This is a genomic window from Streptomyces sp. NPDC059816, assembly GCF_042732055.1.
Lineage (GTDB): Bacteria > Actinomycetota > Actinomycetes > Streptomycetales > Streptomycetaceae > Streptomyces.
Genome location: NZ_JBHWIQ010000033.1, coordinates 9,612 through 67,282 on the forward strand (window position 1 = coordinate 9,612; position 57,671 = coordinate 67,282).

General features: G+C 71.6%; 39 protein-coding genes (1 of these 39 only partly in view). 13 read left to right on the forward strand and 26 right to left on the reverse strand.

The genetic code is table 11. The features are described 5' to 3' along the window. Positions 1-134 precede the first annotated feature (134 nt). The 6 genes from ACFV88_RS31525 to ACFV88_RS31550 form a co-directional block, all read right to left on the reverse strand. The gene (locus ACFV88_RS31525; protein ID WP_385495505.1) at positions 135-1,406 is read right to left on the reverse strand and encodes a phosphatase PAP2 family protein; all 1,272 of its coding nucleotides are present in this window, start codon (positions 1,404-1,406) and stop codon (positions 135-137) included. 422 nt (positions 1,407-1,828) lie between these two features. Beyond that, positions 1,829-5,176, reverse strand: coding sequence for a S8 family serine peptidase (locus ACFV88_RS31530; RefSeq protein ID WP_385495506.1), 3,348 nt, complete (start codon positions 5,174-5,176; stop codon positions 1,829-1,831). 257 nt (positions 5,177-5,433) lie between these two features. Next, positions 5,434-6,537, reverse strand: a complete 1,104-nt coding sequence (gene rutA, locus ACFV88_RS31535) for a pyrimidine utilization protein A (protein WP_385495507.1) — start codon at positions 6,535-6,537, stop codon at positions 5,434-5,436. 188 nt (positions 6,538-6,725) lie between these two features. Continuing rightward, entirely contained in the window at positions 6,726-12,605 is a 5,880-nt protein-coding gene (locus ACFV88_RS31540; RefSeq protein WP_385495508.1) for an amino acid adenylation domain-containing protein, read from the reverse strand. Then, entirely contained in the window at positions 12,605-15,733 is a 3,129-nt protein-coding gene (locus ACFV88_RS31545; protein ID WP_385495509.1) for an amino acid adenylation domain-containing protein, read from the reverse strand. The genes ACFV88_RS31540 and ACFV88_RS31545 overlap by 1 nt, the downstream gene beginning before the upstream one ends. Positions 15,734-16,135: 402 nt before the next feature. Continuing rightward, entirely contained in the window at positions 16,136-19,306 is a 3,171-nt protein-coding gene (locus ACFV88_RS31550; protein WP_385495510.1) for an AMP-binding protein, read from the reverse strand. 542 nt (positions 19,307-19,848) lie between these two features. On the opposite strand from ACFV88_RS31550, the gene ACFV88_RS31555 reads away from it, so the two are divergent. After that, positions 19,849-20,916, forward strand: coding sequence for a polysaccharide deacetylase family protein (locus ACFV88_RS31555; protein WP_385495511.1), 1,068 nt, complete (start codon positions 19,849-19,851; stop codon positions 20,914-20,916). 133 nt (positions 20,917-21,049) lie between these two features. Further along, positions 21,050-21,574 carry a hypothetical protein gene (locus ACFV88_RS31560; protein WP_385495513.1) on the forward strand — a complete coding sequence of 175 codons (525 nt, stop codon included), beginning with the start codon at positions 21,050-21,052 and terminating at the stop codon, positions 21,572-21,574. 43 nt (positions 21,575-21,617) lie between these two features. On the opposite strand, the gene ACFV88_RS31565 is transcribed toward ACFV88_RS31560, so the two are convergent. From ACFV88_RS31565 to ACFV88_RS31595, 7 genes are all read right to left on the reverse strand, one after another. Beyond that, a complete protein-coding gene (locus tag ACFV88_RS31565) occupies positions 21,618-22,397 on the reverse strand; it encodes an ABC transporter ATP-binding protein (protein ID WP_385495514.1) in 780 nt (259 codons plus the stop codon). Beyond that, positions 22,394-23,194: an ATP-binding cassette domain-containing protein gene (locus tag ACFV88_RS31570; RefSeq protein ID WP_385495517.1), complete on the reverse strand. Its 801-nt coding sequence runs from the start codon at positions 23,192-23,194 to the stop codon at positions 22,394-22,396. Before ACFV88_RS31570 ends, ACFV88_RS31565 begins: the two co-directional genes overlap by 4 nt. Beyond that, a complete protein-coding gene (locus ACFV88_RS31575) occupies positions 23,191-24,099 on the reverse strand; it encodes an ABC transporter permease (protein ID WP_385495518.1) in 909 nt (302 codons plus the stop codon). The genes ACFV88_RS31570 and ACFV88_RS31575 overlap by 4 nt, the downstream gene beginning before the upstream one ends. After that, on the reverse strand, positions 24,096-25,061 hold the full coding sequence (locus tag ACFV88_RS31580; protein WP_385495519.1) for an ABC transporter permease: 966 nt from the start codon (positions 25,059-25,061) through the stop codon (positions 24,096-24,098). The genes ACFV88_RS31575 and ACFV88_RS31580 overlap by 4 nt, the downstream gene beginning before the upstream one ends. Further along, on the reverse strand, positions 25,061-26,584 hold the full coding sequence (locus ACFV88_RS31585) for an ABC transporter substrate-binding protein (RefSeq protein WP_385495520.1): 1,524 nt from the start codon (positions 26,582-26,584) through the stop codon (positions 25,061-25,063). The genes ACFV88_RS31580 and ACFV88_RS31585 overlap by 1 nt, the downstream gene beginning before the upstream one ends. A 51-nt stretch (positions 26,585-26,635) precedes the next feature. Then, positions 26,636-27,376: a DUF1684 domain-containing protein gene (locus ACFV88_RS31590; RefSeq protein WP_385495522.1), complete on the reverse strand. Its 741-nt coding sequence runs from the start codon at positions 27,374-27,376 to the stop codon at positions 26,636-26,638. Positions 27,377-27,828: 452 nt separating this feature from the next. Continuing rightward, a complete protein-coding gene (locus tag ACFV88_RS31595; protein WP_385495523.1) occupies positions 27,829-28,101 on the reverse strand; it encodes a hypothetical protein in 273 nt (90 codons plus the stop codon). 314 nt (positions 28,102-28,415) lie between these two features. Between ACFV88_RS31595 and ACFV88_RS31600 the strand changes: the two genes are divergently transcribed. Continuing rightward, on the forward strand, positions 28,416-29,039 hold the full coding sequence (locus ACFV88_RS31600) for a TetR/AcrR family transcriptional regulator (protein WP_385495524.1): 624 nt from the start codon (positions 28,416-28,418) through the stop codon (positions 29,037-29,039). A 266-nt stretch (positions 29,040-29,305) separates the two neighbouring features. Next, complete coding sequence (locus ACFV88_RS31605; protein WP_385495526.1) at positions 29,306-31,537, forward strand: MMPL family transporter; 2,232 nt, start codon at positions 29,306-29,308, stop codon at positions 31,535-31,537. A gap of 258 nt (positions 31,538-31,795) precedes the next feature. On the opposite strand, the gene ACFV88_RS31610 is transcribed toward ACFV88_RS31605, so the two are convergent. Genes ACFV88_RS31610 through ACFV88_RS31625 form a run of 4 tightly spaced genes read right to left on the reverse strand, consistent with a single transcriptional unit; the run spans position 31,796 to position 36,739 of the window. Beyond that, a complete protein-coding gene (locus ACFV88_RS31610; protein WP_385495527.1) occupies positions 31,796-33,331 on the reverse strand; it encodes an ABC transporter ATP-binding protein in 1,536 nt (511 codons plus the stop codon). Next, complete coding sequence (locus ACFV88_RS31615) at positions 33,328-34,230, reverse strand: ABC transporter permease (RefSeq protein ID WP_385495528.1); 903 nt, start codon at positions 34,228-34,230, stop codon at positions 33,328-33,330. Before ACFV88_RS31615 ends, ACFV88_RS31610 begins: the two co-directional genes overlap by 4 nt. Beyond that, the gene (locus ACFV88_RS31620; protein WP_385495529.1) at positions 34,227-35,246 is read right to left on the reverse strand and encodes an ABC transporter permease; all 1,020 of its coding nucleotides are present in this window, start codon (positions 35,244-35,246) and stop codon (positions 34,227-34,229) included. Before ACFV88_RS31620 ends, ACFV88_RS31615 begins: the two co-directional genes overlap by 4 nt. Then, on the reverse strand, positions 35,231-36,739 hold the full coding sequence (locus tag ACFV88_RS31625; protein ID WP_385495560.1) for an ABC transporter substrate-binding protein: 1,509 nt from the start codon (positions 36,737-36,739) through the stop codon (positions 35,231-35,233). Before ACFV88_RS31625 ends, ACFV88_RS31620 begins: the two co-directional genes overlap by 16 nt. Positions 36,740-37,172: 433 nt before the next feature. Between ACFV88_RS31625 and ACFV88_RS31630 the strand changes: the two genes are divergently transcribed. Then, a complete protein-coding gene (locus tag ACFV88_RS31630) occupies positions 37,173-37,433 on the forward strand; it encodes a hypothetical protein (RefSeq protein WP_385495531.1) in 261 nt (86 codons plus the stop codon). Beyond that, on the forward strand, positions 37,427-38,824 hold the full coding sequence (locus tag ACFV88_RS31635; RefSeq protein ID WP_385495532.1) for an MATE family efflux transporter: 1,398 nt from the start codon (positions 37,427-37,429) through the stop codon (positions 38,822-38,824). Before ACFV88_RS31630 ends, ACFV88_RS31635 begins: the two co-directional genes overlap by 7 nt. 34 nt (positions 38,825-38,858) lie before the next feature. On the opposite strand, the gene ACFV88_RS31640 is transcribed toward ACFV88_RS31635, so the two are convergent. Beyond that, positions 38,859-41,609 carry a hypothetical protein gene (locus ACFV88_RS31640; protein ID WP_385495533.1) on the reverse strand — a complete coding sequence of 917 codons (2,751 nt, stop codon included), beginning with the start codon at positions 41,607-41,609 and terminating at the stop codon, positions 38,859-38,861. An 820-nt stretch (positions 41,610-42,429) separates the two neighbouring features. Between ACFV88_RS31640 and ACFV88_RS31645 the strand changes: the two genes are divergently transcribed. Further along, on the forward strand, positions 42,430-42,981 hold the full coding sequence (locus ACFV88_RS31645; protein ID WP_385495534.1) for an RICIN domain-containing protein: 552 nt from the start codon (positions 42,430-42,432) through the stop codon (positions 42,979-42,981). Here the strand turns inward: ACFV88_RS31645 and ACFV88_RS31650 are convergent. The 4 genes from ACFV88_RS31650 to ACFV88_RS31665 are packed head-to-tail and all read right to left on the reverse strand — an operon-like array spanning position 42,864 to position 48,609. Continuing rightward, positions 42,864-44,708 carry an FAD-dependent oxidoreductase gene (locus ACFV88_RS31650; RefSeq protein ID WP_385495535.1) on the reverse strand — a complete coding sequence of 615 codons (1,845 nt, stop codon included), beginning with the start codon at positions 44,706-44,708 and terminating at the stop codon, positions 42,864-42,866. The genes ACFV88_RS31645 and ACFV88_RS31650 overlap by 118 nt on opposite strands. Then, a complete protein-coding gene (locus ACFV88_RS31655) occupies positions 44,705-46,204 on the reverse strand; it encodes an FGGY family carbohydrate kinase (protein ID WP_385495536.1) in 1,500 nt (499 codons plus the stop codon). The genes ACFV88_RS31650 and ACFV88_RS31655 overlap by 4 nt, the downstream gene beginning before the upstream one ends. A gap of 57 nt (positions 46,205-46,261) precedes the next feature. Then, on the reverse strand, positions 46,262-47,659 hold the full coding sequence (locus ACFV88_RS31660) for an FAD-binding oxidoreductase (protein WP_385495537.1): 1,398 nt from the start codon (positions 47,657-47,659) through the stop codon (positions 46,262-46,264). A 41-nt stretch (positions 47,660-47,700) separates the two neighbouring features. Further along, on the reverse strand, positions 47,701-48,609 hold the full coding sequence (locus ACFV88_RS31665) for a hypothetical protein (RefSeq protein ID WP_385495538.1): 909 nt from the start codon (positions 48,607-48,609) through the stop codon (positions 47,701-47,703). A gap of 203 nt (positions 48,610-48,812) precedes the next feature. On the opposite strand from ACFV88_RS31665, the gene ACFV88_RS31670 reads away from it, so the two are divergent. The 3 genes from ACFV88_RS31670 (at position 48,813) to ACFV88_RS31680 (ending at position 51,436) form a co-directional block, all read left to right on the forward strand. Beyond that, a complete protein-coding gene (locus tag ACFV88_RS31670; protein ID WP_385495539.1) occupies positions 48,813-49,760 on the forward strand; it encodes a YhfZ family protein in 948 nt (315 codons plus the stop codon). Positions 49,761-49,855: 95 nt separating this feature from the next. Continuing rightward, positions 49,856-49,981 carry a hypothetical protein gene (locus ACFV88_RS31675; protein ID WP_385495561.1) on the forward strand — a complete coding sequence of 42 codons (126 nt, stop codon included), beginning with the start codon at positions 49,856-49,858 and terminating at the stop codon, positions 49,979-49,981. 132 nt (positions 49,982-50,113) lie between these two features. Next, on the forward strand, positions 50,114-51,436 hold the full coding sequence (locus tag ACFV88_RS31680; RefSeq protein ID WP_385495540.1) for a glycoside hydrolase family 18 protein: 1,323 nt from the start codon (positions 50,114-50,116) through the stop codon (positions 51,434-51,436). A gap of 61 nt (positions 51,437-51,497) precedes the next feature. Here the strand turns inward: ACFV88_RS31680 and ACFV88_RS31685 are convergent, their stop codons facing one another. Both ACFV88_RS31685 and ACFV88_RS31690 read right to left on the reverse strand, forming a co-directional pair. Further along, the gene (locus tag ACFV88_RS31685; RefSeq protein ID WP_385495541.1) at positions 51,498-51,779 is read right to left on the reverse strand and encodes a hypothetical protein; all 282 of its coding nucleotides are present in this window, start codon (positions 51,777-51,779) and stop codon (positions 51,498-51,500) included. 80 nt (positions 51,780-51,859) lie between these two features. After that, entirely contained in the window at positions 51,860-52,399 is a 540-nt protein-coding gene (locus ACFV88_RS31690; protein WP_385495542.1) for a TetR/AcrR family transcriptional regulator, read from the reverse strand. Between the two features lie 146 nt (positions 52,400-52,545). Here ACFV88_RS31690 and ACFV88_RS31695 point away from each other — a divergent pair, with 146 nt between their 5' ends. Continuing rightward, positions 52,546-52,959, forward strand: a complete 414-nt coding sequence (locus ACFV88_RS31695) for a PPOX class F420-dependent oxidoreductase (RefSeq protein ID WP_385495543.1) — start codon at positions 52,546-52,548, stop codon at positions 52,957-52,959. Positions 52,960-52,987: 28 nt separating this feature from the next. Then, positions 52,988-53,833, forward strand: coding sequence for an SDR family NAD(P)-dependent oxidoreductase (locus ACFV88_RS31700; RefSeq protein ID WP_385495544.1), 846 nt, complete (start codon positions 52,988-52,990; stop codon positions 53,831-53,833). A gap of 330 nt (positions 53,834-54,163) precedes the next feature. Here the strand turns inward: ACFV88_RS31700 and ACFV88_RS31705 are convergent, their stop codons facing one another. Continuing rightward, a complete protein-coding gene (locus ACFV88_RS31705) occupies positions 54,164-56,107 on the reverse strand; it encodes a BTAD domain-containing putative transcriptional regulator (protein ID WP_385495545.1) in 1,944 nt (647 codons plus the stop codon). Positions 56,108-56,217: 110 nt separating this feature from the next. On the opposite strand from ACFV88_RS31705, the gene ACFV88_RS31710 reads away from it, so the two are divergent. Beyond that, the gene (locus tag ACFV88_RS31710) at positions 56,218-57,096 is read left to right on the forward strand and encodes an alpha/beta fold hydrolase (protein WP_385495546.1); all 879 of its coding nucleotides are present in this window, start codon (positions 56,218-56,220) and stop codon (positions 57,094-57,096) included. 236 nt (positions 57,097-57,332) lie between these two features. On the opposite strand, the gene ACFV88_RS31715 is transcribed toward ACFV88_RS31710, so the two are convergent. Further along, a protein-coding gene (locus ACFV88_RS31715; RefSeq protein WP_385495548.1) for an alkene reductase crosses the window boundary here: on the reverse strand, positions 57,333-57,671 show its end. It continues 795 nt past the right edge of the window; 339 of the gene's 1,134 nt are visible here — the last part of the coding sequence; the start codon falls outside the window, past its right edge — the gene reads right to left on this strand; it ends in the stop codon at positions 57,333-57,335.

Genomic DNA, 57,671 nt, shown 5'->3' on the forward strand with positions numbered 1-57,671 from the left:
CCTTCGCCACCTCGGCCACTCCGCCCGCCGCCGCGGCCCCCACTACCCTTCGGTTTAATGCCGCGGCCCCCCGGCCTTGACCCCCCGGGCGGCCCGGTGGGGCCGGCCCCGAGGGGGGCCGGCACCGACCGGGCTCACACCAGTTCGAAGCGCTGGTTCGGCTGCCGCGTGGGGGCGGGCTTCGCGTCCCACGCCTTGGTGGTCCGCATGTAGAGGTAGATCACCGAGATCATCGCCAGGATGAGGAGGGGGCCGAACACCCACGGGTAGGTGGCCATCTCCATCGACAGGTAGCGGTACGAGATCAGGAACGCGGTGAAGACCGTGGCACCGTAGGTGACCAGCAGGACGCCGGCCCGGTCCCAACCGCGGTCGAGCGCACGCAGCGCCGCCTCGATCGTGAGGGTGAACACCACACCGGCCACGAGGTCGACACCGTAGTGATAGCCGAATCCCAGCGTCGCGCTGAGCGTGGCGATCAGCCAGATCGTGCCTCCGAGCCGCAGCAGGCGCGGCCCCTTGCGGGAGTGGAGGAAGATCGCGACGGCCCACGCCGTGTGGAGGCTCGGCATGCAGTTGCGCGGGGTGATCTCGTCGAAGGGCATGTGTTGGGGGGTGGTGACACTCGGCATGGTGTCCGGCCACAGGTTGGCCACCGCCCAGTGCCCGCCGTCGGCGCCGTAGGCGAAGATCGGCCCCACCACGGGGAAGATCATGTAGATGCCGGGGCCGAGCAGTCCGATGACCAGGAAGGTGCGCACCAGGTGGTGACCCGGGAACCGGCCTTCGGCGGCCACGTGACGCAGCTGGTACACGGCGAAGACGACCGCGGCGACCGCGAGCTTCACATAGACCCAGTCCAGGACGTTGGCGCCGACCGGGCCGGTGGCGTTGACCAGTCGGCCCACCCACCACGACGGGTTGCCCAGCGCGTGATCGGCGGTCGCCACGTACTGGTCGAGCACCTCGGGGCGGGTCTTCGAGGTGATCAGCAGCCAGGTGTCACCGGTCTTCCGGCCGGCCACCAGCAGCAGGCCCAGGCCGACGCCCTTCAGCAGGAAGATGCGCTCCGGGCCGGTGCGACGCACCACCGCGATGACCGTCCAGCCGATGACCACCCACAACGCGCCGTTGCCGTACCCCTGCTCGGCGCCGAGCGGCCACCGCACGAGCGCGAAGACGATGTCGATGCCGACCGCGATTCCGGCGGAGATGAACCGTTGCCGCCAGGGGAGCACCACCATCATCAACGCCATGCTGGCGTACAGCAGGGGCCCGGACGCGGGGCGGAGCACCACCTCCCGCGCCTGGTGGACGATCGGCCCCGGCAGGTCGTAACGACGCGCGGCGATCTCCAGTGCGACCAGGAACGCGAGGGCCACCACACTCGCCGTGGCCCACAGCACCACCCGCGGTTGACGCCATGCAGCGAACCCAGTCCTGCAACCTATTCGTGAGAAAAACTGCGATATTACACGTATCAACTGTTTGGCCGATTTGTTATTGGATTCGATGGGAAGGTCGTTCTCCGCGCCGGGCGGCACGTTCCAAGCGAGGTCGGGGGGCAGGACGATCACCGATAATCCGGTCATGTTATCGAATCGGCTCGGGTGGTCCCGGCTGCCGACCTGGCCGCTACCGAGCGTCCCGCCGCCGTCGCCGGCAGGCACGGCCACCGGGCCCGTCATCAGCACGCCTCGATCCCGGGGCCGCGGGGTCGGCGAGCGAACCGCCGCCGAAGAGATCGTTCTCTCCCCGTCCCGCCCAACGGAGAAGGTCCCCACCGCCCGGTTCACGAGCGAGGGGACCTTCTTGCGTGCACCGGCGGTTACTTGCCGCGGTACGCGTCGTACACGGTCACGCTGGCCTTGCCACCCCGGGTGTCGGCGACCTCGCCGCGCAGGGCGACCGTCTGTCCCTGGGCGGGGTTCTTGACGGTGATCTTTCCCTTGGCGACGGGCGTCTGCTGCCAGGTCGTACCGCCGTCGTAGGAGACGGAGACGGCGAGGGACTTCAGCCCCGCGCCCGCCGCGGGGCCCTGCACCGTCACCGGGTAAGTCACCGTACGGTCCGCCGCAACGGTGCCGTCCAGGTCGACCTGAGCGCCGAACCGCACGGTGGACAGGCCGGTGCGCGTCTCCCCGTCCGTCGGCGGCTTCGCGCTGCGGAAGGTCCAGGAGCCGTTGATGCGGGTGCCCACGGCGGAGACCGTCCGGTCCCGCGTGGCCGAGGTGCTCAGGGTGTACTCGGCGTCGTCGGCGCCGACCGCGTAGGACTTCCAGGTCTCCGGCGTGTTGCCCACCTCCCCGATCTTGGTGGTGCCCTGGTGGAGCGTGGTCTTCGCCGAGGAGTACCAGGACTGGCCGACGTTGCCCCGGCCGTCGGAGAACAGCGGCACGAACGCCGTGAGCCTGTTCCCCTCACGGAAGACGCCGGACTGCTCGTGCATCAACGGGGAGTGCACGGCGGAGCCGAGGGTCATCCGGTGGCTCGTGCCCGGGCGGAACTCCCGTTCCGGGGCGGTGTACTCGATCTCCTCCGACCCGTGGACGTCCAGGTGCTGCGACGCGGACAGGGACCAGAGGTTCACCTTCCCGTCCGTGGCCAGATGGTGGGTCCGGGAGCCGGGGAGGGCGAAGGAGTAGGCGGAGTTGAAGTCGAACCGGTCCTTCCCGCCCAGCGCCGTCGTGTGCCCGTTCTTCCCCTGGACGGAGGCCCCGAGGGTCGCGGTGACCTTGGCGAAGTCGTCGGCCTCGAACCTCTTGGTGTAGCCGGTGAAGAGCCGCTTCACCTCGCCGCCGGCGGCGAGGCCGTACTGGGTCGCGGCATCGCGTTCCCGCTGGGCGTAGAGGGCGGACCTGAGCTTGACGCCGGTGGGTTGGTCCGGGCCCAACTGGGCCGTGCGGAAGTCGTCGAAGGTGGTGAAGCTGTTGATGTCCTCCAGGGACCGTTCACCGATGCTGATGGAGTGCGTCGCCCAGGCAGCGGTCATCCGGGCCTGGGGATCCGGAACCGTCATCACGACGGGCTTGGCGACCCGGGCGTCGATGGTCAGGGCGGTGTCCTTCGTCAACGCCAGCCGGGGGTGGACCAGTTGGTCCATGCCGCCGGTCTCCTGGTAGAGGCTCGCCTGGAGCGCGTAGTCCCCCCGCGGCAGCCGGAGCTTCGCGGTGCTGCCCTCGCGCAGGGTGACGGAGACGTCGCCCGCGCCGGAGAGTTGGCGCATGCGCGTGAAGAAGTTCGCGTTGGGCGTTCCGTCACGGCCCACGAAGTCGAGGCTCAGGTCGTACGACTCGACCTCGCGGTCCACGGACGCCGTGGTGCGCACGCTCTGGCCGCCGCCGGTCGCGGTGACGACGGCGGTGTAGATGCCGTTGACGTCTCCGCCGATCCGGGTGTCCGCGGTGAAGGGCACGGTGACGGTGCCGCCCGCGGGAAGGGTGACCCGGTGCGTCCCGAGGGTGAAGAAGCCGGCGGGGGTGGGCCCGCCCCGGAGGTCGAGCCCCTTGACCGCCAGGTCGAGGGTGATCTCCTGGGTGCCGTGGTTGCGGTAGGTGAGGTGCTTGGCGACGGGCTGGTCATCGGTGTGCGGCCACTGCTGCCGGCCGAAGGAGAGGCTCGACTCGTCGGCGGTCACGGTCTGTTCGACGGCGCGGTCGGCTGCCAGCCGGCCGGCTCCCTGCTGGAACACGGAGTACCCGCCGTCCTGGGCGGATCCGGTCAGCGCGGCCTTGAGCCGTTCGCCCGACCAGCCGGGGTGCCGCTGCTTGAGCAGTGCTGCGGCGCCCGCCACGTGGGGCGCCGCCATGGACGTGCCGCCGATGGAGAAGTAGCCGGCCGGGTTCTCGCCGACCTGCCCGGCGATGTGGCTCCCGGGGGCCGACGCTGCGGTGATGCCCACGCCGGGAGCGGTGATGTCCGGTTTGATCGCCCCGTCGTGCAGCGGACCGACGCTGGAGAAGGGGGCGATCCGGTCGGCGTCGTCCACGGCGCCGACGGTGAGGGCGGCTTCCGCGCTGCCCGGGGAGCCGACGGAACCCGGGGTCGGTCCTTCGTTGCTGGCGGAGACGGTGAAGAGGACGCCCTTCTCCTTCGACACCCGGTTGATGTGGGCTTCGAGCGGGGTGACCTCCGGGGTGTCACCCGAGCCGAAGCTCATGCTGACGATGTCGGCGCCCCGTCCGACGGCCCAGTCGACGGCGGCGATGGTCCCCGACTCCGTGGCCCCTATGTCGTTCATGATCTTGCCGTTGAGGATCTTGGCCCCGGGGGCGACGCCCTGGTACGTGCCGCCGGACTTGGCACCGGTACCGGCCGCGATCGAGGCGATGTGCGTGCCGTGCCCGTGCCGGTCCTTGGTGTCCGGGGAGGAGGTGAAGTTCGCCGCCCCGATCACCTGTGTCGCCAGGTCCGGATGGGTGTCGTCGACCCCGCTGTCCAGGACCGCGATGGTGACGCCCTTGCCGTCGTACCCGGACCGCCACGCCTTCGGGGCACCGATCCGGCCCACACTCGTGTCCAGGTTCGCGGTGTACACCGCGTCCAGCCAGACCCGCTCGATCCCCGGGGCGCTCCCGCCGGCCCGGGCGCTCCCGCCTCCGGCTCCGGCTCCGGCTCCGGCTCCGGTGAGGACGGCCCACAACCCGCCCGCGTCCTGCTTCGGGACGGTCACCGCGTCCGCGTTGATCGACGGCAGCGTGCGCGCCAACTCCGCGTCGGTACGGACTCCCGTACGGGCCCCGGCCGCTGACGCGCCCTCGTACTCGACGATGACCTTCAGGCCGTCGCGGTAAGCCCGTCGGCTCCCGGGGCTGCTGAGCGCGGTGACGTCGAAGAGCCGCCGGTCGAGCTTTCCGGCGGTGATCAGCCGCTCGGCATCGGCCGGAACGGCGTAGGTGCTCCCCCGCTCGGTCCAACTCCGTACGGACACCTTCTCGCGGCCTTCGCCCCGTTCGACGGAGACGACCCGGTCCCGGGCGTCCATGCCGACCCGGTCCCCGGTGATCAGGGTGACCCATCGGAGTCCGGCACCGGCACGGCCGGTGGCCTGGCCGCTCCCTACGGACCCGGTGTCCGCGAAGGCTGTCGTACTGGTCGTTCCGGCGACGAGTGCCGTCGCCACCAGGGCCGAGGTGACGGTGATCGCACCGCGCCCCGGGCGTTTACTGGAGAACAAGATTGACTCCCTGCGCTGCGGGGTCGGGGGTGAGAGGCCGGGGACGGCCCCCGCTCGCCGCTCCCGGCGGAGAAGAGACGGAAGATCCGAAACCCGTTGTCCTCGACCTCGCTGATGGCCAAAACTCGACCATCGATGCCCCCGAGCAGGGCCCCACCACGCTGCGACCTGACGGGCGTTCCGGCGGTCCACCGGGATGACGGTCGCCGCACGGAGGTCCGCACTGCGCTCCGCCCCTCGGCCGCCTTCAGCGACAGCTACGCGCTCCCGTCTCCCCCGGGCAGCCGCCCCGTGACCGAAGCACGGGACCTCATGAGCGGCTGGATCCGCGTGCCGAAGTCCTCCACGCCTTCGAGGAATTCGTCGAAGACGAGGATGACCCCCTTGACGCCGTGGACCTCGCTGAGCTCGTCGAGCATGCGCGCGACGGTCGCGTAGGACCCGACGAGGGTTCCCATGTTGAGGTTCACGGCGCCCTCGGGCAGCGCCACGATCTTCGCGGTCGATGAACCGTCGGCGGACCCGTCCGTCGCCGTCTGCTCCACCACGTAACCCAGCGCCGCGAGGTCGGCGTTGTCGTGGTAGTCCTGCCACTTCGCCTGCGCGGCTCCGTCCGTCTCATCCGCGATGATCATGAACAGCGCGAACGCTCCGACGTCACGGCCGGCCGTGCGTGCGTGGTCGGCGAGGGTGGCGGTGGATTCGGAGAGTGCGCGGGGGGTGTTGACCCCGCTGCCCAGGATGAAGTTCCCGTCGGCGTGCTCGGCGGCGAACCTCATCCCCGTGCTGCTCTGCCCGGCGGCCAGGAGACTGATGTGCCCGCTCGCCGGGCGCGGCGACAGGACGCAGTCGTCCATCGTGTAGAACTCGCCCGTGAAGTTGCTCGTGCCCTCGCTCCACAGCTGCCGCAGCACGGTGACGTACTCGGTGGCCCGCGCGTAGCGGTTGGTGAAGTGTTCGTCTCCAGGCCACAGGCCCATCTGCGCGTACTCGGCGGGCGCCCAGCCGGTGACGATGTTGACGCCGGCCCGGCCCGGGGCGATCGAGTCGATGGTCACCGCCATCCGGGCGGCCATCGCCGGAGGCAGGGCGAGGACGGGTGCGGAGGCGTAGAGCCTGATCCGCTCCGTCACCGCGGCGAGGGCCGCCGTCAGGGTGAACGACTCCAGGCAGTGGTCCCAGAACTCCGTCTCGCCGCCGAAACCCCTGAGTTTGATCATCGTCAACGCGAAGTCCAGGCCGTGCTCCTCGGCCCGCTGCACGATGGTCTTGTTCAGTTCGAAGGTCGGCATGTACTGCGGAGAGCTCTTCGAGATGAGCCAGCCGTTGTTGCCGATGGGGAGGAAGACCCCGATGTCCATGCCGCTCCTCTACACGCAGGACAGGCAACCCCCAGGCCGGTTCCCGCCCTTACCGTCATCCCCGTGTGGGCGATCCTTCCCACGGCGCCGTGCGGTACACGCGGTACACGGGGCACGGGGTCGCCCACCGATCGGCAGCCGACCCCGCACTTGTCACCCCCGTACCCCGTGCCCGGGCCGCCGTCCGTTCAGTCGGTCCGCGCGGGGCGGGCCTCGACTGCGGGGGCGGCGGGGCGGTCGGAGGTGAGGGCGGCCAGGCCCACCAAGTCGTCCGCCTGCGCGTCCGGTACCTGCTGGTCGAACCGGGCCAACACCCGCACCCGCAGCGACACCGCCCCCAGGAGCAGGATCGCGACCCCGAGCAGGACGTAGAGCAGTCCGATCCCCCGGCCGTCGCCCGTACCGAGGACGGCACCCGCGGTGTCGGCGAGGCCGCCTCCGGAGGCCATCAGCGGCTCAAGGTAGTGGCTGCCGAAGGGCGCGATCAGCAGGAAGCCCACCGGCAGGGTGGACCAGGCGACGAGCTGGTTCAACGCCATCACCCGGCCGTGGAACCGCTGCGGAACCTTGACCTGAATGATCGTCAGATAGATCCCGTTGAGCAGTGAGAGGGACGCGGACATGCCGAACACGCCGGCGCAGACCACCAGCAGTTCGGGCCGCAGTCCGGTCAGGACGCTGAAGAACGCGAGTACCGGTATGACGAGCAGCATGCCGCGCATCCGACGGTGACGGGGCCCGCCCCAGGCGCCCATCGCCAGCCCGCCGGTGATCGCGCCGATGCCGCCCGCGAGGGAGACCGTGGCCACCGTGCCGAGCCCGGAGAAGCCGAGCACCAGCGGCGGGACGAGTTGGAAGAGGACCGGCAGGAAGAGGTTGAGCACGGCGAAGAAGACCAGCATCGCCCGGAATCCCGGCCTGCGCCAGACCAGCCGGAACCCGGCCGTGATCTCCTGCTTCAGGGTTTCGCGTCGCCTGGCGGCCAGCGTGCGGGGGAAGCGGACGATCAGCAGGATCGTCGCCGCCAGCACGTAGCTGACCACGTCGATCAGCAGCACGCCGCCCAGGCCGATGGCCGCGAGCAGGCCGACCGCCGCCAGCGGTGCGACCACTTGGGCGATGCCGCCGGAGATCTGTACGACGCCGTTGGCGTGGCCCAGATAGCGTTTCGGGACGAGCTGCGGGATCGCCGACTGGAAGGCGAGCCGTTGTCCGGTGAGGGAGACGGAGAGGATCGCCATCAGTACCCCGACGTGCCAGGGCCGTAGGGTCCCGAACACGTGGAGCAGCGCGAGGACCGCCTCCGACGTGCCGCAGACCAGGGTCGAGGCCAGCATCACCCGGCGGCGGTCGACACGGTCGACCAGGCTGCCGAGGACCGGGGCGGCCAACAGCCCCGGCACGATGCCGAGGACGGCGAAGAGGCCGAACCAGGCGACCGAGTCCGTCGACAGGTAGATCCACAGCGGCAGCGCGAACTCGGTCAGCGCCGAACCGGTCTGCGAGATCGTCTGGGAGGCGGCGACGGCCACGAAGCGGCGCGTGTCGCGGCGGGTCGCCGGGGCGGTGGGAGGCTCCGCGGTGGCGCGGGCGTGGTGGACTCCGTCCAGCCACCAGGTGGCGCGCGCGGGACGGCGGTCGCGGGTGAGGGCGGCGGCGTCGGGCTCCGCGGCGCCGGTGCTCGCTGTGGTGTCCGAGGCCGCGACCGCCGGGTGGACCGTGGTGACGATCTCGGCCAGTTCCGCGGCGCGGTGCTTGAGGAAGTAGTGACCGCCTTCGTCGAGTACGGCGACTGCGGTGGTGGAGCCGACGAAGCCCCACTCCCGGAACCGCTCGCGGTGGAACTCGGTACCGGGGTCGGCGGAGCCGATCACCGAGACCACGGGGGACGACAACGCGGTTGCGGGACGGGCGAGTTGCTCGGTGAAGTACGCCTCGGCCGCGCGGGAGTCCTCCCGCACGTTGCGGACGATCGTGGCCAGTTGCTCGGGGTCCAGGCCCTCCAGGTCGGCGCCCATGGAGCGGAGCCAGTTCAGGTGGAGCCGTCCGCTGCGCCGCCGGTCGAGCACGGAGAAGCGGGCGAGCAGCCCGAGCAGGCCCTCGGTGGGCCGGGCGAAGGGGAAGATCCCGCCCAGGTAGACGGCGGTGGGCTCCCGTCCGGCGGCCGTCAGCCGGTGCGCCAGTTCGACGGCGAGTGCCGCGCCGACCCCGCAGTGCCCGTACACGGCGACCGGGCCGGTCACCCCGTTCAGCACCTCCTCGGCACAGCGCCGGGCCACCTCTTCCAGCGGCAGCGACTCCTCGGACATGCCGAGGTCGTGCCCGGGGACGGCGACGGCGTGCAGGGCGACGCCGGGCGGCAGGGCGTCCGCGAGCGGCTGGTACACGACGGCGCTGCCGCCGCCGTACGGCAGGCAGACCAGGGAGAGCGTGACGCGCTCGACCGGCTGACGGGGGGTCAGTTCGTGGAGGAGGCGACTCGGTCCGCGCTCGGAGTCGGACCGGTCGGCCAGGACGGAGAGCGCGGCGACGGTCCGCTCCCGGAAGACGTCCATGAGGGTGATCCGGGCCTCGGCGCCGAGGAGCTTGCGCAGGGCGGCCACCATCCGCATGGCGAGCAGGGAGTGGCCGCCGAGGTCGAAGAAGTCGTCGTGCGCGCCGACGCGTTCCAGACCGAGGAGGCCGGCCCAGCAGGCGGCCACGGCCTCCTCGGTGGGGGTGGCGGGAGCGGTCCAGACGGCGCCCTCTGCGGGGCCGGGCGCGCCGGGTTCGGGCAGGGCCCGCCGGTCGACCTTGCCGTGGGCCTGCCGGGGCAGGTCGGGCAGGATCACGAAGCGGGAGGGGACGAGGTAGTCGGGCAGCTTCTCGGCCAGCAGTCGGCGCAGTTCGGCGACCGGGGGCGGGGACCCGTCCGCGGTGGGGACGAGGTAGCCGACGAGGACGAGTTCCCCGGCCGGGCCCCGGGCCGCGGCGACGGCCTGGGCGACGTCGGGGAGCCGGGCCAGATGGGCCTCCACCTCGCCGAGTTCGACCCGGTAGCCACGGATCTTGACCTGGTGGTCGTCACGGCCCAGGAACTCGATGGTGCCGTCACCGCGGTGACGGGCGAGGTCTCCGGTGCGGTACATCCGGGGCGTGGCGTCGCCCCCGGCGGCCTCGGAACTCTCCGTTCCCCCGGGTCTCCCGGATCTTTCGTTTCGCTCAGGTCTCCCGGATCGTTCGGGTTCCGGTGCGGCGCACGCGCGGGAGTCCCCGGCGAAGGGGTCGGCGCGGAAGCGGTCGGCCGTCAGCTCCGGCAGGCCCAGGTATCCGCGGGCCAGTCGGTCGCCGCCGATCCACAACTCCCCCGGCACCCCGGCGGGCACCGGCTGCCGTCGGGCGTCGAGCAGATACACCCGCGCGCCCGGTAGCGGACGCCCGATGGGGGTGGTGGGTCCGGCCGCGGGCAAGGCCGGGTCCACGAGGTGGGTGGTCGCGCCCACGGTCGCCTCGGTCGGTCCGTAGTGGTTGATCACCCGGCAGCCGGTACGGGCTCCCGCCGCCGCGAGCCCCCGCGCCCACTCCCAGCCGGACGCCTCGCCACCGAGGACGAGCAGCCGTCGGGGCAGCAGCTCCGCCGGGTCGTCCACCTCGGCGCTCAGCGCGGCCAGATGGGAGGGGGTGAGTTTGATGCAGTCGATGTTCCGGTCGGCGAGGTAGGCGGCCAACTCAGGGCCGGGGGTGCGCGGCGGTAGCAGGTGCAGGCTGCCGCCGGTGGTGAGCGAGAGGTAGAGGGTGGTGAGGCCGAAGTCGAAGGCGAGCGACTGGAGCAGGGCGTAGCGGGCACCGTCCGGCAGTCCGGCCTCGGCGAAGCGCCGGCGCACCCCGGCGAGGTAGGTGAGCACCTGGCGGTGCTGCACGGCCACGCCCTTGGGGGTGCCGGTGGAGCCCGAGGTGTAGATGACGTACGCGAGGTGGTCCGCTCCCGCGCCCTCGCCGTCGTCGAGCGGGGTGTCGGGGACGGCGGCGAGCCGGTCCGCCAGTCCGTCGAGCAGCAGGACGGGTGCGTCGGACGCGGTCAGCAGGGACCGCCGGACGGAGGTGGTGACCAGGGCGACCGGCATGGAGTCGGTCAGCATGTGGGCGAGGCGTTCACGGGGCTGCTCGGGGTCGAGCGGTACGTACGCGGCGCCGGACTTCAGCACGGCGAGCAGGGAGACGGCCTGGTCGAGGCCCTGGTCGAGGCAGACGCCGACGAGCCGGTCGGGTCCGGCGCCGGTGGTGCGCAGCAGCCGGGCCAACCGGTTGGCCCGGCCGTCGAGTTCACGGTAGGTGAGGGTGCGGCCCTCGTGGACGAGGGCGACCTCGTCCGGGGTGCGGGCCGCCTGGGCGGCGACGGCGTCGGCGAGGGTCGCGGCGGACGGGCGGGCGGTGCCGGAGTCGTTCCACTCGTACAGCACCCGGTCGCGTTCGCCGGGGGTGAGGAGGTCGAGGGCGTCGACGGGGGTGTCCGGGTCGGCGACGGCCCGGACCAGGACGCGTTGCCAGTGTCCGGCGAGACGGGCGACGGTGTCGGCGTCCCAGAGGTCGGTGCGGTAGGTGAGGAAGGCGTCGAGTCCGGCCCCCGGTTCGGCGGGCTCGGTGCAGTACAGCCCGAGGTCGAGGTGGACGCCGCTGCCCTCGAAGGGGAAGGTCCGCCATTCCAGGTCGTGCGGGTGGACGGTCTGGGAGCGGTGGTTCTGGAGCGCGAAGGAGACCTGGAAGAGCGGCGGACGGCCGAGGTCGCGCGGCAGGTCCAGGGCCTCGACCAGCCGCTGAGCCGGGGTCTCGCGGTGCTGCTGGGCGCCGAGGGCGGCGGTGCGGACGCGGTCGAGGACGACTCCGAAGGAGGGTCCGGTGCCGTCGGCGGCGGTGTCGGGTCCCGGCCCCGGCTCGGGCGCTGCGAGGTCGGCCCGGATCGGCAACATCGTGCTGAACAGGCCGATCAGGCCCTCGGTGGCCTCGGTGGGTCGCCCCGCGAACGGCGTGCCGACGGCGAAGTCCCGCTGTCCCGACCAGCGGCCGAGCACCACCTGGAAGGCGGCGAGCAGGGTCATGAAGAGGGTGGCGCCCCGGGCCCGGGAGAGCGCGCGTACGGCCCGGTAGGTGTCGGCGTCGAGCCGGAAGGTGTGGGTCGCTCCGCCGGGACCGGGCAGGGCGGGGCGCGAGCGGTCGGTGGGGAGCTCCAGCGGCGGCACCCCGGTCATGGTCCGGCACCAGTACCGCAGGTCGGCGGCGGCTTGCGGCAGGTTCTGGCGCTCGCGCTGCCAGTGGGCGAAGTCGCCGTAGCAAAGGGGCAGCGGGGGCCGGGCGGGGACGGCTCCCCGGGCCAGTTCCTCGTAGCCGGTGAGGAGTTCGTCCAGGAGCACCCCGGCGGACCAGCCGTCACCGACGAGATGGTGCTGGCAGATCACGAGTACGTGGTCGTCGTCGGTGAGGCGCAGCAGGAGGGCCCGCAACAGGGGTCCGTCCGTGAGATCGAAGGGACGCGCGACCTCGGCCTCGACGGCGGCGCGGGCGGCGGTCTCCCGTTCCTCGGCGGGGAGCCCGGACAGGTCACGCGCGAGCCAGGGCACGGTGAAGGCGTCGGCGGGCGTGACGCGCACCCGGGGTGCGCCGTCCTCGTCGACGGGGAAGGAACTGCGGAGGGTGTCGTGGCGGACGGCGATCAGGCGCAGCGCCTCGGCGAGGGGTTCGGCCCGGAGCGGGCCGCGCAGCCGCCCGGCGGTGGGCAGGACGTAGGCGGCGGTGCCGGGGGTCAGTTGCTCGACGAACCAGAGGCGCTCCTGGGCGAGGGACAGCGGCTCGGGTTCGTCGTCGGGGCGTGCCGGGATTCCGGTGGGCCGGGCGGCTGCGACTGCGGCGCGTTCCCGTAGCCGTCGGGCGAGCAGGGCGCGTTGATCGCTGCTGAGCGTCCGCCGGGGCGGGCGGGCCTGCGCTGCGGGCGGTGCGGTTGCCGTGGTCGCGCTGCCCCTTGCCGTGGAGGCGGAGGGCGCTGAGTGGAGGGGTTCCGGGAAGTGCAGGGGTTCCGGGGAGTGCAGGGGTTCCATCACGCCTCCTCCGCCAGCAGTTCGGACACGACCGCGTCGGTCACCGTGGTCACCGTCGTGGGTTCCTCGTAGAACACGTCCAGCGGTACGTCGACCCCGAGGCGGTCCCGGATGCGGGCCGCGACCTGGGTGATGGTCAGGGAGTGCGCTCCGAGGTCGATGACGTCGTCGTGCGGGCCGATGGCGGGCAGGTCCAGCACTTCGCACCAGATGGCGGCGATCTGGGTGGCCAACTCGTCCCATCCGTCGTCCGGGGCCGCGGTGTCGTTCGGGGAGGCGGTGTCCGGCACGGGTTCCGCACTACCCCGGGTCGGTTCGGGCAGGGCCGCGTGGTCCGTCTTGCCGTTGGGGGTGAGCGGGAGGGCCGACAGCGGGTGGACGACGCCGGGGACCATCACGTCCGGCAGGGTCCGGGACAGGAAGGAGCGCAGTTCGGGGCCGGTCGGTACGGGGGCGTCCGGGCGCCACACCGGGTAGGCGACGAGCATCCGGCCGCTCGGGTCGCCCTCGTCGCCGCCGCTCACGGAGACGGCGGCGTCCGCCACGGCGGGGTGTTCCTGGAGGCGGGCCTCGATCTCGCCGAGTTCGATCCGGTGGCCGCGCAGCTTGATCTGGTGGTCGCGACGGCCGAGGCAGTCGAGCGCGCCGTCGGACCGGACCCTCGCGAGGTCGCCGGTCCGGTAGAAGCGGGTGTCGGTGACCGGGTCGGTGACGAAGCGTTCGGCGGTGCGCTCGGGCAGGCCACGGTAGCCGCGGGCCAGTCCCGCGCCCCCCAGGGCCAGTTCGCCGGTGACTCCGTGCGCTACGGGGTGTCCGGCCGGGTCGACCACGAGGGCGGTGGTGCCGGCGATGGGGCGGCCGATGGTGACCTCGTCGGGCGCGGGCGGTACTTCGGTGGCGGTGGACCAGATGGTGGTCTCGGTCGGCCCGTAGACGTTCCAGAGCCGTGCGACGCGGGTCCGCAGCCGGCGGGCGAGCGCGAGGGGCAGGGCCTCGCCACCGCTGAGGGCGGTGAGGTGGGGGGCGTCGAGCCCGCCGTCCAGCAGGAGCCGCCAGCCCGAGGGGGTGGCCTGGGCGTGGGTCACGCCGTGCCGCTCGACCAGGGTGGCGAGGGCGTGGCCGTCGCGGGTCTCCGTCTCACGTGCGAGCACCACCCGGCCGCCGGTGATCAGCGGCAGCAGCAGTTCGAGGGCGGAGATGTCGAAGGAGAGCGAGGTGACGGCGAGCCAGACGTCGTCGGGACCGGCGGCCAGGGTGTCGCGGAAGGCCAGCAGGAGGTGGGCGAGGGCGCCGTGCGGGACCTCGACGCCCTTGGGGTGTCCGGTGGAGCCGGAGGTGTAGATGAGGTAGGCGAGGTCGTCGGGCGTGGGCGCCGGCAGGGGTGCGCGGTCGTGCCCATCGGTCCCGTCGGTCCCGTTGCCCGTGAAGAGGTCGTCGAGCAGGAGGGTGTTGCCGTGCCCTTCGACCAGGTGGGCGGTGCTCCGCTGGGCGAGCGCGAGCGGAGTGCCGGCGTCGGCGAGCACCAGGGCGATGCGCTGCGCCGGATAGGACGGGTCGACGGGCAGGTAGGCGCCTCCGGCGAGGGTGACGGCGAGCACGGCGGCCACCATCTCGGCGGAGCGCTCCGCGCAGACGGCGACCACGGTGCCGGGGGTGACCCCGGCAGCGGTGAGCCGCTGGGCGAGGCCGGTGGCGGCGGTGGCCAGTTCCGCGTAGCTCAGGGTCCGTTCGCCGACCGTGACGGCGGGCCGTGCGGCGTGCGCGGCGAAGGAGCGGGAGAGCAGTGCGGGCAGGGTGGAGCCGAGGGCGTCGGGGGCGGGGTCGGGTCCGCGCAACGGGGTGCGTTCGGTCTCGTCCAGCAGCGGTAGGTCGGCGAGCGTGGTGCCGGGGGCGGCGGCGATCGAGGCGAGCAGCCGGCGCAGATGGGTGCCGACGCGCTCGGCCCGGACGGGGGACGGCAGGTCCGTACGGTGCATCAGCAGGACGCGGAGCCGGTCCGGACCGTCGAGGAGGTGGAGCCGCAGGGCGCCGCGCGCGGTGCCGGGGAAGAGGGTCCAGTCGGTGGTGGCCCGTACGCCCGGGAAGGTGACGGGGGCGATCCGGCGGCGGTAGGTGAGGATGACGGGGGCGAGGGAGAGACCGGGCGCTACGCCCCGGACTGCGCGGGACAGGGGGACCCGGCGGTGCGGGTAGCAGCTGCGCAGTTCGTCGCGGACCGTGCGGGCGAACTCACTGAAGGGGGTGCCCGGTTCGGGGGTGGTGACCACGGGCAGCTCGTTGGCGTGCATGCCGATCCGGTCGGCGGTGCCTCGGGTGCGGGTGCCGAGGCCGACGGTGACGGCGGGACGCTCGTTCCCGTACCGCAGGAGGAGGGTGTGCACGGCGGCGAGGAGCAGTTCGAAGAGGGTGACGCCGAGTTTCTCGGCGGTGTCGGCGAGGTCGGCACGGAGTGCGGGGTCGAGGTCGAAGTCCACGGCCGCGCCCGGACCGACGCCGTCGGGGCCGTCGGGGCCGGTGTCGAGGCCCGGCAGCAGCACCGTGGGGCCGGGCAGCGGGCGGTCGACCCAGTGTGCGGACGCCTCGGCGACCGCCTGGGCGTCGGGTTCGGGGAGGTCGGCGGCGTGGGCGAGCGGGGGGCCGTCGGTGGCGGCCCCGGTCGGGGCGGGGCCGTGGCCGGTGCGGTGGGCGTAGCAGGCCGCCAGGTCGGTCAGGAACACATCGGTGGAGGTGCCGTCGAAGGCGATGTGGTGGGCGACGACCAGCAGGGTGGCGCGGGTCGGGTCCGTGCGCAGCAGGGTGAACCGTACGGGTGGTCCCCCCGCCAGGTCGAACGGTTTTGCACTCCCGGCGGCCAACTCGCCGGGCAGCCGTTCGGGCGTGGTGTCGCGGACGGTGAGCGCGGGCGCCGGGCCGGCGGCGAGGAGGGGGACGCCGTCCTCTTCGCGGACGGTCAGGGCGAGGGCGGGGTGGCGGTCGACGACGTCGGCGCAGGCGGCGGCGAGGGCGACGGGGTCCAAGGGGCCTTCGAAGTGGACGGCGAAGGGCATGTGGTGGACGGAGCCGAGCGGCGCGATCCGCTCGTTGATCCAGATGCCCTGCTGGGCAGCGCTGGCGCGGGTGCTGGTCACAGGTCTTCCTCGGTCTGTTCGGCATCGGGGACGGGTGGTGCGACTGGAGCGGGGTGAACGGTGGAGCAGGGTGAGCGGTGGAGCGGTGGGTACGTGCGCGCGGGGCGTAGTGGGGCTCCCGCTCCCGCCCGGCACGGGTGCATGCGGGGGGGTGGGGCAGGGCGGGGCGCGGGCGCGGGGACAGGGCCCGGCGTCGACGCTGACGGCGGGCGGTGCGCGGGCAGGGACGGGCTGCGGTCGTCGGCGAGCGACGGTGCTCGACGGCCGGGGGCGGAGCGGGGTGACGTGACGGTCGGGACGGATGACGTCAGAGCAGGGGGGAAGCTCGGGACGGGGTGCGGGGAGGCATGACGTCGGTCAGGACGGGTGGTGATCGAAGCGGGGCAGTGATCAGCGCAGGTGTCAGGAACCGGCGGCCGTGGTCAGAGCCGCGCGGAAGTCGTCCGCCAGCGAGCCGATCACCGGCTCCTCGAAGGCGAGCGCGTTGTACTGGATCCAACAGTCCAGCGACCCGTCCGGCTGCTCGACCACGGTCAGTTCGGGCACGCCGAGGTCCCCGCCGGGCAGCGGCCAGGGCACGGTGGTGCCGCGTGGCAGCTCCCACGGCTCGCAGCGCAGACCGGGCAGATGGGCTTCGGCGGCCCAGCTCTCGTACCGCAGCCAGGCCGGGAACGCCACCACGTGCGGTTTGAACTCGGCGTACGGGTACATCTGGTGGTCGAGCGCCCCCGTCACGGCCCGGCGGACCCGTTCGGCGAGTTCGGCGAAGCCGGGGCCGCCGGAACAGTCCACGCGTACCAGCAGCGACTGCACCAGGCAGCCGACGGCCTGCTGCGCCTCGGCCCTGGGCCGCCCGGGGACCGGGGTCATGAGCACCAGGTCGGGGCTGTCGGCGCGGGAGGTGAGCAGTCCGCTCCACAGGGCGGCGACGGCCATGAACGGGGTGACGCCGAGCGCGCCCGCCCGCTCCCGCAGCCGTCCGGCGGGTCCGGTCGCGATGGTGAAGGGGTGCGCAACGGTGTGCACGCGGTCGACGGGGCGCCGCCCCGGGAAGGGGGCGAGTGCGGACGGGGCGCCCGCGAGCGCGGTGGCGAAGTGCCGTCGGCCGCTCTCCCAACGGTCGTTGGCCCAGTTCACCAACTCTTGGTAGGACAGTTCGGGTGCGGGTAGTCGGGGGGTGCGGCCCCGGCGCAGGGCGTCGTAGACGAGGCTGAGTTCGCGCAGCAGGACACCGATCGACCAGCCGTCGGCGACCATGTGGTGCACGGCGAGCACCATGATGTGCTCTTCGGGGCCGCGGGAGACGACGAGCAGCCGGACCGTCGGGTCGGCAGCCAGGTCGGTGAGCCGGTCCCGCTCGGCGATGAGCAGGGCGTTGACCTCCTCGTCGGTGGCGCCGGGGGCGTCCATCAGGGTGACGCGGGTGTGGGCCGCCTCTTCGAGCACGGTGCGGACCAGGCCGCGCACGTCGCCGGGAGCGGGGACGAACCGCGTGCGCAGGGCGGGGTGGCGCCGTACGAGCAGGGACAGGGCGGGGTCGAGCAGCTGGCGGTCCAGCGGGCTGGTGATGCGGAAGAAGGCGGTGACGGCGCCGACGTCACGGCCGTCCTCCTCGGCCATCCAGGCGAGGAAGTCCTCCTGTTGGCTGGTGAGCGGGACCTCGTGGCGCTGGGCCCGTAGGGCGCCCAGATAGGGCGGGGGTTCCGGGTCGGGCGCGCCGTCCTCGGGGCGGTCCGCGGGGGTTAGCGGGTCCGGGGTCCGTTCCCGGGCCGTCTCCTCGTCCAGCCAGGCGGCCTGGGCACGCAGTGACGGGCGGCCGAAGACGAGGTCGGCACCGGCGTCCACGCCGAACCGGTCGGTGACGGCGGTGGCGAGGTGCACGGCGCGGAAGGAGTCGCCGCCGAGGGCGAAGAACTCGTCGGTCGCGTTGCGCACCGGGCGACCCAGCACCTCCTGCCAGATCGTGGCGAGGCGCAGTTCGGTGGGGGTGCCGGGGGGCCGAGCGGTGACCGCGTTCCCGGCGTCCGTGGCCGCCGGGTGTGCCTCGTCCGTCGCGAAGAGCGGGCGCAGCCGGCGTTTGACCACCTTGCCGGAGGCGTTGCGCGGCAGGTCGTCGGCGAGCAGGACGCGCACGGGCAGTTCGGCGCGGGCGAGGCGGGTGCTGAGGAAGAGTCGCAACGCGTCGAGGTCCAGACCATTGGCGGTGGGGACCACGACGGCGACCGGTACGGACCCCATCACCGGGTGTGGTACACCCAGCGCTGCCGCGTCGGCGACGTCCGGGTGCTCGTGGAGCGCGTCCTCGATGCGGAGGGTGGAGACCTTGAGCGCCCCGGACTTGATGACGTCGCTCTCGCGGTCGACCAGGTGCAGATAACCGTCCTGGTCCAGCCGCCCGAGGTCGCCCATCCGCACCCAGCCGTCGCGGAACACGGTGGTGCCGGCGGCCGGGTCACCGGCGTACGAGCGCGGGGGTCCGGGCTGGCGCAGCCAGATCTCGCCCGTCTCACCGGACGGGACGGGGTTGCCGTCCGGGGCGAGGATCCGCAGGTCCCGCGGGTCGGTGGGGCGGCCCACCGCTCCGGGCGGCGCCTGGCCGACGACGGCGGAGAGTTGCGCGGGAGCGGCCTCGGACGAGGTGTAGACGTTGACGACGGTGGCCTTCGGCAGGGCCTGGTCGAGGGCTTGGGCGACGGGGGCGGGGAGTGCGGCGGCGGAGGAGCTGAGCAGGAGGACGCCGGAAAGGTCGTGCCGGTCGGGCACACCGGAGTTGAGCAGTTCGATCGCCATCGACGGGACGAGGAAGACGGTGCCGACGTCCAGTTCCTCGATGGCCCGGCCGAACTCCTCGGCGTCGAAGCGCGGGAGGACCACGGTGGTGGGCGCGCCGGTGAGGGCGCTGATGAGCATCACCTGACCGGCGTTGGTGCCGATGGGGAAGGAGTGCAGGGCATGGCGTGAGTGGGCGTAGGGCCGGGGGCGGGGGTGGAGGCGTTGGCCGGCCGTGAGGTTGGCGTGGGAGGCGCGTACGCCCTTGGAGTCGCCGGTGGTGCCGGAAGTGCCGACGACCTGGGCGAGGTCGCCCGGGGCGGGGCCGGTACGCCTGCGGCCGAGCGCACCGCCGGGGCCCGCGGAGGCGTTTGCGGCCGCTTCGACGTCGGCCAGCGACAAGTCCGTTCCGCCCAGGGCCTCGCCCAGCGGGGGCAGTTCGGCACCGCGCAGGACCGTGACGGCGCCGCAGGTCGTGGCGAGCCGCACGGCCTCCGGTTCGGCCAGGTCGGCGCGGAGCGGCAGCGCCGCCGCTCCGGCGTAGTGGACGGCGAGGATCGCGACCGCGTAGGCGTCCCACTCCCGGTCGGTGAAGCGCAGGGCCACGAGTTCGCCGGGTCGGACGGCGCCCTCCAGTTCCCGGGCCGCCCGGACGGCCCGCTCGCGCCAGTCCCCGTAGGTCAGCGTGCCGCCGCCACGGACCTGGATCGCGACCCGGTCGGGCTGTTTCGCGGCCCGGGCGTCGAGCAGGTCGGGAACGGTCAACGGTGCGGGCTGGGCGTTGATGATGTCCTCCAAGAGCATGGTCCCCGGGGGAAGTTGGTCCGGGAATGCGATGACACAGGAGACGTTCACGGGCATGGCGCGCAGATGTTGCCCTTGGATATGGTCTGGACCTTCGGCAGGGCATGCGAACAATAGCGTGCCGGTGTCGCACTTGTGTCGCAATGATGGAGAGTTCGTGGACATCGGTGGGCGTCGGGCACGTTGGCCGACCTCGCCGGCACCTGAGCACAGCAACAAAACCCCTCGTCAGAGGGGGTGCGCCAGCCAACTCCGCCCAGAGCCGGAGCCAGGAATCCTGGTCGACTCCGGCCATCGCCCCATCCGCACCACCAGGGTCCCCCGTCCCACCGGAAGCCGGGATCCCCAACCGTGCCCGCCTGCAACGACGTTCCACATCCGTCCGTCCGCGCAGCCGGTTCCGATCCCGGCCCCCTTCGTACGCACCCCCGTACACGCACCCGTTCGCCCTCCCGCCAGACGTCCGTCCGGGCCGTGTGGCGGAACCGGCACGTCGGGGCCGGTCCGTCCGTCCGATCCCCATCCCCGAGGAGGAAGAACGCATGCTGTACGCGGGAATCGCCTGGTCAGCCGACGGCTACGACGTGGAGGTCATCAACGACGAAGGGACCCGGGTGAGCGCCCCGACCCACTGGGGTGCGGAGCGCGTACCGGAGTTGACCGCCTGGCTCGGGGCACCCGGCCCGACGTCCGCGCCTCCCCGCGCCGTCGTCGTGGAGAGCACCAACGGCCTGGTGGACGGCCTCTTCACGGCGGCCGGCCTGCCGGTGTACCGTGCCGATCCTTGGGTGCTCCCCGAGCGGCCCGACTTCGGCTCCGTACCGGCGCGGGCCCTCGCCGAGCAGGCGAGGACCGACCTCGCGTCGCTCTCCCCGCTGACGGCGGAGGGCGGCGGTCAGACCGGTCGGGACGACGACTACCACGGCGGCATCCGGCGCAGCACCGCGCACGAGGCGGAACTCACCCGGGCGGGGCGCTGGTTCCGTCACGGACCGCGCGACCGCCGTGAGATCGCCCTGACCTTCGACGACGGCCCCGACCCGGTCTTCACCGGCCAGGTGCTCGACATCCTGGCCCGCTACGGCGTGCACGCCACCTTCTTCTGCGTGGGCCTGCATGTGAACGCGCTCCCCGACGAGGTGCGGCGGATCGTGGACGCGGGGCACGGCCTCGGCAACCACACCTGGTCGCACCCGTTCCTGCCGGATCTCAGTCCCCGCCAGTTCCGGCTCCAACTGGAACGGACCGACGAGGCGTTCGACCGCGCGGTGGGCCGGGTCCCGGTGGTCTTCCGGCCGCCGTACGGCGCGCGCACCCCGGAGACCCTGGGCGAGCTCCTGTCCGGTGGCCCCGCCCTGGCACTGTGGGACGTCGACTCCTGGGACTGGGCCCGTCCAGGTCCCGAGAAGATCGCCAGAACGGTGCTGGACCACGCCGGGCCGGGCTCCCTGATCCTGATGCACGATGGCGGCGGCGACCGCCGCCAGAGCGTGGCCGCCCTGCCGGCCATGATCGAGGGGTTGTTGGAGCAGGACCTGCGCTTCGTGGCGGCGGACGTGCTGATGGGCGGAGCCGCGGCAAAGAACGCGGGCGCACCCCCCGCGCTCTGAGGTGGCGACCCGGTGGGGGCCGCTCCTTCAGGGGTGGCCCCCACCGCGGGGATCACCCGCGCGCCCCGCCCGGAGTTCGTCCTATCCTGTCCGCCGTCCCACTCCGGGACGTGCTCGACGGAAGGACGGCCGCGTGCCGCACGTGTACGAGATCATGTTGGACGCCGAGTTGGAGCAGGCGTTCGACGTGTGGTCCAGCTATCTGGACGCCCGGACCGGCGAGGACCCCGAGGTCCGTGCACCACTGCGCGCCACGTTGCGAAGGGCCCGCACGGCAGCCGCCGAGGGCAACCGCCCGTCCGCGCGCGCCCTGGTGGCGGAGCTGCACGACGCCGCCCGCGACGCCGGCCTGCCCTGGGCACCCGTGTCGCACGGTCCCCGTACGGCGGACCGGCAAACCCGCGACTACGCCAAGGACGAACTGCGGCGGGTGCTTCCCGTGCACCTGCGCGAGGACCTCGACAGCATCGCGATCTACCTGCGGGTCACGAGCCGCCGTCTGCGGACCGTCCCCGACCTCGACGACGCCACCCGCGAGGACATCCGCTACGTCTCGGCCCGCGCCGGGATGGCCCTCGACCTCGCGCACCTCACGGCAGCGCGACGCGAACTCGAACGCCTCGAAGCGATCGTGCGCCGCTGTGGCGTGCAGCCCTGAGGGTCGAGCGACCGCGACGGCCGGGACACCGTGCTCGTCCCCGCTACGCCGGCAAGCGCGGCACGCTCGACATCAGACGCTGCGTGTACGGGTGCTCCGGCGCCCCCAGCACCTGGTCCGTCGTCCCCTCCTCCACCACGCGCCCCTTCTCCAACACCGCCGTACGCTCGCACAGCGATGCCACCACCGACAGGTCGTGGGAGACCATCACCAGCGTCAGACCGCGTTCCTCGCGCAGTTCGTGGAGGAGGTCCACGACCTTGACGCGGGTGGTAACGTCCAGCGCGCTGACGGGCTCGTCGGCGAGGAGCACCCGTGGGTCGCACACCGTCGCGCGGGCGATCGCGATCCGCTGCCGCTGACCGCCGGAGAACTCGTGCGGGTAGCGGTCGGCCGCGTCCGCCGGCAGACCGACCGCGGCCAGCGCGGCGGCCACCTTGGGCGCCGCCGTGCGACGGTCGTCCAGACCGAGCGAGCACAGCGGCTCGGCCACGGTGTAGCCGATGCGCCGGCGCGGGTCGAGCGAGGAGTACGGGTCCTGGAAGACGCACTGCACGCCGCGGCGGAAGCGCCGCATCAGTGCGCGGTCACGCAGTCGCAGCTCGGCTCCGTCGAAGCGGACCGTGCCCGCGGTGGGCCGGGCGAGCCCGAGCAGCAGCCTGAGCAGCGTGGTCTTGCCGGTGCCCGACTCGCCGACGAGCGCGAGACTGTCCCCGGGGGCGACGGAAAGGTGGATGTCGCTCACGACGGGCGCGGCGCTGCCCCGGTACGCGTAGGAGACGCCGTCCAGCTCCAGCACCGGCCCGGTCCTGGTGGGTGTCATCGCGTCCTCCGTCGGTCCAGGGCGTGCTCCAGCTGGCGTGCGCTGTCCACCAGGGACGCGGTGTACGGGTCGCGGGGTGCGTGCACCACCTCCTGCACGGTGCCTTCCTCGACCGCCCGGCCGTCCTTGAGGACGATGACCCGCTCCGAGGTCCGCGCCACCACCGCGAGGTCGTGGCTGATGAACAGCAGCGCCATCGCCCGTTCCCGGACCAGTGCGTCGAGCAGGTCGAGCAGATCGGACTGGACGGTGACGTCGAGCGCGGTCGTCGGCTCGTCGGCGATCAGGAGTCGGGGTTCGCAGGCCAGGGCCATCGCGAGGGCGACCCGCTGTCGCTGACCGCCGGAGATCTCGTGGGGGAAGGAGCGGGCCAGCCGTTCGGGTTCGGGTAGCCGGACCTGCCGGAGGGCTTCCACGACGGCCTGGCGCAGCGCGGCGCCCTTCAGACCCCGGTGGCGGGCGAGGGGCTCGGCGATCTGACGGCCGACGCGCATCAGCGGGTCGAGCGCGGTCAGGGGCTCCTGGAAGACGATCGCGGCCTCGTTGCCCCGTACCGCGGTGAGTTCCTTCTCGGTGGCGCCCACGACCTGGGTGCCGGCCAGTTCGACGCTGCCGGTGGCGGTCATTCCCTCGGGCAGCAGGCCGAGGGCGGCGAGCGAGGTCAGGGACTTGCCCGACCCCGACTCACCGATCAGGCCGAGGCGTTCGCCGGGGGCGATGTTCAGGGACAGGTGGTCCACGAGCGTGCGTCCGCCGGCGGTGCGGATGACCAGGTCGCGGACGGCGAGGATGCTCATGCGGGCCTCTCGCGGGTGGTCGGGTCGAGGGTGTCGCGCAGCCCGTCGGCGATCAGGTTGACGCCGATGACGAGGACGACCAGGAGGATTCCGGGGGCGAGCGCGCCGATCGGGGCGGTGGTGAAGGTGGCCTGGGCCTCCAGCAGTAGCCGGCCCCAGGACGCGTTGGGCGGTGGCGCGCCGAGCCCGAGGTAGGACAGGCCCGCTTCGGCGAGCACCGCCAGGCCGAACTGGAGCGCCAGGTTCACCGCGAGGGTGGGCCAGATGTTGGGCAGCACGTGGCCGGTCACGATCCGGCCCCAGGAGGTGCCGGAGGTGTGGGCGGCGGTGATGTAGTCCTGCGCCAGGACCCGTTTGACCAGGATGCGCACGAGCCGTGCGACGACCGCGCTCTGCGCCAGGCCGATGGCGAGGACCGCCGAGCCGAGGGTGCCGGAGCGGGCGGCCACGACGAGCATCGCGAGCAGCAGGGTCGGGAAGGCGATCAGGATGTCGAGGAAGGCGGAGAGGCCGTCGTCCAGCCAGCCCTGGGCGAAGGCGGCGAGCACGCCGAGCACCAGCCCGAGGGTCGCGGCGATCAGGACGGAGCCGAGGCCGGCCTGGAAGGCGATCGTGGCGCCGTTCATCACCTGGGTCAGCAGGTCACGGCCGAGCTTGTCGGTGCCGAGGAGGTGGTCCCCGTCGGGCCCGGCGAGCCGACCGCCCGAGGTGTCGTCGGTGGCGTACGGGAGCCAGCAGAGGGCGACGAGGGCGAGCAGGGCGATCGAGCCGGCCAGCGCGCAGCCGACGATCAGGGTGTACGAGCGCCGGGTGGTGCGGCGCTTCGTACCGGTCCCGGCGCGCCCGGGCCCGGTGGTGGCCGCGGGTGGTGCGGCGCTCGTGGTCACGGGTTCGAGGGACGTCACCGGGGGCCTCCCGACAGTCCGGCGCGCAGGCGCGGGTCGACGATCCGTTGGACGAGGTCCGCGGCGAAGCCGATCAGCAGGACCGCGAGGGTGGACACGAACAGCACGCCCTGGATGACGGGGTAGTCGTGCTGGGTGATGCCGGTGGTGAGCAGGGAGCCGAGCCCCGGCAGGGCGAAGACGGACTCCACGACGACCGCGCCGAGCAGCGTGGAGGCCAACTCGATGCCGAGGACGGAGATGACCGGTACGGAGGCGTTGCGCAGCCCGTGGCGCCACATCGCACCGCCGAAGGAGGACCCCAGTGCGCGTGCGGTGCGCAGGTGGTCGCTGCCGAGGACGTCGAGGGCGGCGGAGCGCACGTACCGGATCAGCGACGCGCTCATCACCAGGGCGATGGTGATCACCGGGAGGACGAGCGAGCGGACCGCTTCGCCGGGCTGGGCCCAGCCGTCGGGCGGGAAGCCGCCGGCGGGGAACCAGCGGGCGTTCACCGCGAGGACCACGATCAGGATCATGCCGAGCCAGAACACCGGGATGGCGATGCCGAGCTGGGAGACCCCGTTGAGCAGGGCGCCGTACCAGGTGCGCCGCTTGTGGGCGGCGAGGAAGCCGGCCGGTACGGCGATCAGTACGGCCAGCACGAACGCGGCGAGGGTGAGTGGGAGGGTGACCCTGAGCCGGGTGGTGACCTCGGGCCCCACCGGCAGCGAGCTGACGAAGGAGGTTCCGAGGTCACCGCGGACCAACTGGCCGATCCAGTGGACGAACTGTTCCGGCAGCGGACGGTCCGAACCGATCGACGCGCGGGCGGCGGCGATCTGCTCGTCGGTGGCTCCGACGGCGGTCAGCGCGTTGGCCGGGTCGCCGGGGAGCATCCGCAGCAGGACGAAGAGCACCACGCTCGCCAGGGCCAGCGAGACCAGCAGGAAGGCGAAGCGTCGCAGGACGTAGCGCGCCATCAGCCCTTCTTGATGTCGTAGGCGTAGAACTGCGAGTTCAGGCCGTTGAGCGGGTAGCCGGAGATCCGGGAGTTGGCCACCACGATCTGCGGGTAGAGGTAGAGCCAGTCGCTGGCCGCGTCTTCGGCGGTCTTGCGGTTGACCTTCTTCAGCAGTTCGGTCTGCTCGGCGGCGGTGGAGGACTGCTCGGCCTTCTCGACCCAGGCGGTGACCTGCGGGTTGTCGTAGCCCCAGTAGAAGTCCGGGTTTCCGTACCAGACCAGGTCGCGGTCGTTGACGTGCTCCTGGAGCGTGGCCTGGAAGTCCCGGTTCTTGTAGACCTTGGTGTACCACTCGTCCGGGGTGATCGTGTTGATCTTGACGGTGATGCCGACCTTGGCGAGCTGGGAGGTGATGAAGGTGGCGGCCGTCGGGTGCGGGTCGTAGTTGGGGGTGTCGAGGGTGAGGCTGAAGCCCTTGGGGTAGCCGGCTTCGGCGAGCAGCTTCTTGGCGCGCTCGGGGTCGTGGGCGTCGATCGCGGTGAGGTCCTCGTACCACGGGTCGGTGGGCGGGACCATGGAGCCGATCAGCTTGCCGTGGCCGCCCCAGACGGACTCCAGCAGCTTCTTGTCGTCGATGGCGAAGGAGACCGCCTGGCGGACCCGGGTGTCGTCGAAGGGCTTGGCCTTGTCGTTGAACGCGAGCAGCAGCTTGGTGGTGGAGTTGCCCTCGGTGACCTTGTAGCTGGAGTTGTTCTCGAACTGGTCGAGGGCGTCGGGCGACTGCTCGCTGGTGACCACGTCGACGGCGTTGGTCAGCAGGGCGTTGTTGAGTGCGGTCGCGTCCTTGAAGTAGCGGAAGACGACCTTCTTGTTGGCCGCCGCGTCGCTCCAGTACTCCGCGAAGCGGTCCAGGCTCAGGGCGGAGCCGCGGGTCCACCGGTCGAGCCGGTAGGGACCGGTGCCGTCCTCGCTCTGCTTGAGGTCCTTCGCCTCGGAGCTGACGATCCACACGTACGTCAGGTTGTAGACGAAGGAGATCGACTTCTGGGAGAGCTTGACGGTGACCGTGCGCGGGTCGGGGGTGGCGATCGACTTCACCACGGAGAGGTTCTTCTTCCGTGCCGACTGGGAGTCGGGGGCGAGCACGCGTTCCAGGCTGTGCTTGACGTCCTGGCTGGTGAGCTTCTTGCCGCTGTGGAAGGTGACGCCGTCGCGGAGGGTGAAGGTGTAGGTCAGGCCGTCGGCGCTGATCTGGTGGGACTCGGCGAGGAGCGGTTCCACCTTGCCGCCGTCGGTGAGCTTGAACAGCCCTTCGTAGACGTTGCCGTGGAGGGCTTCGGTGACGCCCTGTCCGCCGCCGCCGGTGTTGTCGAGGTTCTGCGGCTCGTAGAGGGAGCCAATGTTCACGGTGGCGTTCGGGTCGTGCTTGCCGCCGGAGGTGGTGCCGGTGGAGTCGCCCGCGCAGGCGGTGAGGGTGAGGGCGAGGACCGCGGCGGTCGCGGCGGAGAGGGCGGAGGAGGTGCGGAGGTTCTTGGTGCTCATGGCAGAGGAGTGCGCTTTCGTGCTGCGGCGGGAGGAAGTGCCGGGGTCGGATCAGTGCTGTGCGGGGACGCCGCCGCGGAAGACGGGACGCTTCTCGCCGGCCGCGACGGGCAGGTGGAAGCGGTTCTGCCGCGGCGGCATCGGACAGTTGTACTGATCGGAGAATCCGCAGGGCGGCACGAAGGCCCGGTTGAAGTCGAGGCGGACGGTGTCCTGACCGGTGCGCTCCACGAAGAGGAAGCGACCGGCACCGTAGGTGGTCTGTCCGTTGGTGGGGTCACCGAAGACCAGCAGCAGCACGCCGTCGTCGTCGAAGGCGTTGAGGGTGTAGTCGCGGCCGTCGACGGTCAACCGGATGTCGCCGGGCACGACCAGGTCACGGGTGCCGCCGTTGTCCCGGATGTGCTCGAAGGCGACCTTCCGGGCCCCGGTGACGGGGGTGTACGTGGCGTCCAGCACCCACGCCGGGTCGTAGGGGAAGACCTCGGTGTGTTCGAAGGCGCGGATCGCGGGGGCGTCGGCGTCCCAGAAGCGCAGCCCGTACTCGGGCTCGCCGGTGACGAGGTCGGTGCGCTCGACGGTGGTGACCGTGACGGTCGCCGGCTGCCCGGCACGCTCGGCCGCCGGGTCCGGGAGCTGGCCCGGGGGGAGCCAACGCGTCTCGACGAGGGCGAGGTTGCCGGTCGCGGAGGTGACCGCGCTCCGCCGCTCGGCACACCACGCCTCCCACTCCCGTACGGGATCGGGGGTCGGGGACACGGGAACGGCGGGGTGGGACACGGCAGCACTCATTCACATAGATGTTCGACGGAATCACGCCCAAACATCACAGAGCGTGAAGTTCAACCCAAACTTTGATCTTTATCTTCCATAAGGCGGACTAATGTCAAGTGATGACACATAGCGAGACGGAGTGGGAAACGGGGCGCGGAGCGGTACGGGTCGACAGCGGCACGCCGGCGGGCGGCGAACCCTCGCCCAACACCCTCTGACCAGCGGCTACTTGGTACGAGGTCGACTCCCGGCGGGCCCGGCGAGGGGCAGCGGATCGCGGTCCGCGCCCGCCGGCTCATGAGACGGTCGCCACACTCGGGCGCCGCACCCGGCCGGAGCCGGCAGAGCCGGTTGCGCAAGGCGCGGGGCCGGGGAGCGGGTCGACCCCCACCGCCTCACCGGACAGGGGTGCGGGGCACGCGCCGTGCCGCCCGCTCCCGGGCGGCACGGCGGGTGCCCGAGCCGGAAGGTCAGCCGCGTCGGACCCACAGCTCGTAGTCCGGGGCGTTGCCACAGGAGTACTCCAACGCGTGCCCGACCCGGACCAGGGCCTGCCCCGTGGAGTGACAGTTCGTCGCGGAGTAGTACGAGCCGTAGTTCAGCCAGACCGACTGGGCGGCGGTGGGCGCGGCGGGTGCCGAGGGCACGGCGGGTGCCGCCTGGGCGATGGGTGCGGTGATCAACGCGGCGCCCGCCAGGGTCGCCGCCACGGCTGCGACGGAGAACGTTCTGCGAATCGACATGATGTGTGAGCTCTCCCTACTTCCCCATGGTGCGCCGGGGCCCCCGCCCCGGCTGCGCTGAAGCTTGTCCCCGTGGGCTCCGGCGATCAACGGGAAGCGCGCGTTCCACGACGAATTGGCCGATCCACTGACCTTGGCCGAATCCCTGTGCACATCACAGCGAACCAGGCATCGCGCCGACCGTGCGGTCGAGGCGGCCAGGCCCGATCGAACGGGTCTCCCGGTAGCGAAAACATCATTTTCGAAAATTTGATTTTCGATAGATGGGCTGGTTAGGGTGACGGCGGCAGCAGCGATCGTCGAATGGAGCGGCCATGGCCGAGGCAACCGAGGCACCAGGGGTGTCACGCCGCCGCAGGCTCACCCCCGAGCGGGAACGCGAGCTGCTGCGGGTGACGGCGGAGCTGGTCGGCGAGGTCGGCTACGACGGGGTGACCATGGCGGCGGTCGCCCAGCGCGCCAAGTGCAGCACGGCCACGCTCTACCGGCAGTGGGAGAGCAAGCCACGACTGGTGATCTCCGCCTGGAAGGCGCAGGGGAGCACCCGCGGGGTCGAGTTCGCGGAGATCGACACCGGCACTCTCCGCGGTGACCTGGTGGCCTTCGTTCGGTATCTGGTGGCGGACGATCCGGCCAAGGAGGTGTTCGCCTCCGTCTCGGCGGCAATCGTGCGGGACGAGAACCTCATGGAGATCGTCCGAGAAGTGCTGATCCACCCGATCCTGAAGGATCTCGCCCGGCTCTTCGAGCACGCCGTGACGAGGGGGGAGATCGCGGCCGAAAACCCGGTCATCGCCCTGGCGGACCAGATCGTCTTCGGCCCCTGGCTCGCCCAGGGCATCCTCCACGGCACCTCGGCCACCGAGGAACAGCTCGTGGCCGTCGTCGACACGGTGCTGCTGCCCGCGCTCGCCGCCCACCCCAGGGTCGCCGGGTAACCGCTGAACTGACCCCGGTCGCCGGATCGGACCACAGAGCCGGCGGACCACCGTTCCGGTAGGACCGTCCTCTCCCGGTGGCGTTCCGTCACGCCATGGCCGGAGACGGCCCGAAGCCGCCTCCGTTCTCGGGCATGCCCGCGCCATCGACATGCCCTCACATCCGTGCACCTTCATCCGAACGCCTTCCACAGCCCCGCGAGAACGCTCCCGCCGGGCTTCCGGCACCGCACGCCCGAAACCCCCCTCGATACGGAGTCCTCCTCATGGCTACCTTCCTCCACCGGGTAGGCCGTTTCGCCTTCCGGCGGCGCCGGCTCGTCGTCCTTCTGTGGGCGCTCGTCCTCGGCGCGCTGGGCGCCGTCGCCGTCGGCGGCCCGGGGCCCACCGGCTCCGCCATCACCCTGCCGGGGACAGAAGCGCAGCGGGCCATGGACCTGCTGGCGGAGAAGTTCCCCGCCGCCAATGCCGACGGGGCAACCGCCCGCGTCGTGCTCAGGGCCCCTGACGGGGAGAAGATCGGCGAAGCCGGGAACCGGAACGCGCTCGCGGCGACCCTGGCCGGGGTGGAGAAGTCCTCCCCCGACATCGCCCAGGTCACCGACCCCTTCGCGGCCAAGGCGGTAAGCGCCGATGGCACCACCGCGTACGCGCAGGTCACCTACACCGCGGCGGACACCGAGCTGACCGGCGGCGACCACCTGGGGCTGGAGAGGGCCCTGGAGTCGGGCCGCGACCACGGACTGATCGTCGAGGCGTCCGGCAACGCCCTGGCTCCACCCGGGGCGAGCCACACCGCCGAGGCCGTCGGCTTCGCCCTGGCCGCGGTCATCCTCTTCCTCACCTTCGGCTCCCTGGTCGCCGCCGGGCTGCCGCTGCTCACCGCCGTGGTCGGGGTCGGGGTGAGCCTGACCGCCATCACCGCGCTCAGCGGGCCGCTCGACCTCGACAGCAACACCTCGGCCCTCGCCACGATGCTGGGCATCGCCGTAGGCATCGACTACGCCCTCTTCATCGTTTCCCGCTACCGCACAGAGCGCGTCGAGGGCTACGACGCGCGTGAGGCAGCCGCCCGTGCCAACGGCACCGCCGGTTCCGCCGTGGTCTTCGCCGGGTTGACCGTGGTGATCGCCCTCGCGGGCCTGGCCGTGGTGAATCTGCCCATCCTCACCTCCATGGGGCTGGCCGCCGCGGGGGCCGTCGCCGTGGCCGTCCTGGTCGCCACCACCCTCGTCCCCGCGCTCCTCGGCTTCGCCGGCGAACGCATCGGCGGGCGCCGCCCGCGCCGCCGTTTCGCCGCCACGGCCCGCCCCGGCCGACCCGGCCCGGGACAGCGCTGGATCTCCTGCGTCATGCGCCGGCCGGCGACGGTGCTCCTGCTGGCCGTGGCGGCGCTGGGCGTGATCGCCCTACCAGCCACGAAGCTCGAACTCGGGCTGCCGGACGACGGGTCCAAGGCCACCTCGTCCACCCAGCGCAAGGCCTACGACATGCTCTCGCAGTCCTTCGGCCCCGGTTTCAACGGCCCGCTCACGGTGACCGTCGACCACCATGACCCGACCGCCGCCCGAGAGGGCGCGAAGGCACTGGGCTCCGCCCTCGCCGGGCTGCCGGGCCCGGCCGCCGTGACGCCCGCCACCTTCAACGAGGCCGGCGACACCGCCATCATCACCGTCGTCCCGAAGAGCGCACCGGACAGCGATGCCACCAAGAGCCTGGTGGACGACATCCGTTCCCTCGCCGGCGACATCGAGTCGCAGACCGGGGCCCGCTCCCTGGTGACCGGTACGACGGCGCTCAACCTTGACGTCTCCGACAAGTTCAGTGCGGCGATCCTGCCCTATCTGGCGCTCGTCGTCGGACTCGCCGTGCTCCTGCTGATCCTGGTCTTCCGCTCCATCCTGGTGCCCGTCAAGGCCGCCCTCGGCTTCCTGCTGTCGGTGCTGGCCTCGCTCGGCGCGCTCGTCGCGGTCTTCCAGTGGGGCTGGCTCAAGGATCTGGTGGGTCTGGAGCAGACCGGGCCGGTCATGAGTCTGATGCCCATCCTGATGGTCGGCATCGTCTTCGGTCTGGCCATGGACTACCAGGTGTTCCTGGTGACCCGGATGCGCGAGGCATACGTACATGGCGCGGACGCCCGTACGGCGATCGAGTCCGGCTTCCGACACAGCTCCACCGTCGTGACCGTCGCCGCCCTGATCATGATCGCCGTCTTCGCCGGCTTCGTGGGCTCCGCCGACTCCATGATCAAGTCGCTGGGCTTCGGACTCGCGATCGCGGTCGCCCTGGACGCCTTCGTCGTCCGGATGACCATCGTGCCCGCAGCGCTCGCCCTCCTCGGCCGCCGTGCCTGGTCCCTGCCGGGCTGGATCGACCGGATCCTGCCGAACGTGGACATCGAGGGCGAGAAGCTCTCCCGGCACACGCCACCCGGCACCGTCACCCTTCCCGGGACGCCCGGGCCCGACCTGACCAGCACCCTGGACACGTTCCGCTGACACCCACCGCGGCGGGCCCGGAACGCACCCCGGTGCCACGTGGTGTCGCACCCCGGTGCCAGGTGGTGTCGTCCCGGGACGTCGGTGACACACGTGCCGGGCGAGGGCCTCCCGCGGCCGGTTCGGAGCACGCTCCTTCCCCCATCACCACAGCTTCGGTCAGGTCTCCTCCGCACGCAGGTGCAGAGCAGGACCGGTCGCCAACACCCGGAGTCCTCACCCCTTCCGGCCACAGCCGTTCAAGGCGATCAAGCGTGATCAGGGCATCACGGCGGAGCCGGACTCCGCCTTCTCATCACGGACGTCCAGCTGTTCGGCCAGCACCCCCGCCGTGGGCCCGGAGCGGGTGACCCGGCCTTCCGTGAGGACGAGCATCGTGTCCGTACACGTCGCCAGCAGGCGCAGGTCGTGGCTGATGTGGACGATCGACAGACCACGTTCCACGCGGAGCCTTTCCAGCAGGTCCATGATGGCCTCGGCAGTGGAGGCGTCCAGCGCGGAGGTCACCTCGTCGCACAGGAGGACGTCCGGGTCCGCCGCCAGGGCCCGGGCGATCGAGGCGCGCTGGCGCTGGCCGCCGGAGAGTTCCGATGGATAGCGGCCGGCGAAGTCGGCGGGGAGGCCGACATCGCCCAGCAGCTCCCGTACGCGGTCGGCGGTCGCGGCCCGGCCGGCGGTCCGGCGGTGCAGCCGCAGGGGTCGGCCGATGGCGGCCCCGAGGGAGCGAGCGGGATTGAGCGTGCCCAGCGGATCCTGCGGAACGAACTGGAGGCGGCGGCACTGCTCCCGGCTGCGTCCCGAAACGGTGGGCGCGAGGAGAGCGCCGGACAGGGTCACCGTGCCGGTGGCGGGCCGGTGAAGTCCCGCGATCGCCCGGATCAGTGTGGTCTTGCCCGAGCCGGAGGGCCCGGCGATCCCTGCGGCCGTTCCAGGATCGAGGCTGAACTCTATGTCGTGCAGTACGGGCACATCGGCCCCGCGGCGGCGAAACGCGGCGTGCAATCCGGTGACGGAGAGCACGGGGGCGTCGGCTACCGGAGCGATCCGGTCGACGGGCCGGGCCGGTGAGCCGGTCCGGCGGCCTACGGCCGGGGAGAGGTTCACGACCTCGTCCGCGAGCCGGGAAACGAGGTCGCCGTCATGACAGGACAGCGCGATGGCGAGCCGGTGGCTGCGGGCGAGGTGGCGCAGCATGTCGGCGATCTCGTCCCGCAGTGCCGGGTCGAGGCCGGCGGTCGGCTCGTCCAGGAGGAGGACCGACGGGTGGCGGGCGAGGGCACGGGCGAGGGCGACCCGGCGCTGCTGGCCGCCGGAGAGCTCACCGGGCCGGCGGGACAGGAAAGCCCGGTCTCCGGGGAGGCGGACCTCCTCCAGCAGGGCGATGAGCGCCTCTGTGTCGCGGTTCCCGGTGATCTCGGAGAGGAGTCCGCGCACTCTCATCCGGGGGTTGAGCCCGGTCGCGGGGTCCTGGCCGACGTAGGCGAGCCGGTGGCGGCGCAGGGCGCGCAGGGCATCGGGGCCGAGGTCCAGGACGTCCCGGCCGTCGATCTCCACCCGGCCGGCGGTCCGGCGGGCCCCGTGCGGCAGTGCCCCGGCGATCGCGCGCAGCAGGGTGGTCTTGCCGCTCCCGGAGACCCCGGTGAGGGCGGTGACCCGGCCGGGGGCGAGGCGGAGGGTGCCCCCGTCGAGAAGGAGCCGACCGTTCGATGCCGTGATGGTCAGCCCGGCGACGTCCACGGTGACTTCGCGCTCGGGGGTCCGGCCTTCGGGGTACCACTGCGGAGTGTGGTTCACCGGGTGTTCACCGCTTTCCGGCCGCTCCTCGGGACGAGCGCGGAGGCAGCGAGGTTGACGCTCATGGCCAGCAGGCCGATGGCGATGCTGGGGGCCAGGACGGCCCAGGGGTTGAGGACGATGCCGGCGGCGTTCTCGCGGATCATCAGTGCCCAGTCCGCGGCCGGGGGCTGGGGTCCGACCTGGAGGAAACCCGCGGTCGCGACGAGGTAGACGGCGGCGACGAAGCGCAGTCCGAAGAGGGCGAGAAGGGTGGCGCGGAGGTTGGGCAGCACGTCCCGGACGGCGAGGTGCCACAGGCGTTCTCCGCCGACGGCGGCGGCCTCAAGGTAGCCGGAGGCCGCGATGGGTGCCGCCGCGCCGGTGACGAGGCGAACGGCGTAGGGCACGCCCATCACGACGGCAGCGGTGATCACCGCGAGGCGTCCGCCGTCCGGCCAGGAGAGTGCGATGAGCAGGATTCCGAGCACGGCGGGGAGCAGCATGAGGACATCGGCGGTGCGTTCGACGATCCTTCCGACGGTGGGGCGGAGGACGGCGACGGTGCCGAGCAGAGCGGAGAGGGCGGTGACGACGAGAGCGACGAGGAGGGAGGTCGCGATGAGTTCGCGGCCGCCCGCGAGGAGGCGGCTGAGGACGTCCCGGCCGAGCTGGTCCCCGCCGAGGGGGGCGTCGCTGACGGGTCCGGCGTACGGGGCCGCGACGGGGACGTCGATGGCGTGGGGGGCGAGGGAGGGACCGGCAACGGCCACGAGGAGAAGGAGGAGCGCGGGCGCGGTGCGGAGCAGGACACCGATGTGCGCAGGCCGACGGCCCGGGGTGTTCCCGGATGCTCCCGGTGTCGGGTCCGGACCCCGGCCGGTGCTGTGGTCGGGGCCCTTCTGGTGGTCAGTGGTCATATGCGTGCTCCGGAGGCCCAGGCGCGGATCAGATCGGCGGCCAGCAGGACGAGGGTGATGACGGTCCCGGTGACTGCCACGACGGCGGCGATGAGGGGGCTGTCGCGGTCGGTGACTGCGCCGGCGAGGACGGATCCGATGCCCGGGTAGTTGAAGACGGTCTCCACCACGACCGCCCCGCCGAGGAGCATGCCGGTGGAGGTGGCGATGCCCGCCGTGATGGTGGGCAGCGCGCCGGGCAGCAGATGGTGGGTGAGGACGCGGTGCCGGGACAGCCCGTCGAGCACGGCGCTCTCCACGTGCGGGGCGTCGGCCTCGTCGGCGAGGGCCGCGCGCACGATCCGGATGTTCCAGCCGATCTGGGGGATCGCCAGCGCCAGGACGGGCAGGACCATCATGTCCCAGGAGGCGGGGGTGCCGTCCGCCCCCGCGAGGGTGACGGCGGGGAACCAACCGGTCCACAGGGAGAGGGTCAGGACGAGGGCTACCGCGACCACGAACTCGGGCAGGGCGAGAACGCCGGTCGCGGTGGCGGAGACCGTGCGGTCGACGGCCCCGCCGGGGCGCAGCGCGGCCCAGCAGCCCAGGGCGACCGAGACGAGCAGGGTGACGAGCAGCGCCGTACCGCCGAGCAGCAGGGTGTTGGGGAAGGGGCGGGAGAGGAGGTCGGCGATGGATTCGCCCCGTGCGGAGACGCCGAGCTCCCCGGTGGGCAGTCCGGTCATCCAGTCGACGAAGCGTTCGTGGACGGGACGGTCAAGGCCGAGCAGGACCCGTCGGGCGTCGATGTCGGCGCTGGTCTCGCCGCGTTCGGAGGTGGCGTTCGCGGCGTCGCCCGGCAGCAGTTCCACGGCGGCGAAGACGGCGGCGAGCAGCACGGCGAGCAGCAGCAGCCGACGGGCGAGGACCCCGCCGAGCCATAGGGTGCCGTACAGGCCCCGGTGCAGACGGGTGCCCGCGCCGGGACCTGGTGCGGCGGCGCCGTCGGGGCCTCTCGCGGTCAGCGGGCCAGCCATGTCCGCTCCAGCTGGACCCGTCCGTAGCCGGGCAGCTCGGGAAGGTCGCGGACAGCGGCGGTGGCGAGGTCGATGCCCTCGGCGACGCCCCAGAGCAGATAGCCGGAGTGCTCGTGCTCCAGGAGCTGGAGCCGGTGCAGGGCCCGGGTGCGGTCGGTGGGGTTCCGGGTACCGATGGCCTTGCGGTAGGCGGTGTCGAAGTCGGCGTTCTCCCAGGCGGCTTCGTTCTGGGCGGCCTCGGAGACCATGGTCTTGCTGGCGAGGAAGACGACGGAGTCGTTGGTGCCCCAGTAGGTGGTGTAGAGGTCGCCCTTGAGCCAGGTCTTCTCGTAGAAGGCGGCGGATTCCTGCTTGACGACCTCGATCCGGACGTCGGCCTCACGGACTTGGGTGGCGAAGAGGGTGGCGGACTCGGCGAGTCCGGGGATGTCCTCGGTGGTGACGAGCCGGTAGGTCTTCGAAGTGTCGAAGTCCGCCTCCTTCAGCAGGGCCCTGGCCCGCTGGAGGTCGCGGGTGCGCTGCGGGATGTCCCGGGCGTAGGCGGGGTCTCCCGTGCCGAGGATGTCGTTGCCGACGCTGCCGTAGCCGGAGAGGACCTGGTCGACCATGGCCTTGCGGTCGACGGCGAGCCGCAGGGCTTCGCGGACCCTTCGGTCGGCGAAGGGTCCGGATCCGGCGCGCATGACGATGGGCATGGCCATGTCGTCGGGGCGGCGGACGATCCGTATGTCCTTGCGCTTCTCGGCGGTGCGGGCGGCGACGGCTCCGGCATTGGAGGCGAGGTCGATCTGTCCGGCGAGCAGGGCATTGGCCATCGCCTGCGGGGACTCGAAGATCTTGACCTCGATGGCGTCGAGGAGGACCTCGCCACCGTGCCACTTCTCGTTGCGTACGAGTCGGGCGTTGCCGGACCGGTACCAGTCGAGGCGGAAGGGGCCGGTCCCGGGGGCCTTCTCCAGCTCGCCCTCGGGGGTGTCCTTCTTGAGGACGAAGGTGGACAGCCGGGTGAGGAGGGGGAGTTCGGCGTTGGGGTAGTCGGAGACGAGAACGATCGTTTCGCCGTCGGCGGTGATGTTCGAGGCCTTGATGCCGGGGAGTCGGGAGGCGCCGGCGGGGGTGCCGCGGAGTCTGCGCAGCGACCAGACGACGTCCTCGGCGGTGACGGGCGTGCCGTCGTGGAAGGTGGCGCCGGGGGCCAGGGTGAAGCGCCAGGTCTTCAGATCGGCGGAGGGCTTCCAGGCGCTGGCGAGCCGGGGCGCGGTGTTGCTCTCGCCGCTTCCGGGGGCGGTGAGGGTGTCGTACAGGAGGGCGATGATCAGATAGTCGCTCTCGTTGGCCTGGGTGCCGTGGGGGTCGCGGGTGACGGCGTTGGCGCGACCGAGGGCACCGACCCGGAGCGTGCCGCCCTTCGCGGGTTTGCCCCCGCTGGTGGCGGGCCGGCCGGCGGGGGCGTTCCCGTCCGAGCAGGCGGCGAGGAGCGCCGTCGCGCCCATCGTCCCACTGGCCAGCAGCGCTTGTCGCCTGGTCACGTTCACGTACAGCCTCTATCCACATCGAAGGAAGAACCACGATATTCTTAGGCTTGCCTACCCTTATGACAACCCGCATCGCAAAATGACGGATCATCAGAAAGTCGATCCGGTTGCATATGAGCGCGCATCGCTTTCCCCGAACTCCACCCACCACAGCGCCAGTTGTTCAACTTGCGAGCGATCCAGAGGCAGCTGAAAGAGGCTCGCCTCGCCCGACTTCAGCGATGCCTTCCGTGACGCGTCGGATGCCCAATGAGTGCGGCGCCGTTCCCGACGGAGGCCCGCTCCGGCCGTTCGACCGAGGGATGAAGGCCATGGGCACCGAGCCGGTCGCCGGCACCGAGGAACCGGCCGCAGCCGCCCGCGAGGGAACCGGCCGTGCAGACGGCCCGCGATGGGGAGAACTCAGGAGAACACCGGCGGAACGCTCGGCGGCACCGACGGCGGGGTCGTCCGCGAGGTGCTCACCCGGCTCAACTCACCTTCGCGCGGAACGATTATGGTCGCACTGATCAACGACGGTGGAGAGACGTACCTCGACACGGTCCCCAACGACGACTGGATGCGTGCCCGCGGCCTGCTCTCCCCGGAGAACCGAGCGGGAGACCGACGAACTGCTCACCACACTCCGCAGGAACCGATGACCTCATGCTGACCACTCTTCTCCGCGACAGCCGCGCCCTCGCGACGCTCGCCGTCCCGCTGGTCCTCACCCAGCTCGCCCAGGTCGCCATCGGCACCACGTCCACCGTGATGATGGGCCTCCTCGGCACGCGCGAGCTGGCGGCCGGCGGCCTCGCCCTGGTGATCTTCAACCAGCTCCGCACCACGGGCGTCGGCCTGATCACCTCCGTCGGCAACCAGATCGCCGCGGCGACGGCCCGGGCGGAGAAGAACGGCGAGGACTCCGCCGGCGCGGCCCACGGCGAAGTGCGCGCCATCGTCCGGGCGAGCCTGGCGGTAGCCACGCTCGCCGGACTCGGCGGGGGCGTCCTGATGCTCCTCATCGGCCGGACCCTGACCTGGCTCGGCCAGGACGCGGCCGTCGTCTCCCTGGTCCAGGACATGTTGCTCGTCCTCGCCCCCGGTCTGCTGCCCTGTCTGTGGTTCCAGGCGATACGGCAGTTCACGGTCGGGATGCGACGTCCGCAGGGCCTGCTCCGGATCACCCTCGCCTCCGTCGCCGTCAACGCGGGACTGGCCTGGGTCCTCATGCACGGCACCTGGCTCCTGCCCGAACTGGGCCTCAACGGCATCGGCATCGCGAGCTCACTCGTCCATCTGCTGTCCTTCCTCGCGCTGTACGGCTCCGCCCGGCGCGACCCCGAGCTGGCGCCGATGCTCACGCTGAACATCACCCGGGCCGATCCCGCCACCGTCCGCAAGCTGATCCGTCTCGGCGTCCCGATCGCCGCGACCTACGGCTCCGAAGCCGGTTTCTTCTCGGTCACCGCGCTCCTCGCGGGTTCCTTCGGCCCTGCGGCCCTCGCCGCGCACACCGCCGTCAACCAGCTCGTCTACATCGTCTTCCAGGTCGCGGTCGGCCTCTCGCACGCGGCGTCCCTCAACGTCAGCCGCGAACTCGCCCTCGGCCGTGTCGACCACGCCCGCCGGATCAAGAACACCGCCCTCGCCTGCGCCGCCGCCGTCATGACCGCCGTCGGCCTCGTCTACCTCGCCCTCCCCGGGATGGTCCTCGCCCCCTTCCTGGACTCCGGCGCGGACCGTGCCGTCAGCATCGCCACGGACCTGCTGATCGTCACCGCCTTCCTCCAGTTCTTCGACTGCGCCCAGAACATCGGCGTCGGCCTGCTGCGCGGCCTCGACGACACCAAGAGCGGCTTCCGGATCACCCTCGTCGGCTACTGGGCCGTGGGCCTGCCCGCTGCCTGGCTCCTCTCCCACGCCCTGGAACTGGACGCCCTCGGCATCTGGCTCGGCCTCCTCACCGGCCTCGCCACCACCGCGGTCCTTCTGCTGCGCCGCTACTCCACCTCGCTGTCGCAGCGGGCCGGCATCCCCGAAACCAGCCCCGCGTCACCGTGACCCCGGAGTGATCACGACCCGCCGCGACGGCTCGTCAGGAGTCCTGCTGCTCTGAGGCGGTCTCGCGGATCCGGGCGCGGGTCGTGTCGGCCTGTTCCTGGATGCGCTGCTGTACGGGGGCGGGAACGCCCTGGTCGTGGAAGTGGGTGACGAGGGTGTCGAGGGTGGCCTCGGCGCGTTCGAGGTCGCCGGCCTTGGCGTGGACGGTGGCGAGGCGGCGGAAGGCGGCGTTGAGGGTGAGGTTGTCCAGGCCGGTGTCCTGGTCGGTACGGGAGACGGTGACCGCTTCGGTGAGTTGGGCGACGGCGGTCTTGGTGTCGGGCTGGCGGACCTGGAGGCGCCCGTCGCCGACGGTCTGGAAGTGGCGTCCGGCGTTGGCGCCCCGCGCGAGACGGGCGTAGGCGGCGAGCGGGTGGTCGCCGTGGCGTTCGACGAGCTCCTGGAGGGCGTCGTTCCCGGCGGTGAGGTGGGGCGCGTCGGAGCCGAGGAAGGCCAGCAGGGTGCCCTGGTCGTCACCGGTGAGGAGTTCGCCGACCTCCTGGTCCGCGCGGTCGAGCGGGGTACGGACCCGGATGGTGCGGGTGGGCGAGACGGTGCGGGCGCCGTCGAGGCCGGTGTGGACGGCGGTGATCTTGTAGAGGCCGGGTTCGGCGAAGTACAGGCCGTCGCTGCCGTAGCCGAGGTAGGCGGTCTCGTAGACGGCCGGGTTCGCCTCGGTGAGGGTGACGGTCCGCTCCTGGGGGCCGTGTCCCGTGCAGGCGCGGGCGATGGGCCGGAAGACCCGGGTACGGCCGTACGGATCGGTGATCACGACCGTGGTCCGCTCGCCCTTCGGGCCGATCGCCCCGGCCACGGTGACGTCCCCGCCGATCCCGGTGCGGGAGAGCCGCAGCTCGGCCATGACCGGTTCGCCGTAGCCGAAGAACCGCTTCCCGCCCAGCGACAGGGACAGGCCCGGGTCCTCGCCGGTGCCCGGCAGGGTGAACGCCTGTGCGGTGGAGCTGAGGTCGAGTGCGGCGTTGGTGATGGCGTTGTCGCCGCCGGGGACGATGTGGCGGTAGAAGCCGTGGCGCAGGTGGCGCAGTTCGTTGTCGCTGAAGGAGTACGGGAAGTCCTGCCAGAAGTGCTCCGGCCGCCGATCGCCGTTGGCGTACACCGACGGGTAGTTCATCCAGGACAGTTCGCCGAAACCGTTGTTCGGCCCCAGCGGGGCGGGCGGGACGGCCAGGTTCTTCTCCCAGGAGTGGAGCATGTTGAAGACGTGCCCCAGCTCGTGGACGTAGGTGAACAGCTCCATCGCGGTGTTGAGCGCGTTGTAGTCCCGCAGGGCGTTGGAGAAGACGGCCACGCCCTGGCGCTGCCTGCCGGTCTCGTCGAACATGATCCCGGCGATGCTGTCGTGGTAGGAGTGGTACGTGGCGATGAAGGCCCAGATCTTCCACTGCTCGGCGTCCCGGTGAAGGCTGAAGTTGGCCTCCATCGCGGCATGCAGCTCGGCCTCCGACCACTTCAGATCGGCGCCCGAGCTGTCGGCGACCACATTGACCTGGCCCGCGTTCTTGAGTTCGATGCCCGCCTCGGCGTAGGCGGAGGCGAGGGTCAGCACCCGGTTGCGGTAGCCGCGCGGGACGGCGGCCCCGCGGGAGGTGTCGTAGCTCTGGAAGACCTGGGTGCCCGCCATGGCGTCGGTCTCCAGCTCGACCGAGCGCAGCGCCGGACCCACGTGGGAGCAAGTCAGTTGCAGTGTCGTGCTGTTGTCGCGCGTCAGCAGGGCGAAGTGGGCCGTGGACAGGGGACTGTTCACGGCGACCCGGGACGTCTGGAACACGACGTTCGTCCATGGCGAGTTGTTCGCCCAGGACAGGCCCGTGGCGCTCACGTTGACCAGGCCGTACCCCGATACGACCAGCAGCTCGGTGGTGGTGCGGAAGGAGTCGGTCCAGGTGTTGCCGGTGAACAGGTCGCCGCTGATGACGCCCAGGGGCCGCTCGCCCTCCATGTCGACGCGCACCTCGACCCGCTGGTTGCCGAGGGTGCCGGTCCAGCGGCCGGTGAACGGGCGGTGGGCCGTGCGGTAGTGCTCGGGGAGCGCGGCCAGTCCGGGCACACCGAGCCGGTCCAGCGCGCCGGAGGCCAGGACCCCGGTCTTCCAGTTCAGCAGGACCCCCTGGGCGCCCTTGATCAGCAGACTCTGCCGGGTGCCGTCCGCCGCGGGCTTGTACGGGGCCACATGATCCAGGCCGGAACGGAAGTCCTCCGGCAGCGCGGCCCAGCCCGCGCACCCCGACGCGTCCGGCCCCTCGGTGATCAGCGCCTCGCGCACCACCCCGGTGGACCAGTTCAGGGTGAGGACCCGCCCGCCCTTGAAGAAGTACGTCTGCCGTGAGCCGTCCGCCGCGTTCGGCGCCTGGAACAGGACGTCGACCTGGGAGCGGTAGCCGGCCGGGAGCGCCGTGCCCCAGTTGGCCAGCGTCGTCCACGGCCCCTCGCTCAGGACCCGCCCGCCCTGCTCCCAGTCGTACCAGGTGTAGGTGTTGCCGTAGAAGAAGAGGCTCTGCTGCGGCTCCCCCGGCCGGGACAGCAGCAGAGCACCGAGCGCCGCGCCCCGGTTCGGGAAGTTGAACAACTGGGGCGCCAGCCCGGTGAGCCAGTCCGAGCCGATCCGCTGCTGCTCGTTGACCAGGGCACCCTCCATGCCCTGCGAGAACAGCAGCCGCCACTCACTGCCCGCCGGAGCCGCCAGCACCCAGCTGAAGCCCGTCGCCTTGTAACGCATGAACCCCATGACCCGTACTCCTCCCAGAGAAGGTGAATCCTGCGGAACTGGCCGATCGATGTGCGTCGCTCACTTCCCGCATCGCCCGAAGGTGAGAAGAGACCCAGTCGTCGGCCTCGGCCTTCGCGGGTTGTCCCGGTGCGGGTGGGGTAGCTGTGCATCTTCATGAGTTCTGGGCATCGGTGCTCATGGACCATCCACGCTCGGGCAGTGACCTCCCCCGGGGCGAGAGCGAGCGCCGCGCAGGGAGGAACAGCCGCTGCCTGGAGAGCGGGTAAAGAAACGGTCATGCCGAGCCGGGCACAGTCGACCACACCGGGCCGTCACCGGAAATCGAACAGACAGCCCGATGCGGTCGCACAGAGACGGAATGGCGCATACCTCCCTTATGCGGGTAGGCCTGCCCTCTCGGAGCGGCCCTCCGCTGCGGGCAGCCGAGGGCACGATCGCCCCCGCACACCGCGTACACGAATTCAGCAGCCCGGACGATGTGCCGCCCCGCAGGCGCGTCCCGTGCTCACGAGGGCGTGGAACTCCGCGAAGAGCGGCCCACTGCCCCGCCCACTCGAAACGGAACCCCTGCGTCGCCCCCCAGAACGACCGAATCCCTCCGGTCGCGGAAAGACCCAGCGGATCCGCGCCATCGCCACCGGCTCCTCCTCCCTGCACTTGGGGCGCTCCGAGCGCTGGACGACGTGGCCGGTTTGCCGTTCTGTACGCCGTGGCCACACGGTCCCTACGGTGGAGCCGGTTCACCAAGTCCCGGGCGCCCCGAACCGCACCCCGTCGGGGCCCGTGCGGACGACCTGCGACGGAGGGGAGAATCAGGATGCCGACGATCCGTGACCGCGAAACGAGGTTCACCATCCCGGACGGGGAGGTGTTCATCCATCTGGCCGGGCGGCCCGATCTGGTGTGGGACATGGCCGGCGCCTCCCAACAGGCGGGTGGGAAGGCCCTGTTGTGGCAGCGCCACGGCGGCGCAAATCAGAGGTGGCGGGTGACCACCTTCTTCGACCAGGAGGACAACCCCTACACCTGGTTCCGGATCACCAATGTCCACAGCGGTATGGCCCTGGTCCACCGGGAGGCGGACAACGCCTTCGTTCAGCAGCCCGCCGGCCAGCCGCTCTCCGACGAAGGCTGGGCACAGTGCTGGGCCATGGGCTACCCGGGCTTCGCCGGTTCGAGCTACGCCCCCTCCAAGCCCTCCCAACCGCACCCCACCGGCTCCGACGGCATCCGCGTGCGCTTCAAAGGGAGCTACAAGTCCGGCGGTGTGGTGACCACCGCCGCACCTGAGGCATCCGGGACGTATCTCTCCTCCACCGAGAACTGGGCCGACTTCGAGACCGGTTGGAGATTCGTCGCCGCCTCCTGATTCGCGCCCCCTCCCAGAGCCCAGAGCCCGGGGGCCCGTCCGTCCGCGCCGTGTCGAGCGCCTGCACGCGCGGCGACTTCGAACAGCGACAAAGACGCGCGCATCCGGGACGTCAGAGCGTTCGCGCTCCCCGGTTGCGTTCGACCCAGCGCTTGTAGTCGGTCTGCTGTGCCGCGCGCTGTTGTGGCGTCCAGCGTGTCCGACACATGGTCGATCACGGAGGTGTCGCCGTCGCCGGACCAGAAGAAGGAACCGGTCCGGCGGACCAGGACGTCCGCCACGGTCATGGCCATCTCGCGGTGTACGGCATGGTCGATCTCCGCCCGGGTGAGTACGGAGTCGCCGATGGTGACGCCGTCCTTGTCGTTCCGGGCCACCGCGCCGGCCAGTTCGCGGGCGTTGCCGCCGTAGCGGCCCAGCCATCGTTGTCGGGTCTCCGCTGTGACGGGTGCCGAGGCCAGGTCCTGCCGGGCGCGGAAGATCTCCCCGGCTCCGCCTCCGGAGATCGGGACGCGGCCGGTGGTGGACGGGGGCAGTCCGCGGATTCCGTGCCGGTCGCGCAGTTGTCCGGCGACGAGGTCGACGATCTGCGCGCCCATGAGCCGGGCGGTGGTCAGTTTGCCGCCCACGGCGGTGATCATTCCGCCGGGACCCGTCGTGAGGGTGTGCTCGCGTGAGGCGGCCGAGTTGGAGGTGCCCGGGGCGGGTGCGATCAGGGGGCGCAGTCCGGCCCAGGAGGCGACGATGTGACTGGTGTCGACGTTGGCTCCGGGCAGGGTGTGGTTGGCGGCTTCCAGGAGGTAGGCGAAGTCCCGCTCGTCCCCCGCGACATCGTCGAGGGAGCCGGTGAAGTCGGTGTCGGTGGTGCCCACGTAGACATGCCGGCCGTCGCCTGCGGGGGTGGGCCATACGACGCGGTTGTCGGAAGGGGAGCGCAGGAACACGGCGGTGCCGAGCGGGAAGTCCTCGGTGCGCAGCACGATGTGCACGCCCTTGGTGGGCCGCAGGGTGGGGTGCTCGGGCGTCTGTTCCAGTCCCAGGACGCGGTCGACCCAGGGGCCCGCGGCGTTGACGACGGCCCTGGCGCGGACGGTGAGGTGTTCGCCGGTGAGCCGGTCGGTGAGTTCGGCGCCCGCGACGCGGCCGTGTTCCCGGATCAGCCCGGTGACCTCGCGGTGGTTGGCGAGCAGGGCTCCGGCCCGGGACGCCGATCTGAGGACGTCGAGGACCAGCCGGGCGTCGTCGGTGAGGGCGTCGTGGTAGAGGCCGCCGCCCTTGAGTCCGTGCGGGTTGAGGTGCGGTTCGCGCTGGAGTACGGCTTGACGGTCGAGCATGCGGTGTCGTCGTTTGAGCGGAGCGCGGGAGAAGGCGTCGTAGAAGGTGAGGCCCAGGTTGAGCAGGGCGCGGCCTTCGGGGTAGCCGTCGTAGACCAGGTAGAGGAAGGGTTGGAGGTCGGCCAGGTGCGGGGCGATCCGCATCATGACCTCGCGTTCGCGGACCGATTCGTTGACCATCCGGAACTGGTGGGTCTGGAGGTATCGCAGGCCGCCGTGGATGAGCTTCGAGGATCGGCTGGAGGTGCCGGAGGCGAAGTCGTCGCGGTCGACGAGGGCCACGCAGAGTCCGCGCAGGGCCGCGTCCCGGGCCACTGAAGCGCCGGTGATGCCTCCGCCGATGACGAGGAGGTCGGCTTCGTTCGGCAGATCGGCTGCGGTGAAGCGTTTCACGGCTGGACCGCCCATCCCTTGGCACGCTCGACGGCTCTCTGCCACTGGGTGTAGTTGGCGTCGCGGGACGCGTGGTCCATCGACGGGGTGAAGACGGCGTCGTCGTCGGTGTCCTGGAAGCAGTCCTGGGGGTCGGACCAGATTCCGGCGGCGAGTCCGGCCAGATAGGCGGCGCCGGAGGCGGTCGCCTCGACGTTGGAGGGGCGGTGGATGGTGGCGCCGAGCATGTCGGCCTGGAACTGGAGCAGGAAGTCGTTGGCGGAGGCGCCGCCGTCGGCACGCATCGTGGTGACGGCCCGGCCGGACTCCTCGGACATCAGCTCGATGAAGTCCTTGATGGAGTAGACGATTCCCTCCAGTGCGGCGCGCGCGAGGTGACCCCGGGTCGTCCCGGGGGTGAGGCCGATGAGGAGGCCGCGGGCGCTGGAGTCCCAGGAGGGGGCACCGAGTCCGGTCAGTGCCGGGACGAAGAAGACTCCGTTGTTGTCCTGGACGCCGCGGGCCAGGGCCTCGGTCTCGGCCGCGCTGGTGAGCAGTTGGGCTCCGTCCCGCAGCCACTGGACCGCGGAGCCGGTCACCGGGGCGTAGCCCTCCAGTCCGTAGGTGGTGACGCCGTTGCGGCGCCAGCCGATGATGGTGCTGAGTCCGTGCCGGGAGATGACGGGTTCGGTGCCGGTGTTCACGTCGAGGAAGGTGCCGGTGCCGTGGGTGGTCTTGGCGTCACCGGGGCGGACGCAGCCCTGTCCGAAGAGGGCGGCGGACTGGTCGGCGATGGCCGCGGTGATGGGGATTTCGGCGCCGATGACCGAGGCGTCGGTGGTTCCGATGAGTCCGGAGTCGTCGACGACCTCGGGGAAGAGGCTCAGCGGGAGCCCGAGGGCGCCGAGCCACTCCTGGTACCAGGAGTCGGTGAGCAGGTCGTATGCGCCGGTGACGGCGGCGTTCGAGGCGCTGATGGCATGCACCGCGCCGCCGGTGAGCCGGTGGATGAGCCAGGAGTCGATGGTTCCGAAGGCCAGTTCCCCGGCTTCGGCCCGGCGGGCGAGGTCACGGTCGTCCTCCAGCATCCAGCACAGCGACAGGGAGGAGTAGACCGGCGCCAATGTCCAGCCGGTGCGGGCCTGTACGGCCCTCCCCCACTCGGGCTGGAGGCCGGCGGCCATGGCGGCGGTGCGCAGGTCCTGCCAGACGATGGCCGGGGCGACGGCCTCGCCCGTGGTCCGGTCCCACAGGACCGTCGTGGCGCGCTGGTTGGTGATGCCGACCGCGGACAGCGCGGCCGGCGCGATGTCGTCGAGGCGCAGCGCCTCGGTGATCCGGGCCGAGGTGAGCTGCCAGATCTCCTCGGGGTCGTGCTCCACCCGGTCCGCCGCCGGGTGGTGCTGGGTGAACTCGCTGTAGGCACGGCTGCGGATGGTGCCGGTGCCGTCGAACACCAGGGCGCGGGTGCCGGTGGTGCCCTCGTCGATGACGAGGAGACGGGATGCGTTGGTCATCGTTGAGCTCCAGTCCTGGGAGTGCGCCGCCGCCGGGGCGGCGATGGTGTACGGGGCTCAGAGACCGAGCTTTCCCGGGTTGAGGACGGCTTCGGGGTCCAGCGCCCGCTTGAGCTTGCGCAGGACGAGGTGGGACGAGCCCAGTGAGCGGCGCGAGTACGGCGAGCGGGCCAGGCCGCCGCCGTGGTGGTGGGAGAGTTCGGCGCCGTGCTCCAGGCAGACCGCCATGGCGGTCGACCAGATCGTCTCCAGCCGTTCGGTGGCGGCGGCGTCGTCCTCCGCGTGGCCGAGGAGGATGAGGTACATCGACGTGCCCTGGGTGTACACATGGGAGAAGTGGGCCAGGACTTCGTCCGCGAGGGGGGCGAGGGCCTCCTTCATCGCGTCGTACAGGCCCTCGATGTGCCGCCAGGTGTGGGCGACCTCGATGGTCTCGGCGTAGCCGCCGGGGGTCTTGAGGTACTTCTCGACGGTGGAGAAGTCGAAGCGGCGGCCCATCCAGGCGGCCGTCGGTTCCGGGCCCAGTGCCGTGGCGCCGTGAGCGGTGGCGATGTCGGTGAGCACCTGGAGCTCGGCGGCCGAGACGGCCTGCTCCCCTTCGGTGCCGACGAACAGCACCGGGTGGCTGATCGTCGGGTCGGCCATGGCGTGGCGGGCTTCGTCGGTGTCGTACAGGCGCAGCAGGAACGGTCGCAGCCCTACGGCGGCCTGTTCGCGCATCACGGCCAGTCCCGCAGCGACATCGGGGAGTCGGAACGCCTCAAGCCGCCGGTCGGACGGGATTGGGATGATCTTGTAGGTCACCTGGGTGATCACGCCGAGCGTCCCTTCGGAGCCGAGAAACAGCTGACGCAGGTCGGGGCCCATGGCGGCCCTGGGCGACGCCTTGAGCTCGGCGGTCTCCCCGGTGGCCAGCACCACGCGGTAGCCGACGACCAGGTCCTCGATCCCGCCGTAGCGGGAGGAGAACTGGCCGGTGGCGAGGGTGGCGAGCCACCCCCCGACCGAGGAGCGGTACAGGGACTGCGGGGAGAAGCGGGTGGTCCAGCCCGCCGCGTTGAGCGCGTCCTCCAGCTCGCCGCCGTTGTTGCCCGCGGGAGCCGTCACCGTCATGTCGATCTCGTCGACGACATGGGGGCCGACCAGTCCGGACACGTCCAGGACGATGCCGCCGCGGGTCGGCAGCGGCTGACCGGTCACCGACGAGCCCAGGGCGCGGGTCGTCACCGGGGTTCCCGTGTCGCCCGCGGCGCGCAGCACGGTCACGACGTCCTGCTCGGTGCGGGCCCGGACGACCACCTGCGCCGGGTACGGGTGCTTGCCCTGGAGGTCCCACTTGGTGGACACCGGCCAGGTGTCGTGGCTCGTGGCGGCCAAGACCGCCGGATCCGTGCTCACCGCGTCGGTTCCGAGAGCCTCGGTGAGCAGTTCCACCACGGTGGAGATGTCAGACACGTTGCGTCCTTCTGTTGATGGGTGGTTCCCGTACCGCGTCGTCACGTCAGCATGGCTGCCGAGGTGAGGGCGACCGGGGTCATGACGGCGATGGCCACCGCCGGGGGGTCTATGTGGGTGTCGCCGTGGATGAGGAACAGCCGGGAGGCCACCTCGCCCACCAGCGCGGTCACCAGGCCGGCCAGAGCTCCGATCCACACCGAGGAGAACGCCAGGCCGGCTGCGGCGGCCACCGCGGTGATGTGATGGGTCACCGGCACGGCGACCGGTGTGGCCAGGAAGGCCAGGGAGAGGGCGGAGACGCCGAAGGCGAGGACACCGGCCGCGACGCCTAGGGACGGGTGGGTCTTCGCCAGCGCGACCGCTGACCAGGAGGCGAGGAATCCGACACCGAGGCCGAGCAGGCCGCTCATCAGCGGTGTCTCCTGCCACTTGAGCCATACCGCCTGTTCCGTGGTCCGGAGCCGGGCTCTCAGGCCGGTGGCCTCCGTTCTGCCGAACAGCCCGGTGCGGCCGAAGGCCAGCCGGACGACGATCGCGGAGACGACCACGGTGATGGCCGTGGTGTTGGTGTACGTGAGCATCCAGTCGCTCTGGTTCAGGGCGCTCTGCGCGACCAGACCGAAGACGCCGAAGGCCGCGCCGACGACCAGGGTCAGGGGGTCCGCCGTGCCGACCATTCCGGACACGATGTCGCGTCCGGTGTCGGCCTTGCCGCGGCGGGCCGCGTAGGCGACCGCGGCGATCGCGCCGGCGAAGGCGATGTGCGGGCCGAACCACTCTCCCAGGGCGACATGCTCCAGGAACCAGGGGTTCCCGGCGCCGATCACGGCAGCGATGCCGATCAGGATCATCAGTCCGCACAGCACGAACGCCGCCAGCGCGCCGACAGCCGCGGCGAACAGGCCGCCCGCCGCGGCGGCGGCGATCGATTCCAGCGTGAGGTTCATCCGTGTTCCCTCCGCAAGGCGACGCTCACCCCGCGCCGCTCCAAGAATACTCCATTTTCGGAGTACTCGAATTTTGGAGTGACCGTACGGCGGTCCCCCGAACCTGTCAATGGGGTCCTGTAACGTGATCCACCGGCGACGTCCGGGCGGCCCGGATCGCGGGGAGGGCGCCGCGCACCCGACAGCGGAAGAAGGAGCCACCTGTGAGCGACCGGACCGGGCCTCTCACCCCTCCGGCGGCACAGCGGCCGCTGGACCAGGCCGTGAAGGCGATCGTCGTCGACGCGCTCCGGGCCGGTGTCGGGGCATCACTGCCGACCAACAGCCACTACCTGCACACGCTGGGCGCCAGCGCAGGAACGGTTCAGCGCGCGCTGAAGCTGCTCTCGGACCAGCAGGCACTCACCGTCACCTCACGGGGCCATCTCGGCCGCACCCTGGACTCGCTCGACATCGGCGCTGCCTGGCACCTGGCAGGGCTCGCGCCGCTGCGGCTGCTCTTCCCGCCCGGCGGTCCGGTGGAGATCGACGTCCTCACCGAGTCCCTCGCAGGTGAACTCACCGCACTGGGCGTCCCCCACACCGTGCACCATCAACGGGGTGGCGCCCGCCGCATCGACGCCATCGTCGCCGGGGAGTACGACCTCGCGGTCGTCTCAGCAGGCACGCTCGGCGACGCGAACCGACGACTGGGGGCAGCACCCACCCTCGTTCTGCCCCCCGGCACCTACTACGCGCCACGCCGACTCGTCGCCGTCACCAGGACGGACGCCGTGCAGCCCGCTCCCGGCGCGCGGGTCGCCATCGACCACGACTCACCCGACCACGTCCTGCTGACCGAATCCGCCTACCCGCCCGGCCACGGATACGTCTACGTTCCCTGCAAGTTCCCCGAGGTTCCCGCGGCGGTGCTGCGCGGACAGGTCGACGTCGGCATCTGGCACCTCAGCCACACCGTCATCCCCCTCGACCTGGCCGGGCTGAGCTGTACCGACCTCGAGGACCTGCCCACCGCCACCGCATGGCAGGACCTGTCCGCCGCCGCCCTCGTCGGATGGCCGCAGCGCGCCGAACTCACCGCCGTCCTGGCCGCGATCAGCCTGCCCGCCCTCACCCGGTCACCACAGCGACAACTACGCCACGAGCCCTGACGGCCGCACCCGCCCGCCGACGAACCGTTCGCCGGACTGTCCGGTGGCGCGTCTCGCACCCAGCTCGCGCGAGGCACACTCGACCTTCTTCACCGGTGTCACCGGTCACCGGTCGCTGGGTCGAGTTCGACGCGGTGGTCCGCATCGACACCCCCGGTGAGGCGGACCACTACCGCAACGGCGGCATTCTGCCGTACGTGCTACGCAGCCCGCATTGCTGATGCTCCATCAGCTCCCAAGCATGCCGGGCCACTTCGTGTGGTTCGGCCTCTTGTGCGCACCCCCCAGATGGACTAGACCTCTTCTCGCGATTGGTACAGATCATCTGACCCCACTCAGACAAGGCCACCAGTATGTTCAGACGCACCTCCGCGTTCCTGGCGACGGCTCTGCTCGCCTCGCTCGTTGCGGTCCCCGCGACCGCTCACGCCGATGACGACGACAGCCGCCGGCTGCCCGGCCACCGTGTGGCCTACTTCACCGGGTGGAGCGTCTATAGCGGCTACTCCGCCAAGAAGGTCCAGGACTCGGGCCAGGCGGCGAAGCTGACCGTGATCAACTACGCCTTCGGCAACATCTCCCCCCAGGGCACCTGCTTCGAGGACAACCAGGCCGACCAGGCCGACGCCTGGGCCGACTACCAGCGTCCGATCGGCGCGGCCGACTCGGTGGACGGCGTCGCCGACACCTGGGACCAGCCGCTGAAAGGCAGCTTCAACCAGCTGCGGAAGCTGAAGGCGAAGAACCCCCACCTGAAGGCCGTCATCTCGATCGGCGGCTGGGGCTGGTCCAAGTACTTCTCGGACGTGGCCGCCACTGACGCCGCGCGCAAGAAGTTCGTGGCCTCCTGCGTCGACCTCTACATCAAGGGCAACCTGCCGCAGTTGGGCTCGCTGGAGGGCGGCCCGGGCAGCGGCGCGGGCGTCTTCGACGGCATCGACCTCGACTGGGAGCACCCGGGCGGCGACGGTCTGCCGGACAACTCGGTGCGCCCCGAGGACGGCCGCAACTTCACCCTGCTGCTGGCCGAGTTCCGGCGGCAGCTGGACGCGCTGGGCGACGGCGAGCGGGGGCGCCACCTGCTGACGGCGGCCGTCGCCGCCAACACCGACATCGCGGACCGGCTGGAGCTGCGGAAGGTCGCCCGCCAGGTGGACTACCTGAACCTGATGACCTACACGATGCACGGCTCCTGGGAGCCGCAGGGCCCGACCAACCACCAGGCCAACCTCTACACCGACCCGGCCGACCCCTCCGGCATCGGCTACAGCTACAGCGCGGATCGGGTCGTGCGGCACTACCTGGCCGGCGGCCTACCGGCCCACAAGGCGGTGCTCGGGGTGCCGTCCTGGGGCTACGGCTGGACGGGAGTGCCCGCCGGGACGAAGAACGGCCTCTACCAGCCCGCCACCGGCATGTCCCCGCGCGGCGGCGGCCAGCTGCCCTACAAGGCCATCAAGGACCTGCCGGGCGCCGTGCACACCGACCGCAGGCACGGCGCGGCCTGGAAGTACGACGGCACCGAGTTCTGGACGTACGACACCCCGGCCACCGCGGCCCAGAAGGCCCGCTACACCCAGCGGAACGGTCTCGGCGGCGTGATGGTCTGGTCCCTGGACGGGGATGACGCCCAGGGCTCGCTGATCGCTGCACTGGACCGCGGTCTGCGGCACTGAGCTGCGGTTTGCGACCCGGTGGCGGGCGGGGCGACCCGGCCGCCACCGGGTGCACGGCCGACTACACAGACTCCTCACGGTTGCGGTGCTGCATGGCGCGCAGCTCCATCTGGGCGCCCCAGGCTCCCGTGGTGAAGCGGCTCTCGTCGTTCGGGTCGTCGAGGTCCCAGGGGCCGAGCTTCGGGCGGGTCATCAGGTCGTTCGCGCCGGAGACCTCCCTGGCGGCGGCCCAGGCCATGGCGTGCCCACCGACGGAGTCGACCACGGCGAGCACCTTGTCACGCTGGCGCTCCGGGGAGCCGGTGGCGGCGAACTCCGACGAGGCATCGACCACAACCGTCATAGGGACGTTCGATCACGTTTCGAGCCACAGCGGGGCTGCCGGAAGCCCGGTCAAGGGGCGACGGTACAGTGCACGCCCGCTCAGGCCGGGCGGAGGCCCGTGGTCAGTGACTGGACCACCATGTCGGCCCCCTGAGCGTTCGTCAGCTCCGGCATCTCGTGCGCAGCCATGGTGGTGAGATGAACGAGCAGCGAGCGGGCCCAGCGGTCGGGAAGCCCGGGGCGGATGACACCTTCGCGCACCGCGCGGTCCATGAACCCATCGAGCCGCTCCAACAACCGGCGGAGACGATCGGCCCCCGCCTCGTCCTGGACCTGCCGCACGTCCACCGGCAACCGTCTGCTGACGGCGATGATGCCTTCCGCATAGCGGTGCAGGGCGACCAGCACGGGCGCCTCGGTCAGTCGCGCCTCGGCGACGACCTGCTCGCAGGCATCGAGCTTGGCGGTATGGACTGCGGCCAGGAGCTCCTCGCGCGTGGTGAAGCGGCGGTAGACGGTGCGCCGGTCGACCCCCGCCACCGCCGCGATCGTCGCGATGCTCGTGCCGGGGTCGGCCGCCAGCAGGCGCGCGCCGGTCCGGAGGACCGCGTCCAGGTTGCGTTCCGCGTCAGCTCTCATCGTGACCCGAAGTCTATGTGGAACAGCAAATGAACCATCAATCACCTCACCACTGTTGCGCATCCTCGATTAAGTGCCTCATAGTTGTGACAGTTGATTCATTCGACGTGCCTGTCGCAGCGTCTGCACTCAGTCAGGAGTCACGCATGAGCCCGGTCCACCTGTCCGTGAAACTCAAGGAGGCCCTCGATGCCCGGACCTTCGTCACTGTGGCGACCCTGCGGCCCGACGGGAGCCCGCACCAGTCGGTGGTCTGGATCGGAAGGGAGGACGACGAACTCTTCTTCGTGACCGGTGTCGACAAGATCAAAGTTCGCAATCTGCGGCACGATCCACGGCTGGGCGTCATGGTGAACCCGGCGGACGAACCGTACGGGTACGCGTCGATCAGCGGCACAGCCCGGTTCGAAAGCCCGGGCAGCCGCGAGCACCTGGACCAACTGGCCGTCAAGTACACCGGCATGACCTACGCCGAGCACAACCCGGAATCCCACGCGGCCCTCCCGGAACTGGTGACCGTCCGCATCACTCCCGAGAAGATAGCGGCACGGTTCCTATGAGCCGGGGGCACGAGCGAGGAGTACCGCGGTGAAGACCCACGTCATCACCGGCGGCACGGACGGCATCGGCGGGGCCATCGCCCGCACCTATCTGGAAAGGGGACAGGAGGTGGTGGTGGTCGGACGCGACACGGAGAAGGGCGAGGCATGGCTGGAGGCCGCGCGACGACGCGGTGCGGCCTCCCGGGCGCACTTCCTCCGCGCCGACCTGAGCCTGCTGTCCGAGACCGGAGCGCTGCTCGACACGCTCCGTTCGTCCTTCGCGAAGGTCGATTCTCTGGTGCTGTGCGCCCGGCACTTCCGTACCACCCGCCTGGTCACGGCCGAGGGTTTCGAGAACACCTTCGCCCACTTCTATCTGAGCCGCTTCGTCCTGAGCCACGGGTTGACCGGCCTCCTCGACTCCTCCGATGCCCCGGTCATCGTCAATGTCGCAGGGCCCGGCGGCGCAGGGAAGATCCACTGGGACGACCTCCAGCTCGCCCGGGAATACGACGGGCACACAGCTCTCACCCAGGGCGGCCGGCTCAACGACCTGCTCGGCGTCGCCTACGCGGACCGCCGGCCAAGGACGAAAGTGCGGTACGTCCTGTTCCACCCGGGAACGGTCAGCACCGGATTCTCCGGGGAGTACACCCCGGACACCCAGGCCCGGATCGCCGACATCCGCAGAACCGCCCAACCGGTGGAAGAAGCCGTACTCCCGATCATCCAGGTGCTCGACAGTCCACCCGACACCGTACTCAGCGCCTTCGTCCGGGATACGCCCCTCCTCCCACAAGGCCCCGGGTTCTCGGTCGAGCAGGCCCGCCGACTGCATCTGCACACCGAGGGGGTGCTGGCGGACCATGCCCTGGCCACGAGGAGCAGTTGACACGGCGCACTGTGCGTGTGGCTTGAGCAACGGTCAGCCCTGCCTGTACGCCTCCAGCCGCCGCAAAGGACACACCGTAGCCGGACCGATGGAGGAACAAAGGACTCGCGGCTGCAGTCCCGGGTGAGGTAGTCGGGCTTGAGGACCTCGCCCCAGTCCTGCTTCGTGATCTCGTCCTCGGAGGCGTGCGGGTTCCCGGCACCGGCCCCCCAGACGTAGGGGTCCAGAAGGGACGTCGAGTGCGACCACCCCGGATGAGCTGATCGCCGACTTCGACTAGGTCAACGGCCCGCCCGATCCCGAAGCCAGGTTCGCCGAGCGGGGCCGGGCTCACTGGGACCCGCATGCCTGCGCCTCCGCCAGGTACCCCGCCACCGGTCCCATGGTCAGCATTCCGCTCGCGGCTCCGGCGTGTTCCGCACGGGCGCCGCGCAGGACGTCCGCGGCGCGGGCGGCGGCTTCGCGGTCGCCGAGGCGGGCGGCCGCGCGGGCGGTCAGGCACCACAGGGCCTCCTGGAGGTGGTCATGCGGCGGTTCGGGGGCGTCGGCGAGGGCGGTACGGGCCTCGCCGACGCGGTCCTGGGCGAGCAGCACGAGGGGCCGTACCCAGGGCAGGTACGGACCCCAGTCGAGACGCGCGTCGGTGGGCGCGGGCCGGTCGTGCAGCAGGCGCAGCCCCAGCAGGGCGAGCGGGAACAGACCGCGGTGCAGTCCGGGCATTCCGGCCGTGCGGAGGGCGTCCTCGCAGACGCGGTAGTGCGCTGCCGCCGTGGCGGCGGTGGGTCCGCCGGGTTCGGTGCTGCGGGCGGCCGTGGCCCGGGCCCTGAACCACCCGGTGAGGACGGGGACGAGGGGCGCCTCGGTGGCGGCGGCGAGCTGTTCGGCGGCCTCGGCGTGCGAGGCCGCGGCGTCCAGGTCACCGAGGGCCGAAGCGGACTGCAGACGGATGAGCCGGCCGAGTACAGCGAAGTCCGGCAGCTCGTGCCGGGTCGCCAGGCCGAGGATCTCGGCGCCGGTCCCGTCCCGTACCGCCGCGAGCCCGGGACGGGTGAAGGACTGCAGGAACACCCCGTTGAGGGCGAAGGCCAGCAGGGCGGGGTCGGCCAGGTTCCGCGCCAGGGCCTCGGCCTGCCGGGCCGCCTCGTGCGCGCGTCTCAGCCCGCTCGCGGACAGATCGGCGCTGCGGCTCTCGACGGCGATCGTGGCCAGGAGACCGCCGCGCAGATCGTCGGGGCCGTCGGGGCCGAGCGCGGTGAGGGTGCGCTCGGCGGCCGCGACGACGGCGCGGGACTGCCCGGGGTCGTCGGCCCGACTCCAGAGGGCGGGTACGTCGTAGGCGCCGATGATCCGGGCGATCAGGGAGGGGTCTCCGGTGCGTTCCGCCGCCCGGACGGCGGCGAGGCGCTCGCGCCGTGAGTGGACGAGGGCGTCACCGCCCGCCAGTGCGAGCGTGCGGGCCAGCGTCACGGTGGTGCGTGGGCCGAGCCGGACGCTCGTACCGGCCCACGCGGCCGGTACGCCTTCGGGGGGCGCGGATCCGCTGAGGATGTCCCGCTCCAGGCGCTGAAGGTCGGAACCGGGGTCCAGCCCGAGCTGATCGACGAGCATCGTGCGGGCGCGGCGGAGGGTGGCCAGCGCGTCGACCCGGCGGCCCTCCCGGTGCAGCGCGCGGGCCAGCAGTCCCCAGGCCGGCTCGCGCCATGGATGCTCGGCCACATGAGCGCCCAGCCCGGCGACGAGACCGGCCCCTTCCCCGGAGTCGAGGAGGATGCGGGCGTGCAGTTCCACGCCCTCCAGCCGCAGTTCCTCCAGCCGGATCCGCTCGCGCAGCGCCCAGCGGGAGTCGGGCACATCGGCGTAGGGGGGCCCGCGCCAGGCCGCGAGTGCCGTACCGAGACCGGTCACCGCACCGGGTGCGCCGGGGTCGCGGCGGGCCCGGGCCAGGGTGTCCTGGAACCGGTGAACGTCCACGTCCTCGCGCGGCAGGCGCAGGACGTAGCCGGGGCCTTCGGTGACGATGACGCGCGGCGGGCTGCGGGGCGGCCGGTCGGGTTCGAGGGCGCGGCGCAACGCGGCGACGAACGTGCGCAGGGCGCCCACGGCGCGGGCCGGCGGATCGGTCCACAGGTCGTCGACCAGGGTGTCCGTGGTCACCATCCGTCCCTCGGCGGCGACGAGCCGGGCGAGTACCTCGCGATGGCGGGGTCCACCCAGATCAATCGGGCTGCCGTCGTCGCGGAGGGCCCGCACGGCGCCGAGCACGTCAATTCGCATGTCCCCATCCTCGGTGCCGGGGGCGGCCGGGCCCAACCGCACTGATCGGTTGCTGATCGCCGTCGCCCAGGCTGATCCGGTCGGTCCCCCACTCGAAAGGACGGCCTGTCATGACACTCGCCATTCCCGGCTTCGACCACCTTCGCCTGCCCGGCGCGGACGGCACAAAGCTGGCTGTCGCCGTCGGTGGCAGCGGCAGCCCGCTCGTGCTGCTGCACGGGTTTCCCCAGACCCATCTGATGTGGCGGCACGTCGCCGAGCGGCTCGCCGGCGAGCACACGGTGATCTGTCCCGACCTGCGGGGCTACGGCGCCAGCGACAAGCCGACGGCCACCGGACCCGAGGTGTACGCCAAGCGCGCCATGGCCGCCGACACCGTTGCCTTGGCGGCGGCGCTCGGTCACGACCGCTTCGCCCTCGCCGGGCACGACCGGGGCGCCCTGGTCGCCTTCCGGGCGGGTCTTGACCACCCGGATACCATCACGCACCTGGGCATCCTCGACACCGTACCGACTCTCGACATGTGGAACGTCCTGCACGGCGTCCCGGCGGCGGTCGGCTACCACCTCTTCCTCATGGCGCAGCCGCCCGGCCTGCCGGAGACGTTGATCGCCAACAGCGCCGACTCCTTCTTCGGCTCGTTCCTCGACGCCTGGGCGAACGACCCGGCCGCGATACCGGAAGAGGTACGGACCGAGTATCTGCGGGCGAGCGCGGCGGCGGTGCCGTCGGTCGTCGCGGACTTCCGGGCCTCGGCGGGCATCGATGTCGTGCACGACCAGGCGGACCTGGACGCCGGGTCTCAGCTGGCCATGCCCGTGACGGTCGTCCAGCAGGACTGGGGCGCACAGCTCGGCTACGACGCCGCCGGGGTGTGGCAGGCCTGGGCGCCGGACCTGGACCACCGATTGACCCGATCGGGGCATTTCATGGCCGAGGAGGCCCCCGACGAGATCGCGGCGGCCCTGCGGGAGCTGCTGGCCCGCTGACCTCCTCCTCGGGCGTGTCAGGGTGTGGCCGAGCGGCGCCGTCGGCCCTCCGCGGGCTCGTCGAAGTCGGCGAGGAAGCCGCCGACGGTCACCCCTGCCGATACCCCTCCAGCAGCCGCCGCAAAGGACACACCGTAGGCGAACCGCGCCAGTCTCCTACGAGGACCACCGATCAGACGCACTCGCCTCCCCATGGGCGACCTCCGGCGAGCCCACTCCCCAGTTTGATGTCCGCCTCAGGACCGGGTGTCGCCGTGCCAGTTGACCATCGGGTAGTCGAGATAGCCGTTCACGTCGCCCGAGTAGTAGGTGACCGGGTCCCCGACCGTCAGGTCCCGGTTCATCGCGAAGCGGGCGACGAGGTCGGGGTTGGCGATGAAGTGCCTGGCGAACGAGACCGCGTCTGCGATGCCCGCTTCGATGACCGCGTTCCCGGAGCCGTGGTCGAAACCGAGGTTGGCGATCAGGGGACCGTCGAACAGTCGTCGGTAGCGGGCGAACGCCTCGAAGTGGGGGGCGTCGTCCGCAGCGGCGGGCTGCCTCCCCTGGAGGTGCAGATACGTCACGGGTCGGTC

Bases quoted from the DNA above. Each gene is read 5' to 3' on its own strand.
- ACFV88_RS31565 (WP_385495514.1), bottom strand. From the start codon at position 22,397: ATGACACCCACCAGGACCGGGCCGGTGCTGGAGCTGGACGGCGTCTCC.
- ACFV88_RS31555 (WP_385495511.1), top strand. From the start codon at position 19,849: ATGCTGTACGCGGGAATCGCCTGGTCAGCCGACGGCTACGACGTGGAG.
- ACFV88_RS31625 (WP_385495560.1), bottom strand. From the start codon at position 36,739: ATGGGCGCGACGGCGCTCCTCGCCGCCTGCTCGGACGGGAACGCCCCC.
- ACFV88_RS31580 (WP_385495519.1), bottom strand. From the start codon at position 25,061: ATGGCGCGCTACGTCCTGCGACGCTTCGCCTTCCTGCTGGTCTCGCTG.
- ACFV88_RS31635 (WP_385495532.1), top strand. From the start codon at position 37,427: ATGCTGACCACTCTTCTCCGCGACAGCCGCGCCCTCGCGACGCTCGCC.
- ACFV88_RS31570 (WP_385495517.1), bottom strand. From the start codon at position 23,194: ATGAGCATCCTCGCCGTCCGCGACCTGGTCATCCGCACCGCCGGCGGA.
- ACFV88_RS31600 (WP_385495524.1), top strand. From the start codon at position 28,416: ATGGCCGAGGCAACCGAGGCACCAGGGGTGTCACGCCGCCGCAGGCTC.
- ACFV88_RS31645 (WP_385495534.1), top strand. From the start codon at position 42,430: ATGCCGACGATCCGTGACCGCGAAACGAGGTTCACCATCCCGGACGGG.
- ACFV88_RS31620 (WP_385495529.1), bottom strand. From the start codon at position 35,246: ATGGCTGGCCCGCTGACCGCGAGAGGCCCCGACGGCGCCGCCGCACCA.
- ACFV88_RS31685 (WP_385495541.1), bottom strand. From the start codon at position 51,779: ATGACGGTTGTGGTCGATGCCTCGTCGGAGTTCGCCGCCACCGGCTCC.
- ACFV88_RS31665 (WP_385495538.1), bottom strand. From the start codon at position 48,609: ATGAACCTCACGCTGGAATCGATCGCCGCCGCCGCGGCGGGCGGCCTG.
- ACFV88_RS31710 (WP_385495546.1), top strand. From the start codon at position 56,218: ATGACACTCGCCATTCCCGGCTTCGACCACCTTCGCCTGCCCGGCGCG.
- ACFV88_RS31585 (WP_385495520.1), bottom strand. From the start codon at position 26,584: ATGAGCACCAAGAACCTCCGCACCTCCTCCGCCCTCTCCGCCGCGACC.
- ACFV88_RS31540 (WP_385495508.1), bottom strand. From the start codon at position 12,605: ATGGAACCCCTGCACTCCCCGGAACCCCTGCACTTCCCGGAACCCCTC.
- ACFV88_RS31655 (WP_385495536.1), bottom strand. From the start codon at position 46,204: ATGACCAACGCATCCCGTCTCCTCGTCATCGACGAGGGCACCACCGGC.
- rutA (WP_385495507.1), bottom strand. From the start codon at position 6,537: ATGGACATCGGGGTCTTCCTCCCCATCGGCAACAACGGCTGGCTCATC.
- ACFV88_RS31550 (WP_385495510.1), bottom strand. From the start codon at position 19,306: ATGCTCTTGGAGGACATCATCAACGCCCAGCCCGCACCGTTGACCGTT.
- ACFV88_RS31605 (WP_385495526.1), top strand. From the start codon at position 29,306: ATGGCTACCTTCCTCCACCGGGTAGGCCGTTTCGCCTTCCGGCGGCGC.
- ACFV88_RS31595 (WP_385495523.1), bottom strand. From the start codon at position 28,101: ATGTCGATTCGCAGAACGTTCTCCGTCGCAGCCGTGGCGGCGACCCTG.
- ACFV88_RS31590 (WP_385495522.1), bottom strand. From the start codon at position 27,376: ATGAGTGCTGCCGTGTCCCACCCCGCCGTTCCCGTGTCCCCGACCCCC.
- ACFV88_RS31680 (WP_385495540.1), top strand. From the start codon at position 50,114: ATGTTCAGACGCACCTCCGCGTTCCTGGCGACGGCTCTGCTCGCCTCG.
- ACFV88_RS31640 (WP_385495533.1), bottom strand. From the start codon at position 41,609: ATGGGGTTCATGCGTTACAAGGCGACGGGCTTCAGCTGGGTGCTGGCG.
- ACFV88_RS31705 (WP_385495545.1), bottom strand. From the start codon at position 56,107: ATGCGAATTGACGTGCTCGGCGCCGTGCGGGCCCTCCGCGACGACGGC.
- ACFV88_RS31695 (WP_385495543.1), top strand. From the start codon at position 52,546: ATGAGCCCGGTCCACCTGTCCGTGAAACTCAAGGAGGCCCTCGATGCC.
- ACFV88_RS31690 (WP_385495542.1), bottom strand. From the start codon at position 52,399: ATGAGAGCTGACGCGGAACGCAACCTGGACGCGGTCCTCCGGACCGGC.
- ACFV88_RS31615 (WP_385495528.1), bottom strand. From the start codon at position 34,230: ATGACCACTGACCACCAGAAGGGCCCCGACCACAGCACCGGCCGGGGT.
- ACFV88_RS31630 (WP_385495531.1), top strand. From the start codon at position 37,173: ATGGGGAGAACTCAGGAGAACACCGGCGGAACGCTCGGCGGCACCGAC.